Origin of the sequence: Methylosinus sp. Sm6, assembly GCF_019802345.1 — a bacterium.
Classification (GTDB): domain Bacteria; phylum Pseudomonadota; class Alphaproteobacteria; order Rhizobiales; family Beijerinckiaceae; genus Methylosinus.
Genome location: NZ_JAINDZ010000003.1, coordinates 55821 through 111279, shown reverse-complemented (window position 1 = coordinate 111279; position 55459 = coordinate 55821). Strand labels below are relative to the sequence as shown.

The following is a 55459-nucleotide window of genomic DNA, read 5'->3' as shown; positions in this document are numbered from 1 at the left end:
GTCGGGGCGTCAGCGCCCGGCGAGAGACCGTGCATGTGGCTATAGCGGTCTTCAGGCGGATGGCGGAGACGAGTACATACACATGAGCAGCAAAGGTCGAGATTTCCGGGGGCCCAGGAAGCGTGGGTTCGATGACGACGCCCCCTACAGCTATGACGCCCCGCGGCCGAGCCGGCCGCCGCGGTCGCCATTCGGAGGCGGCGGCTTCCCTGATTCGGCGCCGCCGACGGGCAATGAGCCCACCGTCGACGCCGTCGTCAAATGGTTCAAGCCCGAGAAAGGCTTCGGCTTCGTCGAGCTGGGCAATGGCACAGGCGACGCCTTTCTGCACATCGGCGCCGTCCAGGCGGCCGGCTACGACGCTCTGCCTCCCGGCGCCAAGCTGAAGGTGACCGTCAGCAGCTCGGTCAAGGGACAGCAGGTGTCGCGCGTGCTCGAGGTGGACCTCTCCAGCGCGAGCAGCGAACGACCCGCTTCACCGCGGGGCTTCGATCGTCCGCCGCGCCGTCAGGCTCCTGATCCGTCGACGGCCGTGCCGGTCTCCGGCAAGGTCAAATGGTTCGACGAGACCAAGGGCTTCGGCTTCGTCCAGTCGAACGACGGCGGCAAGGACGTGTTCGTCCACATCTCGATCCTCGGCCCCTCCGGCGTGAATCACCTCGCCGAAGGCCAGCCGGTGACGATGCAGGTCGTCGACACCGCCAAGGGCCGCGAAGCCTTGTCGATCACCTTGGATTGATCGCGCCGCCGCATCGGGCCTGAATAGGTCCGGCCGCAAAAGACCGACAAGACGCTTCGGATTCGTTGGACGGGTCCGAGGCGCTGTCGTTGCAAGGCGGTTCGCCCCGGACCCTCGGAATCGACTGCCTTTGGGCGGAAAGGCTAAGGGCGGGTCGATGCCGACGCGCTCATGTTAGAGCAAAACACCGCGAATCCCGCCAGTCATTCGACGCGCGCCCATGCGTCAAAACACCGCGCCGCCGCCATTCCTCCGGCAAGCCGCCATCCCTGCCGCGAAACAGCAGAATGAGGAGGTCATGACGCAGGACCGTCTCGCGCGTCTTCTCGGCATCATGGCCGCCCTGCGCCGTCCGGGGACCGGTTGTCCCTGGGACCTCGAGCAGAATTTCCGCTCCATCGCCCCGTACACGATCGAGGAGGCCTATGAGGTCGCCGACGCGGTCGAGCGGGGCGATCTCGACGACCTCAAGGACGAATTGGGCGATCTGCTGCTGCAGGTCGTGTTTCACGCCCGCATCGCCGAGGAGCAGCAGGCTTTCGCTTTCGGGGACGTGGTCGAGGCGATCTCGGACAAGCTCGTGCGGCGTCATCCGCATGTCTTCGGAGACGGGACGGCGTCGACGGCCGCGGCCGTCACGACGCAATGGAATGAGATCAAGGCGCGCGAGAAGCTGGCGCGCGCCGAACGCCGCGGGATGGAACAGACGACGCCGAGCCGGCTCGACGGCGTGCCGACCGCCCTGCCCGCTCTCTCGCGCGCCGTCAAATTGCAGCGCAAGGCGGCCGATGTCGGCTTCGACTGGGCCGACGCGCGGCTGGTGCTGGCAAAAATCCGTGAAGAGACGGAGGAAGTCGAGCAGGAGCTGCGCGAGGGCGCGTCGCATGCGGCGCTCGTCGACGAGATCGGCGATCTCCTGTTTGCCGTCGCCAATCTGGCGCGCCATGTGGACGCCGACCCCGAGCAGGCGCTGCGCGGCGCCAACGCCAAATTCGAGCGCCGATTTCACTTCATCGAGAAAGCGCTCGCGGACAAGGGGAGAGATCCGAGCGAAGCGACGCTCGACGAGATGGAAGCCTTATGGCAGGCGGCCAAATCGTCAGAATGACCGACCGGCCTCGACGCGCGGCGGCGCGCGATCCTTCGACCATTCCATCAGCAAAAAATATGGCATGCGCTCGTAGGATGCGATGAGGTCGGGGGCGCATCCGCGCGGCGTCGGCTCGGAAAAATGCTCGAGCCTGAGGCCTGCTCCGAGCAGCGCGGAAAAATACGAGCCGAGCGGACGATGCCAGTTCGTCACGCTGATCCCGCGCCACGATACGCGGAGCGGCTTCTCCTGCAGATAATTGTCGATACGAAAATGCGCCTTCTCGCCCTCGGCGTTCTCGGCCCATCCGAGGCCTTCGCCTATGCCGGCCGTGCCGAAGCTGGTGAGATTGGCGATCAGCAAAATCCCGCCCGGGCGCAGAACGCGAGCCATTTCGGCGATCGCGCGGGAAGCGTCGTCTATATCGATCAGCGTCAGACAGCTGATGACGAGATCGAAAGATTCATCGTCGAAGGCGAGCTCCTCGGCCCTTCCGTGGCGGTAGTCGCCGGTCGGATCACGCCTTCGCGCCTCGTCCAAGAGCGGCTCGGTCGGATCGATACCGACCGCCTCGACGCCGAACTCCCTCAGCATCCGGCAGAGACGCCCCTCGCCGCAGCCGACGTCGAGCGCTCGCGCGAAGCTTCGCCGGGCGAGCCGGTCGCGCAGGGCGGGGTCGAGAATAAATTCCCGGCCAAAGTCGCCATGTTCCCCCATTTCGGCGATCCAGGCCGCCGCCGATTCGCGCCAGCCGTTCGTCACGGGACGTCCCTCGGCGTTCGAAGCGCGCACGCCATGCGACCTCCTTCGTTTTCACTCGTCCCGATCGACGCCGACCGCGCCTATTTCTCGAATTTCTCGAGCACCCAGGGCTCGGCGCGTCCGCTCTCCACCCACTCCCGATAGGCCGGCAGCGCCTCGATCGCGCGCGCATAATTCTGCGCCTCTATCGAGATGACGAGACGATAGGTCGAGAAGCGGCAGACGACCGGCGCGAACATCGCGTCCGCTGCCGAAAAAGCGCCGAACAGAAACGGCCCCTCGGCGCCGAAACGGCCGCGTGCGTCGCGCCAGGCCGCGTCGATGCGGGCGATATCGGCGGCGGCCTCCGGACCGGGCGGCGCGATCGCGGCGGGCGGGCGCCGGAAATTGGTGGGATAGGCGCTGCGCAGAGCGGTGAACCCCGAATGCATCTCGGCGCAGAGCGAACGCGCCAGCGCGCGCGCCACCGCGTCGCGCGGCCACACGGCGCGGTCCGGGAACGTCTCGGCGAGATATTCGATGATTGAGAGCGAATCCCAGACGAGACTATCGCCATGGCGCAAGGCCGGGACCTTGCCTGCCGGCGAGAAGGCCAGCAGCTTCTCCTTCGAGTCCGGCCGGTAGAGCGGCGTGACGACCTCCTCGAACGGGAGGTCGAGCTGCTTCAGCAGCAGCCAAGGGCGCAGCGACCAGGACGAATAGGCCTTGTTGCCGATCAGCAGCGTCAATGTCATTGTTCCATCTCCCCGCTCAATGCGCGCCATTGGAGAAAAAGCCGAGCGTCACGACGCCGGCGACGATGAGGCCCATTCCGGCGAGTTCGCCCGCGTTCAGCGTCTGGCGAAAGGCGAACCAGGCGACCGCGGCGATCAGCGCCTGTCCGACGCCCGACCAGATCGCATAAGCGACCGCGACGGGAATGCTGCGCAGCGCCAGCGACAGCAGAAAAAAGGACACGCCATAGCCGATGACGACGACGATCGAAGGCAGGAGCCTCGAAAATCCTTCGCTCGACTTCAACGCCGAAGTCGCCGCGACCTCGGACAGAATGGCGATCGCCAGAAAAATGCGGTCCATCGCAAAGCCCCTTTCGACATCGACGCCAGCCGTTCGGGGCTCGCTATCCAACATGCCGCTCGCGAGCCGATCGGCCGGAAACCGCGTTATCGGCGCGCGCGGCGTCGCTCGGGCGCGCCCTGAAAAACCTCGGCCTGAGGAAAACGCCGCGTGACATTATCGAAACGCTCGGGCGCGACACGCACGACGAGACGCGCGCGGCCGTCGCCGAGCGTCTCGCGGTCGAGGACCTCGGCATGCGCATGCAGCCAGGCGAAGCCTTCGCCATCGGCGGGATCGAGGGTGATCTCCAGCTCGACGCGTCCTTCGGCGAGACGCGACTCGATCCGCTGCAGCAGCGCGTCGAGCCCCTCCCCGGTCAGCGCCGACACGAGCGACGGACGCTCCCGGCCCATCACGCTCTCGGCCGTGGCGCGCATCCCGGCGAGCCGGTCGGGATCGAGCGCGTCGATCTTGTTCCACACCTCCAGAATGCGCGCGCCGGCTTCGCCCGAGAGGCCGAGCTCGGCGAGGATCGTCTCGACATCCTCGGCCTGCGCCTCCCAGTCCTCATGCGAGACGTCGCGCACATGCAGCACGACATCGGCGAGCATCACCTCTTCCAGAGTGGCGCGGAAGGCGGAGATCAGCATGGTCGGCAGATCGGAGATGAAGCCGACCGTGTCCGACAGCAGCACGCGCGCGCCATGCGGCAGGCGGATCTGCCGCAAGGTGGGATCGAGCGTCGCGAACAGCATGTCCTCGGCGAGCACGCCCGCTCTGGTGAGGCGGTTGAACAATGTCGACTTGCCGGCGTTGGTGTAGCCGACGAGCGCGACCACCGGATAGGGAACCTCGCGGCGCTTCTTGCGATGCAGGCCGCGCGTGCGCTTCACCTGCTCGAGATCGCGCTCGATGCGCGCCATGCGCTCCTCGATGAGGCGGCGATCGGTCTCGATCTGCGTCTCGCCAGGACCGCCGAGAAAGCCGAAGCCGCCGCGCTGGCGCTCGAGATGGGTCCAGCTGCGCACGAGGCGGGATTTCTGATATTCGAGATGGGCGAGCTCGACCTGCAGCGCGCCCTCCTTGGTGCGGGCGCGGCGGCCGAAAATTTCGAGGATGAGGCCGGTGCGGTCGATGACCTTGGCGCTCCAGGCCTTCTCGAGATTGCGCTGCTGCACCGGCGACAGCTGGCAATCCATCGTCACCAGCGTCGCCTCGGCGGTCTTCACCATATCGGCGATCTCCTCGACCTTGCCCTTGCCGAGAAAAGTCGCCGGCCGCACCTGTGCGAGCGAGACGCCGATCGCCTCTCTGACGTCGAGATCGATCGCCTCGGCGAGGCCCACCGCTTCGGCGAGGCGCGCCCGGGGATCGCGCGTCGCGCCCTCCGCCGCGCCAGCGCGCGTGAGATAGGGGCCGACGACGAGCGCGCGCGTGCGGCCTTCGCCCTGCCCCGGCTCGCGGCCTTCAGACCCTTTATCGTTCAATCCATCCTCGGCGGTCTAGCGCTGCTTCTCCGGCGCGGCGTCGGAATCGTCGCCCGGCTCGAACATATGGATCGGATGGCCGGGCATGATAGTGGAGATCGCATGTTTGTAGACGAGCTGCGAATGGCCGTCGCGACGCAACAAGAGACAAAAATTGTCGAACCAGGTCACAATGCCTTGAAGCTTGACGCCATTGACGAGGAAGATCGTGAGCGGAACCTTGTTTTTTCTCACGAAGTTCAAAAAAGTATCCTGCAGGTTCTGCGCGCGTTCCGAGGACATCGGCTATCCTGTTCTCTTTTTTTCGTTTCCGGGCGACTTTCGCCGCTCACGTCCCATCCAAAAAGCCGTCCGGCGCCGCATTAGAGACCGCGTGCGCGCGATGCGCAAGCTGCGAGTCTGGCGCGGCGGTTTTCACGGCGTCGGCCGGACGCTGCGGATCGTGGCCGACTGTTGCGACGCAACTGCGACGGCGAGCTGCGCCTCAACTAGAGCCAAACGGCGCGCCCGCCAATAGGAAAATTTCGCAAGGCCTTGTAACGCCGCGATTTGCAGCCCGCCCGCCTCATTCGATGGAAAGCGACTTCAGCTTGCGGTGCAGCGCCGAGCGCTCCATGCCGATGAATTCCGCCGTACGTGAAATATTATTGCTGAATCGGTTGAGCTGAGCGATCAGATATTCCCGCTCGAACACTTCCCGCGCCTCGCGCAGCGGCAGGCTCATCAGCTTCTCGCCGCGCACGCCCGCCGGGGTGGCCGGCACCAGCTCGCCGACATCGGGCGGCAGCATGTCCGCGGTGATTTCGGCGCTGGAATCGCCGGGCGCGAGGATCATCAGCCGCTCCACATTGTTGCGCAGCTGACGGATATTGCCGGGCCAGTCGTGCAATTGCAGCACGGCGAGCGCGTCGGAGCTGATCTTGCGGCGCGCCATGCCGGTGGTCGCGGAGAGCTGCTCCATGAAATAATCGATGAGCTCGGGGATGTCCTCGCGCCGCTCGGCGAGCGAGGGCACGCGGATCGGCATCACCTGCAGCCGATGGAAGAGATCCTCCCGCAGCGTCCCCTCTTCGATCGCGGCGGGAAGATCGCGCGCCGAGGACGAGATGATCCGCACATCGACCTGCACGCGCGTCGCGCCGCCGACGCGCTGGAACGTCTGCTGCTCGACGAGGACGCGCAGGATCTTGGACTGCGTGTCCTTGGGCATGTCGGCGATCTCGTCGAGGAACAGCGTGCCGCCATGGGCCTCCTCGAGCGCGCCGATCCTGCGGGCGCCGTCCGCCTCTTCCCGGCCGAACAGCTCGACCTCCATGTTGTCGGGCGTGATGGTCGCCGCATTGATGACGACGAAGGGGCCGTCGGCGCGCGGCGAGGCGGCGTGGATGCAACGCGCCGCGAGCTCCTTGCCGGAGCCCGGCCGGCCGGTGATCAGCACGCGCGAATTGACCGGCGCGACGCGGGCGATCAGCTGCTGCAGCTGATGGGCGGCAAGCGAGCCGCCGATGATGCGGTCCGAGGCGCCGGAACGCTGTCGCAGCGCGCTGACCTCGCGGCGCAGCTGCGAGGCTTCGAGCGCCCGCTCGGCGACAAGCACCAGCCGATCGGCCTTGAACGGCTTCTCGATGAAGTCATAGGCGCCGAGCTTGATAGCGCTGACCGCGGTCTCGATATTGCCGTGGCCCGAGATCATCACCACGGGCAGGCCCTTGTGCTGCTTCTGGATCTGCTCCAGCACCTGCATGCCGTCGAGCCGCGAGCCCTGCAGCCAGATATCGAGAAAGACGAGATGCGGCCGGCGCGCCTCGATCGCCGCCAGCGCCGAATCCGAATCCTTCGCCGTGCGCACGCCATGGCCCTCGTCGCCGAGAATGCCGGCGACGAGCTCGCGGATGTCTTCTTCATCATCGACGATGAGTATGTCGCTGACCATTTCTTCTCACCATTCACGAGGCTCGGATCAGGTGGCGCGGACCGGCGCCGGCTCCTCTCGCGCGGGCTCCCCGCCGAGCGGCAGCAGCAGGCGCACGCAAGCGCCCCTGCCCGAGGGCGCATCGAGCAATTCGAGCCGTCCGCCATGGTCTTCGATGATCTTGGCGACAATAGGCAGGCCGAGGCCGGTGCCTTCCGCCCGCGTCGTCATATAAGGCTCGAGCAGGCGCTGGCGGTTGAAGGCCGGAAAGCCCTTGCCATTGTCGATCACATCGATCTGCGCCAGGCCGTCGCGCGCCGTGAGGTCGATCTCGATGCGCTTCGGCTCCTGGGCGGCGGATTCGTCGCGCGCGGCGATGCTCTCCGCCGCATTCTTCACGATATTGGTGAGCGCCTGCGACAGCAGCCTGCGGTCGAAGAAGGCGGGCGTCGGCGCGTCCGGCAGGCGCAAGGCGATCTCGACGTCATTATGGGCGACGCGCTGCAGAAAGGCCGCCTGCCGCACGCATTCGCAGAGGTCGTCGCGCTCGGGACGCGCCTTGGGCATGCGCGCGAAGGAGGAAAATTCGTCGACCATGCGCTTGATGTCGTCGACCTGCCGCACGATCGTGTCGGTGCATTGGTCGAAGATGTCGCGATCGATGGCGATGTGCTTTCCGTATTTGCGCTTCAGGCGCTCGGCCGAGAGCTGGATCGGCGTCAGCGGATTCTTGATCTCATGGGCGATCCGGCGCGCGACGTCGGCCCAGGCCGATGTGCGCTGCGCGACGACGAGATCGGTGATGTCGTCGAGCGTCACCACGAAATCCGAGCCCCCCTCCTCTGTCGCCGCCGAGGTGACGCGGACCGCCAAGGTCAGCTCCTTGCCGCCGCGCCGGATCATGATCTGGCGCTGGATGGCGCGCGGAAAGGCCTCGATCGCATCGGCGAGGATGGGCGCGATTTCCGGCATCGCTTCGGCCGCCGGCTTGCCGATCGCGGCGGCGGCGGCGCTCTTCTGCCCGCCGACCAGCAGCTCCTCGGCGGAGCGGTTCAGCACATTGATCCGTCCCTCGGCGTCGATGCCGATCACCGCGGCGGGCACGCCCGACAGCACCGCCTCGGTGAAGCGGCGGCGCTCGTCGATCTGGCGATTGGCCGAGATCAGCCGCCGCTGCTGCTGCTCCAGCTCGGTGGTCATATTGTTGAATACGTCGCCGAGATGGGCGAGATCGCCCTGCGAGCGCTCGACCTCGACGCGCACGTCGAGATTGCCGGCCGAGACCTGATCGGTCGCGGCGATCAGCGCGCGGATCGGCGCGACGAGCCTGTTGGCGAAATCGAGTCCGACCCAGACCGCAGACAGCAGCATGATCATCGCCAGCAGCGCATACATCACGACGAAGGCCTTCTTCACCGCGCCGCGATAGGCGTCGAAAGCGTCATAAGTGGCGATGAGGCTCGCCGCCTGCTCGGGGAATTGCACGCCGAAGGGATCGACCGGGCGCGTCGCATAGAGAAAGGTGTCGGGATAGGACGACAGCGGCCGCAGCGCGACGAAGGTGCGGCCCTCGTCGATGACGAGGCACAAGGGCTCGCCCCTGCGCGCATCGTCGAAATCCGCCTGCGGCGGCGCGATGACGATCGCCGAGCCGTCTTGCGACACGTCGACGCGCTCGACGATCTCGCCCTTCGTGGTGACGATGGCGGCGACGGAAAAGCCGAGGAAGCGCGCGCGCGAGGCGAAGAATTCATGAAAAAGGCCGCGGTCGGCGTTGAACATGGCGCGGGCGCGGTCGAGATCGGAGGCGGAGAGCTGCGCCTCCTGCAGCAGCGAGCGGCATTGCGTCTCGCGGAACACGCGCGCCGCCTCGGCCGTGCTGTGGACCGAGGTCTTGACCATCGCCAGGAATTTGGGATTGAGCGCGCGCTCGAGGGTGATCGAGCCGACGATCGCCAGAATGATCGCCGGCGCCAGCGCCAGCACGGAAAAAAAACCGACGATGCGGATGTGGAGTCCCGCCGCCGCCTCGCCGCGACGCCAGGCGCTGATCAAGGCGCCGGCCTTGGCGACCACCAGCGCGGCGAGCAGGACCAGCGCCACCGCGTCGACGAGGAAGAGCACGAAGACGACGTCGCCGGTCGGCGCGATCGGCGAGAGCTCCGCCAGAATGAAAAAAGTGGCGAGCGCGCAGGCGACAGCGCCGACCACGGCGATCGGCCCGAACCACAAACGCAGCGCGCGCCATGCCGGCGCGGGCGACGCGGTTTGGTCTCTGTCTCCCGCTGTGGACATGCGCCTGTATAGGTCGCGATAGAAGTCGAATCAATCAGGCGCGGCGCTCGCGCAGCATCGCCCCGAGGTCCGCGCCGCAATAAATTTGGTCGCCTTGCGTCGTGGCGGAAGCGGAGCCTGCCGAGGTTGGTCAGATCGCCCGAGGGTCGATGACGAGGGTGAGGCGATCGGCGGCCGCGACGCGCCTGCCAGAACCGATTTGATAACAGTTATTGGCCTATGACATTAGTTTCTGTATGGAAAGGGTCGTGAGTTCCTATATGGAAAGGGTCGCGCCATGGCCATCAGCGCAGACTTGGGAAGCCAATTGGAGGCGTTCGTCGTCCAACTGGTAGCCTCAGGCCGCTATAACTCGAAGAGCGAGGTTTTACGGGAGGGGGTTCGCCTCATCCAGGAGAGAGAGGCGCGTCTTGCCGCTTTGGACGCCTCGATTGCCCGAGGCGTCGCAGACGCCGACGCCGGGCGCGCCAAGCCCGCGGGCGCCGTCTTCGACCGGCTGGAGGCGAAATTCAGGGCCAAGGCGCAAGCCGAGGGCCGATGATCGTCGTTATTACCGAGCAGGCCGAAGCCGACATCGAAGCGATCGGCGAGCATATCGCCGAAGAAAGCCCCATGAGGGCCGTTTCCTTCATGGAGGAGCTTCGGGAGGCGTGCGAGGGACTCGGCGCCATGTCGAAGCGATTTCCTCTCGCGCCGCGCTACGAGCACGCCGGCATTCGCCGCCGCGTCCACGGCAATTATCTGATCTTCTACCGGATCGGGACTGAAACCGTCGAGGTCATCCATGTGCTGCATGGCGCGATGGACTATGAGCCATTGCTGTACCCGAAGGAGTGACGCAGCCGGCGAAACGCCCGCCGGCGCGTGATCGTATCAGCGTATCCGTTTTGCCGGAACCGACGCCGACCAACAGTTGAAAGGCCGACGACGCGACATTGGTTACCTCGGCGAGCGCATCAGCCGGATGTCGAGGTCGTTGACCTTCTTGCGCAGCGTGTTGCGGTTGAGGCCGAGCAGCTCCGCGGCCTTGATCTGATTGCCGCGCGTCGCCGCCAGGGCGGCCGAGATCAGCGGCACCTCGATCTCGCGGATCACGCGATGATAGAGGCCCGGCGGCGGCAGGCGCTCGCCATGATCGCGGAACAGCTTGGCGAGATGCTGCTCGACCGAGGTCGAGAGCGTCACATCCTTGTCGATCGGCCGCTCGCCGCCGGCCGCGGCGGTGGGCGCGCGGTCCCCGGGCGCCGCCTGGCGCATCTCATGCTCGAGCTCGAGCTCCACCACCGCCTCGGTGATCACCTCCTGCGGATGCAGAGCAGCGAGCCGGCGGATCAGATTTTCGAGCTCGCGAATATTGCCCGGCCAGCGGTAGCGCTTCATCCGGTCGAGCGCCGCCTGCTCGATATATTTCTGCGGCAGGCCCTCGCTGGCCGCGACCTTGAAGAAGTGATGCACGAGATCGGGAACGTCCTCGGTGCGCTCGCGCAGCGGCGGCAGGCGCAACGGCACGACGTTGAGGCGGAAATAAAGGTCCTCGCGAAACAGGCCCTGCTGGATCAGCGTGCGCAGATCCTTGTTGGTGGCGGCGATGATGCGGACATTGGTCTTGATCGGCGTGCGGCCGCCGACGGTGGTATATTCGCCCTGCTGCAGCACGCGCAGCAGCCGCGTCTGCGCCTCCATCGGCATGTCGCCGATCTCGTCGAGGAACAAAGTGCCGCCCTCGGCCTGCTCGAAACGGCCGATCGAGCGTTGATTAGCGCCGGTGAACGAGCCCTTCTCATGGCCGAACAGCTCGCTCTCGATGAGATCGCGAGGTATGGCCGCCATATTGATGGCGACGAACGGGCCCTTCTTGCGCTTGCCGTAGTCGTGCAGAGCGCGGGCGACCAGCTCCTTGCCGGTGCCGGACTCGCCGTTGATCATGACGGTGAGATCGGTCTGCATCAGCCGCGCCAGCGAGCGATAGATCTCCTGCATGGCGGGCGAGCGGCCGACCAGCGGCATGCCCTCCATCTCGTCCGGACCGTCGAGCTCGCCCTTCTTGCGCGGCTCGGCCATGGCGCGGCCGACGATGCCGACCAGCTCCTTCAGGTCGAAGGGTTTTGGAAGATAATCATAGGCGCCACGCTCGGAGGCGCGGATGGCGGTCATGAACGTGTTCTGCGCGCTCATGACGATGATCGGCAGATCGGGGCGCAGCTTCTTGATGCGCGGGAGAAGCTCGAAGGCGTTCTCGTCGGGCATCACCACATCGGTGACGACGAGATCGCCCTCCCCCGATTGCACCCAGCGCCAGAGGGTCGCGGCGGTCCCCGTGGTGCGCACCTCATAGCCGGCGCGCGAAAGCGCCTGCGCTACGACCGTGCGAATCGCGGCGTCGTCGTCGGCGACCAATATCTCGCCGTGCGTCATCGGCATCGTCTCCAGCGGAATGTCATCATGAGCGGCGGTCTTTTGGCGACCGCTCGTCCGTGTCGGCGGCGGAGGGCCTCCTCGCGCGGCGCTCGTCGGCGCGCTTGTCGTCGTCCTTGCGATGCTCGTCCTTGCGAGGGTCTTCTTTGCGATACATGGGCATGAGGATACGGAAAGTGGTTCGCCTCGGGTGAGATTCGCATTCGACGATGCCGCCGTGGTCATTCACGATCTTGGCCACCAGTGCAAGTCCGAGGCCACTGCCCGAGGATTTGGTGGTGACGAAGGGGTCGAACAGATGCGCGGCAATGTCCTCGGGAACGCCGCGGCCGTTGTCGCGAACGCAGAACTCGAGCGGAAGCCCGACCGGCCGTCCCTCGCCCATGGTCCGAAGGCTCACGCCCGGCCGAAACGCGGTCGAAAGCTCGATCTCGCCGTCGACCGCGTCGCCGATCGCCTCGGCGGCGTTCTTCACCAGATTGAGGAACACCTGGATGAGCTGGTCGCGACTCGCCGCGACCGGCGGGAGCGAGGGATCGTAATTCTCGATGAAGCGAATATGACGGGCGAAGCCGCTGCGCGCCACCCGCTTCACATGGTCGAGCACGATATGGATATTGACCTTGTCGCGCTCCGGCGGGCGCTGATCGGAGAACACCTCCATCCGATCGACGAGGCGCACGATGCGGTCGGTCTCGTCGCAGATGAGGCGCGTCAGCGCCCGGTCCTCGTCGCCGACCGAGCTCTCCAGCAATTGCGCGGCGCCCCTGATGCCGGACAGCGGATTCTTGATTTCGTGCGCGAGCATGGAGGCGAGCCCCGAAACCGAGCGGGCCGCCCCCCTATGGGTCAACTGCCTGTCTATTTTATCGGCAATCGTGCGCTCCTGCAGCACCACCAGCACGCCGCCGTCGCTGTCCGGCAGCGGGGCGCAATGCACATCGACGCGACGGTCGCCGTCGACGCCCGGCCGTCCGAGGTCGATGCGATATTCATTGATCGCGGCCGCGCGCTCGCGCACCTGGTCAATGAGCGCAAGCAGCGGCGAGCCGAAAGCGAGCAGCCGGGCGAGCTCCTGGCCGATGAGGATCGGCTTGCCGATCTCGAAGAACGCCTCGGCCGCGGCATTGGCGTCGGCGATCACTCCGTCCGCCCGAATGGCCAGGATTATGCTGGGCAGAGCCTCGAGAATGCAGGAGCGGTTCTCCTCGGAGATGACCCGCAGGCGCGCCCCGAGCGGAGGCGGAAGCGCGCTCCGCCGCTTGTGCGGATTGGATTCGGCCGTCATGTCGTCTCCTCGCACTCGTTTACGCAGCCTCGGGCGTTCCGCCCGGCGGAATGGACAGGATCAGCACGCCGGCGCAGTCTCGCATGGCGCATCCAGCGCGAACAGCCGCGCGAGCAGCCGCTTCGCCTCCTCGGCGTTCGTCGCGCCGACGAGGGCGCGGCGCAGCGTCTGCCGCTCGCCGGCGCCGTCGTCCGGCGCATGATCGGCGTAGGCTGCGAGATGCTTGCGCGCGTGGCGCAGCCCGGCGGCTTCGCCCATCAGCGTGAGCAAGCCGTCGAGATGCTCGAGCGCCGCCTCGAGCCGCGCCGCGCGCCCCGGCTCCGGCCGGCGACGTCCGGTGGCCAGAAAATGCGCGACCTCGCCGACGAGCCAGGGCCGGCCGAGCGCGGCCCGGCCGATCATGACCGCGTCGGCGCCGGACCTTTCCAGCATCAGTGCGGCGTCTTCAGGGCTCGCGCAATCGCCATTGGCGACGACCGGAATGCGCAGCGAGCGCTTGACCTCGGCGATGGCGCGCCAGTCGGCTCTGCCCTCGTAGAATTGCGCGCGCGTGCGGCCGTGCACCGTCACCATTGCCGCGCCCTCGCTCTCCACGAGGCGCGCCACCTCCGGCGCGTTGCGCGAGGCGTCGTCCCAGCCGAGCCTCATCTTGACGCTGACCGGAACGCTCACCGCTCCGACCGCGGCGCTCACCAGGGCGGCGGCGAGCGGCGGATCGCGCATCAGCGCCGAGCCGGCGAGGCCGCCGGTCACTCTTTTGCATGGGCAGCCCATGTTGATGTCGATGAGCTTCGCCCCGGCCGCCTCGGCGCGGCGCGCCGTCTCGGCGATCGCAGCCGAGTCCCGCGCCGCGATCTGCACGACATGCGCGTCGAGCCCGGCGCTGTCGAGCCGCTGGCGGGCCTCGAGATCGCCGCGCGCGAGCGCGCTCGCCCCGACCATCTCGCCGACCGCCGCCGAAGCGCCGAAGCGCAGCGCGATCCGACGCATGGCGGGATCCGTCACGCCGGCCATGGGCGCGAGCAGCGTGCGCCCGGAGAGATGAAGCGAACCGATGCGCAAAGGCGTGGCTCCCGCACTCTCGCCTAGAAATTCATCAGTTTTCATCGTGCCTACACTATATGCACACGGTACTACGTACGCAATGAGTACATCCCCCGAAAAATCGCCCTTTGCGTGAGCGAAAATTGACGCCGAAGCGAAAACGCGAGAGAGGAACGGCCATGAGCGCCTCCTCCTCCATCGCAATTCTGACCGTCGCCGGCGGCCGCGGCTCCCGAGCCGGCGACGGCCTTCCAAAACAATATCGTGCGCTTTTGGGCAAGAGCATTCTGACGCGCACGCTCGAGGCGCTGCACGCCGCCGCGCCGGAGGCGGCGCTGCTGGTCGTGATCCATGCGGACGACGCCGAGCTCTACGCGGAGGCCGTCGCGCCGCTGGCGCCCAATGCGCGGGCGCGTCTCATCGCGCCGGCCATCGGCGGGGCGAGCCGGCAGGAGAGCGTGCGCAACGGGCTCGAGGCGCTGGCGCGGCTCTCGTCCGTCCCCGAGATCGTGCTGATCCATGACGCGGCCCGGCCTTTCGTCGACGCCGGCCTCGTCGCCCGCGCCGTCGACGCCGCGCGCGCGCATGGCGCGGCCGTTCCCGGCCTGCCGCTTACCGACACGGTAAAGCAGGTCGACGCTTCGGGCGTCGTGGCCGCCACCCCGGACCGCGCCGCGCTGCGCAGCGTGCAGACGCCGCAGGCCTTCTCGTTTCCGCTGATCCTCGCCGCCCATCGCGCCGCCGGCTCCGGGGCGGAGCCGACCGACGACGGCATGGTCGCCGAGGCGGCGGGTCACGAGGTCCATGTGTTCGCCGGCGAGCCGGCCAATTTCAAGCTCACCACCGCGGAGGATTTCTTGCGCGCGCAGACGCAATTGCTCGGCGATCTCTCCGACATCCGCACCGGCCAAGGCTATGACGTCCACGCCTTCGGCCCCGGCGACAAGGTGTGGCTCGGGGGCGTGCCGGTGCCCTACTCCCAAGGGCTCGCCGGCCATTCGGACGCCGACGTGCTCGCTCACGCGGTGACGGACGCGATCCTCGGCGCCCTCGCCGACGGCGACATCGGCAAGCATTTCCCGCCCTCCGACCCGCAATGGAAGGGCGCCGCCTCCTCCATCTTCCTCGCCTATGCGGCGCAGCGCGTGCGCGAGCGCGGCGGGATCATCGCCCATGTCGATGCGACGATCGTGTGCGAAGCCCCCAAGATCGGCCCGCACCGCGACGCCATCCGCGAGAGCCTGGCGAAGATCATGCAGGTCGATATCGGGCGGGTGGCGGTGAAGGCGACGACGACCGAGCGCCTCGGCTTCACCGGCCGGCAGGAGGGAATGGCGGCGCTGGCGCTGGCGACGGTGCGGCTGCCGGAGCGACATCCGACGTGAGATCACTGCCGCATCCGACATCAAATTGCCATATGAATAGAAGGAGCTAAATGCTCTGGGCTTAGCTTTTTGGAAAGGCGCGACGGGGCATTTGGGTAAGGGTCCCTCTCAAAGCAGCTTTCGACCAGATGAAATCCAGCCTCGCGCGCAAACTCGGCGGCGTCGTAGCGCTGCTCGGCGCTCTCGCTCTCTGCCTCTCCTTTTTCACCGTCTGGCAATCACGCCTCCACTCTCGTCAAACAGAGGAGATAGAGGCGGCCTATGACTTCGCCTCTATGGCGCGAGGCCTCGCGCAGGCGACCCAGCACGCGGCGATCGCTGCGAATGCGGTCTTTTCGGCGGACGATAAGAACGAGTTCGGGCGCAAGCTCGATACACTGCGACAGGCGCTGACTCGCTTGCACGAGGCGAGCGAGGCGCTCTTGTTGCGCGCCGACGATCGCCTGACGGAGAGCCAGAGGACGCGGCTCGCGCTCGCGGTCCGCGAATTCATCGCCTATCAGAACGAAACCATCGAGCTCGGCCTCAGTGTCTCGCCGAAAGCGGCGCTGCTTCAGGCCAATGACGAGTCGACGGTCGCCAATCGCGAGCGGATGATCGCCGATATGGACGCTTTCGCGCGCGTGACGCTCGAGCGCCTCGCCGCCAACCGCCGTGCGCAGGAAGCCGAGCGAAGCCTCGGCGAAACGCTGACGTTCGTGGTTCCGGCCGCCGCAACGGTCATCGCGCTGGCGGTCTCCTTCTGGATCGTCGCGACGCAGATTCAAGGCCCGCTCGCGACGATCGCCCTGGCCATGAAGCGGGCGTCCGAGCAGGACTTCGGCGCGGACATTCCTTTCGTCGAGAGGCGCGACGAGATCGGCGACATGGCGAGGGCGCTGCGCGCCTTCGAGGCGGCGGCGCAGGAGAAGCGCCGTCTCGAGGCGGACGCCGAGACGCAACGCCGTCTCGCGGCCGAGCTGCAAGAAGCGAGCGAATTGGAGCGCCGCCGCGCGGCGAACGAGCAGGCCAAGGTCGTCGCCTCGCTCGCGCGCGGGCTCGAGCGGCTCTCATACGGCGACTTCACCATCCGGCTCGCAACGCCTTTCGCTCGCGATTACGAGCCGCTGCGGGCGGATTTCAACACCGCCGTCGAAAGGCTGGGACAGGCGATGACGGCGGTCGCGAAGAACTCCCGAGCGGTGCTCGACGGCACACAGGAAGCGGGTCGGGTGGCCGACCATCTCGCCGAGCGCAGCGAAAGACAGGCGGCCGACCTCGAGAAGGCGACCGCCGATCTCGACCGATCGACGGACGCGATCAGGCGCACCGCGCAAACAACCGCAAAGGCGCGCGATCTCGTGACGCGCGCCAGCGGCGGCGCGCGGGAAGGCGGCGAAGTCCTGCAGGAGACGATCACGGCGATGAGCGCGATCGAGGCTTCGTCCGGAGAAATCGGTCAGATCGTCGGCCTCATCGACGACATCGCCTTTCAAACCAATCTTCTCGCTCTCAACGCCGGTGTCGAGGCGGCGCGCAGCGGCGAGGCGGGCCGCGGCTTCGCGGTTGTCGCCTCGGAAGTGCGCGCGCTCGCTCAGCGCGCGCTCGAGGCGGCCAAGCAGATCGGCGTGCTCGTCTCGACGTCGCAGGCGCAGGTCGCAAAGGGCGTCGCGCTCGTGAACGAGACGAGTCGAACCCTGACCGGCGTCGTCGAGTTGACCTCGACCACCTGCGCGCTCGTGGACGAGGCCGCGGCGGCGTCGCAGGAGCATTCGACGAGCCTCGGCGATATCTGCGCGACGATCGGCCGCATCGACCGAACGACACGCGAGAACGCGGTCATGGCGGAGCAATCCTCGGCCGCCAGCGCTGCGTTGGCGGAGCGGACGCGCGAGCTGATCGAGCAGATCGGCCGCTTGCAGATCGTCGCGACCGATGACGCGAGAGCGGCCTGACGAGTCTCCAGGGGACGGGGACCGCGTGGTCGCGACTCTGGTCTCGCGATCTCCGAGGAGCTCATGGACGCCGCCGCGGTCGAAATTACGTGGAGGGTAAGCCCGTATCGCTTCATCTGCGGCATAAGAGAGGAGAAACCTATGCTTGCTTCCGGTCCTCTCCACCTCGCCGAGCGCCTCCTCGACCTCTGCCGGGCGCAAAGCCTCCGGCTCGCGACGGCCGAATCCTGCACGGGAGGCCTCGTCGCCGGGGCGATCACCTCGGTCCCCGGCTCGTCGGACGCCTTCGATCGCGGCTTCGTCACTTATTCCAACGCCGCCAAGGAGGAGATGCTCGGCGTTCCGCGGGACATTCTCGAGCGTTTCGGGGCCGTCAGCGCCGAGACGGCGCGGGCCATGGCGCATGGGGCGATCGAGCGCTCCTTCGCCGATCTCGCCGTGTCGATCACCGGGATCGCCGGGCCAGACGGCGGCAGCGCCGAAAAGCCGGTCGGGCTCGTCCATTTCGCCTGCCTCCGCAAAGGCTCCGGGATCGAGCATGTCGAGCGCCGCTTCGGGCCGCAAACGCGCGAGGCCATACGCGAGGCCTCGGTTCTCCAGGCGCTGGAGATGATGATCGAGGCCGCTCAGCGGCGGCCGTAGACCTCCCCGGCCCGCTTCACGAAAGCGTCGGAATATTTATGAAAAGCCTGGTCGAACATCGCGCCCATCACGAGGCCGAGCGTGCGGCTGCGGAACTCGTAGCTGATGAAGAATTCGACCACCGAGCGCGTCGCGCCGTCCGGCCCCGGCGGCTCGTCCACGAAGGTCCAGCGGTTCTCCAGCTTCTTGAACGGGCCGTCGATATATTCGACCAGGATTTCCCGCTTGGCGGGGTCGCAGGTCACGCGGCTGGTGAAGCGCTCGCACACGGCCTTGAAGCCGACCTCCATCTCCGCGACGATGATGTCCTTCCCCTCCTCCGTCCTGTTCCGCCGCTTGACGCGCAGCGCCTCGCAGAGCGGCACGAATGTGGGATAGGATTCGACGTCCTTGACCAAGGCGTACATGTCGTCGGCGCGAAAGTCGACGCGGCGGCGGTTGCGGAAGCTCTTCATGGCCGAAGCTAGTAGCACCATGCCGAAGCCGGGGAAATGGCTCGGGTCGTCTCGGGAGCGATTCGCCCTATGTCGCCGCCTCGAGACGAGATCGGGACGACCGCCATGTTCAAGATCAAGCGCGCCTATGATCCGCCCGCGGCGGAGGACGGCAAGCGGATCCTCGTCGATCGCCTCTGGCCGCGCGGATTGGCAAAAGAAAAGGCCGCCCTCGACGAGTGGGACAAGGAGATCGCGCCGAGCGACGCCCTGCGCCGCTGGTTCGCACACAGGCCCGAGCGCTGGGAGACGTTCAAAGCGTGCTATGCGCAGGAAATTCGTGAAGGCCACGCCGAGGATGCGGCGCGGCTGCGCCGGCTCGGGCGGAAGGGCGTCGTGACGCTGCTGTTCGCCTCCCGTGAGCCGGCCATGAACAACGCCGCCGCGCTGAAGGACATCATGAAGCGGGCACGCCCGTAGACGTCTCGTTCAACTGCGGCTCGCCGGCGCCCCGCGCGCCGTCTTCAGCCGCTCGAAATCCTCGCCCGCATGATGCGACGAGCGCGTCAGCGGAGAGGATGCGACCATTGCGAAGCCCTTGGCGAAGGCGATGGTTCGATAGGAGGCGAATTCCTCGGGCGCGACGAAGCGCGCCACTGCGTGATGCTTGCGGGTCGGCTGCAGATATTGGCCGATGGTCAGAAAATCGACCTCCGCGACGCGCAGATCGTCCATCACCTGCAGGATCTCGTTGCGCTGCTCTCCGAGCCCGACCATCAGCCCGGATTTGGTGAAGATCGTCGGATCGAGCTCCTTTGCCCGCTGCAGCAGGCGCAGCGAGTGAAAATAGCGGGCGCCCGGCCGCACCGTCACATAGAGCGACGGGACGGTCTCGAGATTATGGTTGAACACGTCCGGCCGCGCTTCGACGATTTGTTCGAGCGCGCCGGGCTTGCGCAGGAAATCCGGGGTCAGCGCCTCGATCGTCGTCGTGGCGCAGGCGGCGCGAATGGCGCGGATCGTCGCGGCGATATGGGCGGCGCCGCCGTCGTCGAGATCGTCGCGGTCGACCGAGGTGACGACGACATGGGAAAGTCCGAGCCGCGCCGTCGCCTCGGCGACGCGCTCGGGCTCGGAGGCGTCGAGCGGAGCCGGCAGTCCGGTCGCGACATTGCAGAAGGCGCAGGCGCGCGTGCAGATCGAGCCCATCACGAGGAAGGTCGCGTGGCGCTGCTCCCAGCACTCGCCGATATTGGGACAGGCGGCCTCGCGGCAGACGGTCGACAGCCCCTGCTCCGAGAGGATCGTGTCGGTCGCGCGGAAGGCGGCCGAGCCCGGCGCCTTGACGCGGATCCATTCCGGCTTGCGCAGGACGGGCGTGTCGGGCCGATGCGCTTTTTCCGGATGGCGCGCGGGCTTGCGCGGATCGTCGTTCAGCAGGTCGAGGAGGACGGTCATGAAGACAGGTTCCGCGCGATGGGTCGGAAGTGCGAGCCTGAAGGCTCGCGGTCCAGGGGACGCGCTTTGGACCGCGAGCCTTCAGGCTCGCACTTTCGATTTCCACGAAGATAAGCGCGATCCGCTCTCACGAGAAGAGCGTATGGCCGAACGCCAAAGGCAATCGGGTGAAGGATAAAATCCCCAACCCTCGTCCTGAGGAGCCGCCGCAGGCGGCGTCTCGAAGGACGGCCGCAGGGCGAAATCAAAGGCTTCTTCCCATTGCCGTCCTTCGAGACGCCCGCTGCGCGGGCTCCTCAGGACGAGGGTGATGGGGTTGTACGATTACCCTCCAGCCTTCATGCGATACATCAACCTCAACAAACTTATTATTGTCTTTCATATATTTGCACTGACTATCTGAAGCTCTGCCTCAACTCCTCAAACATGCTCCACAGCGGTCACGCCGGGGATCGTCATCAGCGCGCCGGCGATGTCCGGAGGCACCGAATAGCCGCCCGGCAGCTTTATCTCGACCTCGCTGGCCCCGCGCTCCAGGGATACGACGAGCGACACCTCGCCCTCGCCGCGCGCGGTGAGGCGCGACTTGATCCGGTCCAGCGGCGAGGCGTCGCGCAGGAAGATGCGCAGTCCCTTTTGCGTCTTGGCCACGGCGGCTGCGAGCGGCTCGACGGCGGTGATGCGGGCGCGCACATCCTCGCCCTCGACCGTCGCGCTCAATGTCACCATCACGGTCGCGCCCTTCTCGAGAAGGTCGCGATATTGGCTGAGGCCCTCCTGGAACAGAATCGCCTCATATTGTCCGCTGTCGTCCGAGAGCTGGACGATGCCCATCTTGGAGCCGGACTTCGTGCGCCGCTCGGCGCGGTCGAGCACCACGGCGGCGAGCCGCGCCGCCGTCGCGCCGCGCTTCACCGCGGCGGTGAACTCGGTCCAGCGCGAGAGGCGCCGCTTCGCCAGCACGCCGGCGAAAGCGTCGAGCGGATGGCCGGTTAGGAAGAAGCCGGCCGCCTCGAATTCCCGCTTCAGCGTCTCCGAGGCCGTCCAGGGCTCGGCCTTGGGCAGGACCATGTCCTCGGCCGGTCCGCCGCCGAACAGCGCGTTCTGGCCGAGCAGCCGATCCTCGGCGCTGCGATTGGCGGCGGCGAGAATCGTCTCGGTCGCTCCGACCACGCGGGCGCGGTCGCTCTCCATCTCGTCGAAGGCGCCGCAGCAGGCGAGGTTTTCCAGCACCTTCTTATTGACCTCGCGCGGATTGATCCGCCGCGCGAAATCCGAGAGGTTGCGGAATGGCTCGTCGCCGCGCGCGCGCACGATGGACTCCGCCTGCCCCTCGCCGACGCCTTTGACCGCCGAGAGCGCATAGCGGATCGCGAGCTTGCCATCGGCTCCCGGCGCCACGTCGAAATCGACGCCCGAGCGGCGGATGGAGGGCGGCTCCACGACAATGCCGAGCCGGCGCGCCTCATTGCGGAATTCGGCGAGCTTGTCGGTGTTGCCCTTGTCGAGCGTCATCGAGGCGGCGAGGAACTCGACCGGGTAATGCGCCTTGAACCAGGCGGTCTGATAGGCGATCAGCGCATAGGCCGCCGCATGGCTCTTGTTGAAGCCGTAATCGGCGAATTTCGCCAGCAGGTCGAAAATCTCGCTCGCTTTGGCCGGCTCCAGTCCCCGCTCCACCGCGCCGCTGACGAAGCGCTCGCGCTGCGCGTCCATCTCGGACTTGATCTTCTTGCCCATGGCGCGGCGCAGCAGGTCGGCCTCGCCCAGCGAATAGCCGGACAGCACCTGCGCGATCTGCATCACCTGCTCCTGGTAGATGATGACGCCGAAAGTCTCCTTTAAGATGTGCTCGATCTTGGGGTGAATGTAATCGGGCTCCTCGTCGCCGAGCTTCACCGCGCAATAGGTCGGGATGTTGGCCATCGGACCCGGCCGGTAGAGCGCGACGAGAGCGATGATGTCCTCGAAATGATCGGCGCGCATGTCGACGAGCGCCTTGCGCATGCCGGCGCTTTCCAGCTGGAACACGCCCACGGTCTCGCCGCGCCCGAGCATTTCATAGGTCTGCGCATCCTCGAGCGGAATGGTCGCGAGATCGAAATCCGCATCGCGCCGCCGCACGAGATCGACGGCGGTGGCGAGCACGGTCAGCGTCTTCAGGCCGAGGAAGTCGAATTTGATGAGGCCCGCCTCCTCCGCCCATTTCATGTTGAACTGGGTGGCCGGCATGTCGGATTTGGGGTCGCGATAGAGCGGCGCGAGCTGCTCGAGCGGCCGGTCGGCGATGACGACGCCGGCCGCATGGGTGGAGGCGTTGGAGTAGAGCCCTTCCAGCGCGCCGGCGATCTTGAACAGGCGCGCGACCTTCTCGTCCTCGGCGATGGCCTCGCGCAGCTTCTGCTCGCCGGCGACGGCCTCGGCGAGCGTCACCGGCTTCGCCGGATTCTGCGGCACGAGCTTGGCGAGCTTGTCGACCTGTCCGAGCGGCATTTCCAACACGCGGCCGACGCTGCGCAGCACGCCGCGCGCGAGGAAGGAGCCGAAGGTGATGATCTGCGCGACGCGCTCCGCGCCATAGCGGTCGCGGACATAGTCGATCACCTCGCCGCGCCGGGTCTGGCAGAAGTCGATGTCGAAATCCGGCATCGACATGCGCTCCGGATTGAGGAAGCGCTCGAAGAAGAGCCCGAAGCGGAGCGGATCGAGATCGGTGATGGTGAGCGCGTAGGCGACCAGGGACCCGGCGCCCGAGCCGCGACCCGGCCCCACCGGAATGCCCTTCGACTTCGCGTATTTGATGAAGTCCGAGACGATCAGGAAGTAGCCCGGAAAACGCATCTTCTCGATCGTGTCGAGCTCGAAGGCGAGCCGCGCCTCGTAAGCTTCGCGCGTCTGTCCCGGCGCCGGCGGATTGGCCGCGAGGCGCGCGTCGAGCCCCTCCTTCGCCTGGCGCCGCAATTCGCGCGCCTCCATGTCCTCGAGCGATTCGCCGCCCGCCTGATCGTCGCGCATGAAGCGCGGCATGACCGGCTTGCGCTTCACCGGCCGCACGGCGACGCGCCGCGCGATCTCCACGGTCGACGCCGTCGCCTCGGGCAGATCGGCGAAGAGCGCGAGCATCTCCTTGCGTGTCTTGAAATAATGCTGAGGCGACAGCCGCCGCCGCTCGGCGACGCTGGTGACCGTCCCTTCCGCGATGCAGAGCAGCGCGTCATGAGCCTCGAAATCCGCGGCCGCGGCGAAGAAGGGCTCGTTGGTCGCGACCAGCGGGAGGCCGCGGCGATAGGCGAGATCGAGCAGCTGCGGCTCGACCCGGCGCTCCTGATCGAGCCCATGGCGCTGCAGCTCCACATAGAGCCGTCCCTCGAACAGCGGCTCCAGCGCCTCGAGCCGGGCGCGCGCCTGCTCGGGCCGGCCGCGCGCCAGCAGGCAGTCGATCCCGCCCTCCGGGCCGCCGGTGAGCGCGACCAGCTCGCCGCTGTCGGCCATGAGCTGCTGCATCGTCACATGCGGCGCCTCGCCGAGCTCCGGACCGAGATAGGCGCGCGTCGCGAGCCGCATCAGATTGGCGTAGCCGGCCTCCGATTTGGCGATGAGCACGAGATTGCCGCGTCCGTCGGCGGCGCCCTGCGCGCCGTCGCCGAAATCGACGGTGAGCTGAATGGCCGGAATGGGCTGGAGCCCGGCTTTGGCCGCCTTTTGCGAAAATTCGAGCGCGCCGAACAGATTATTGGCGTCGGTGATCGCCAGCGCCGGCATCCGGTCCTGCTCGGCGAGCGCGACCAGGCGGGTGATCGTCAGCGCGCCTTCACGCAGCGAGAAGGCCGTATGCACATGCAGATGAACGAAGCCGACGTCCTCGCGCGCGCTCATTCTCGGCCGCTCCCTCCTGTTCGACGCTATTCATATCGCGCCGCGGCGGAGGGATTGGCAATCGCAGAGCGGCGGAGCGCGCCGCTTACGCACAGGCTTCGGCTGCCGACCGGAAAATGACCACGCCGAGCAGAACTGGCCTGCTCGGCGACGATCGGAACGCTTCGAGGACGCGTCGCGTCGCCGGCCGGCTTATTCGGCCGAGGTGTAGACCTTGGACGCGGCCGTCTCGACGGGCTTGAACGCTTCCTTGGCGAGGCTGGAATAGAGCTCGCCGATCTTCGTCGCCTCGGCGATGAAATCCTCATAGGCGCCCTTTGCGAAATCCGACTGCAGCTGGATAGCCTCGTCGATCTTCTTGACGCCGATCAGCTTCTCCGCCAGCAGGCGGCTCTTCTCAAAGGACTTTTTCGAATAGTCGGTAGCCTCCGCGGCGATCGTCTGCCAGCCCTTGGTGACGGCGGCGGCGGCCGCGGACACCGCCTCGAACTGCTCTTTGCCCAGCTGCTGAACGGTTTCGAATGTGGCAACCATCGGTGTCGTCCTCGTGTCGGGCGTGCGGCGCCGCCCCATGGCCAACGCTCCGCACGCTCTCATTCGACGCCACGACTTTATATGCGATGCACAATCGAAGTCAATACGTATGTTGCGCTGCAAAACCACGAGAGGGAAATCATTTCGCCTTAACTCGGGGGTAACCTCACATTCCTAGCATTGTAATCATGTGTCTTTTCGGCAACGCGGGGCGGGCGTGGCCGAGACCGTGGCAAAAATCGGGATCGCGATCAAATGACGAATGGCCGATCTATGACGAACGGCAATGTCGCCAGCCGGCTCATGCAACGCAAATGGGCCGCATTTCACGTCGCCGCCGTGTCGGCGCTGCTGATCGCCGTCTTCTCTCTTCCAGCGGAAGCGCGCCGGCATCATGGGCGCGGCCATGGGTCGGCCTTGCGTCATGCGACGCATCACCGAGGCGGGGCGCATCTCGTCCATGCGGCGCGGCGCGGCGGCGGCGGTCCGGCCTTTGCGGCGATCGTCGTCGACGCCAACACCGGCCGCACGCTCTATGGCAGGAACGAGAGCGATCTGCGCCATCCGGCGTCCATCACCAAGGTGATGACTCTCTATCTTCTGTTCGAGCAGCTCGAAAAAGGGCGGCTGCGGCTCGACTCGCCGCTCGTGATCTCCGCCCATGCGGCGGCCCAGGCGCCGACCAAGCTCGGCCTCCCCCCGGGCCAGACGATCGACGTCGAGAACGCCATCAAGGCCGTTGTCACCAAATCGGCCAATGACATCGCCGTCGCCATCGCCGAGAACATCGCCGGCGACGAGGACGCATTCGCCGATCAGATGACGCGCAAGGCGCATGCGCTGGGCATGAGCCGCACGCATTACGCCAACGCCTCGGGCCTGCCCAATGACGAGCAGGTCACGACCGCACGCGACCTCGCCGTGCTGGGCCGGGCGATCCAGGACCGGTTCCCGCGCTACTACCGCTACTTCTCGACCTATAGCTTCACCTATCGCGGGCAGTCGCACCGCAACCACAATCGCCTGCTCGGGCAGATCGAGGGCGTCGACGGCATCAAGACCGGCTACACGCGCGCCTCGGGCTTCAACCTGCTGAGCTCCGTGCGCCGCGGCGGCCGGCATATCGTCGCCGTGGTGCTGGGCGGGACCTCGGGGCCGGCGCGCGACCGCATTATGGCGGGCCTCATTTCCGAGCACATCGGCGAAGGCGATTCCACACGCACGGCGCGCGCCATCACCGAGAACGAGCCCGCCGCGCCGACGACGACCAATGATGCGGCCGAGGAGGAGGACGAGGCTCCGGCCGCCGCCGCTCCGGCGCATGCCGCAGCGGCGGCGCCGCCCGCCCGCGTCAATGTCGTGGCTCCGCTGGCGCTGGCGCCCTCTCCGCCGCCCGCGTCGGTCCCGACGCCGGACAAGGCCGAGAAAATCCGTCCGGCCTTCGTGCCCGGCGGACAAAAGCGCGCCGAAGACGCGGCCGAGGCCGCGGGATCGCGCCCGGGGCGCCGGGACCGCGAGCGCGCGCAGGCGGCGACGGACGGCTCCACCAATACGCGGCCGGGCCGCATTCGCGAGGCGAACGCCGCGACCACCCCGCCCGCGGCGCCCCGCGCAGCGGAGAAGGAGGTCTCGTCGTCTGCGCGCAACGCCGACGCCGGCGAGATCCAGAAGGCGGAGACGGGACGGCCGCCACACGGCGGCTGGATGATCCAGATCGGCGCGACCGACGACGCCGACAAGGCGCAGGCGCTGCTGTCACGGGCGCGCGCCAAAGGCGTGCCGTCGACGGCGAGGCCCTTCACCGAGAAGGTTCACAAAGGAAAGGAGATCCTGTGGCGGGCCCGCTTCGCCGGGCTCGAGGAGAAAAGCGCCGAAAGCGCCTGCAAGACGCTCAAGCGCTCTGGATTTTCCTGTTTCGCGACCAAGAACTGATCTTCAGACCCGAGCCATTTTCCGTTTGAAGCGTAACGCGTGAAACGAGAGCCGAGTTCAATGATGACGACGCATGAGGACTTCCTTGGCTTCGTTGACCCGGGCCGCGAGATCGGTCGTCCCGCCATGGTCCGGATGAAGCTTCTTCATCAAATCTCGATGCGCCCGCGCGATGTCCTGGCGCGCCGCTCCTTTCTTCAGGCCCAGAATTTCATAGGCCTCATCTTCCGAAATCGTGCCGCTGCGACGGTTTGGTCCGACGCCGCGCGCATCCGCGCCCCCAGGGTCGCTTCGACCGTCTCCTGTCTGACGCCATCCGGCAAACCGGCGGTCGAAATACACCTCTAGGAGCCGCGCGCCGTCCGGGTCGACGCTGCGGCAGGTGCGATAGAGCTCCATCAGCGCCGACTTGGTCAGCGCGTCGAGGCGCTTGCCCTCGTCCTTGCCGGCCAGGATCACGCCACGGACGGCGCCGCTCGCGTGATCGAGCTCCATTTCGATCATCGCCGAGCGAACGCGCGAGACGCCGGGACCCTTGGTTCCGAAGCGCTTCACGCCGCGCGTCACCGCGCCGATGATCCAGGCGCCGACAAAGATCAGGAACAGACCCGCGTCGATGCGCCCGCGCAGGATGAAGAACAGGCCGAGCGCGATCGCCCCGGCGCCGCCCGCCTGCTTGACGAGCCGAGCCAGCGTCGCCGGCGAGGCGCGGCTAAAGGCGCGCAGGGCGTAGAGAGTGACGACCAATGCGAGAAAACCGATCAGAATGGGCATCGAAGCGCGCTCCTCACCCCATCTGCGCCAACAGGAGCCGAGCCGCCTCTTCCCCAGCGCCGGCCCGGCGCTCCAGCGCGGGCCGGCCGCCGGCGGCATAAGCGGCGGCGGCGGACAAAAGCTCGGCGAGGCGGCGAGGCGCCGTTGCGTCGAAGGCGGCATAGGCGCCGCCGGTCAGCCGCGCGATCTCGCGAAAGCCCGCGCCCGCGGCGGCGTCGCCGCCCTCGTGAAACATGAAGGCCTTCACGCCGACGAGGCCGAGCCGCCCGGCGAGGACGCACAATCGGTCGGCGTTCTCCTCCATCGCGTCGCCGACGAAGACGAGCGCGCCGACGCGATGCGCCGCGGCCTCGTCCAGCGCATGTTGGAGTACTTTTGCAATCTGAGTCTGCCCGCCTCGACAGGAAATCTTCGACATCAGAGCGGCGAGCCCCTGCCCGCCGTCGACGAAATGGGACGCGCGACACTCGCCGAAGCCGCGGAAGAAAACGAGCTGCACGGAAAGGCCGCCGAGCGCCGCCGCCGTCTCGAACATGCGGCCCTGAATCGACTGCGCCAGATTCCAGGTCGGCTGGCGGCTCATGGTGGCGTCGAGCGCGAAGATCAGCCGGCCGCGTTCGTCCGACGCGCCGACGGCGACGCGCCGGGCGGTCTCTATGAACGCATCCACCGCCTCCGATCCTGCGGAGCGCGGAAGCGTCGCCTTGCCCAGGTCATCGTTCACGGAAGTTCACGTCGCGTCTCTGAATGTCTATATCAGATCGGGCGAACCCGCGGAATGACAAGAGGCGCGAGCCTCGCCGAGACCTCTTCCGCGGCGCCCGACCGGGGAGGATAGACAAGAACCACTTCCCCAGGAACCGAAAAATCGCGCCCCTGCGGCGCCGCCGGACCACAGCGATGACCGATCACGCTTCCCCTCTTCCCGTCGCCGCGACCCGCATCGCCGCCCTGCCCGGCGAGCCGAGCGCCGACATTCAATCTCTGATGGCGCATTTCGCGCGCCGGCTCGGAGAGCAAGGCGCGCGCGTCGCCGGCGTGACTCAGACGCGGATCGTCGACCCCGCCACCGGACGCAGCCGCATCGCTCTGCGCGACGTCGGCAATGGCGCGCTCGCCGCGATCTCTCAGGATCTCGGGCCGGGCTCCGTCGCCTGCAATCTCGATTCGGGCGAGCTGGCGCAGGCCTGCGCCGCCATCGAGCGCGCCGCCGCCGGCGGGCTCGACCTCGCGGTCATCAGCAAGTTCAGCAAGCAGGAGGCCGCGCGCGGCGGCTTCGCCGACGCCTTCCGCGCCGCCATCGCCGCCAAGGTCCCGGTCGTCACCGCAGTCTCTCCTCATTATCTCGACGAGTGGCGCGAGTTCGCCGGACCGCTCGCGCAATTCGTCGAGCCCAGCGATGCCGCGCTGGAAAATTGGTGGCGGCGCCTCGGCGCGATCCCGTCGTATGGGACCAACGCGCCGATCTGACAGCCCGGAGAAAGCTATGCAGAAATCCGTCGTCGTGACCGTGTCGCACCAGCTCGGCGTCGAGGTCGCCCGCAAGCGGGTGGCGGAGGGCATAGAGCAGCTGCGCACGGCCTATGTCGAGAAGATCGCCCATTCCGAAATCGTGTGGATCGGCGATCGGGCCGATCTGAAGCTCGTCGCCTTCGGCCAGACGACGACGGCGCGCATCGACGTGCAGACGAACCAGCTGCGCATAGAGGTGTTCCTGCCCTGGATCATCGCGGCGCTCGGCGGGCGCGTTCAGTCGATTTTGGCTGCGAGCGCGGAGAGCGCGCTGCGCATCGAGCACAAGCCGAAGAGCTGAGCGCTTCTATCCGCGGGCGGCGTCGCGCCGACGATAGTGCTGCACGCGCGTCGCGCGCAGCCCGGGCAGGCCGTGCCGATCGATGAATCCGCGCCAGGCGTCGAATTCGTCGACCGTCAGCGCATAGCGCCGGCAGGCCTCCTCCAGCGACAAGCGGCCATCGCGCACCGCCTGCACCACCTCCGCCTTGCGGCGGATCACCCACCGCGTCGACGGCGAGGGCAGCGTCGCTGCCGAAATCGCAAAATCCCGTGTGCCGGCGTCTTCGGCGCCGGCCGGAGGAAACGTCGTCATGCCGCCCATCCGCGCCTTCGCTCCGCATGACATCGCGGAGCCCTGTCGGCTCGGGATCATTTTCGTCAAAGGTGAACAAAGGATTAAGCGAGGACAAACGCTTAACTACGACTTCACCGCCGCGCCCCGGCTGCCGCGCGATCGGCTAGGATGATCGTCGACGCACAGGAAAGGCCCCGCTCATGATGAAGCACACGCTGATCGCCGCGACGCTGACGGCGATTTTCGCCGCCTCTTCAGCCGCTGCGAATGACGAGCTCGGCGCCGGCGGCGCGCCGGCCAGCCCCGGCTATTCAGAGCCGCAGGACCGCGCTCCGCCCATGCCGGAGCGACGCCGTCACAGAGAGCGACGCCGCTATCACGGCGCCGACTACCTTCCCGGCTATGGCCCGCCCGGCCGCGCGATCGACGACGCTTATTCGCTCGGCGAGTGGAACTATGGCCAGCCGCCGCAGGAGGCCCCGGCGCCCTCGCCGCGCGGGCTGCACAATGGTCTCTGGTATTACTGAGCCGCGGCCGATCCGCGCGACATGCGCGCGATCGCCGCGCCGACGATCTCCAGCGCGATGGCGAGCAGCGCCTCGGCGTCATTGGGCTTGACGAACACCTTGTCCGCGCCGGCGCGCATCGCCTCCTCGTGGATCGCGGGCGCGGTCGAGGTCGTCAGCACAAAGACCGGAAGATCCTTGAGCAGCAGCGAGCGGCGCAGCGACTTCAGAAATTTGACGCCGTCGAGCCGCGGCATGTTGAGATCGAGCACCAGCACATCCGGAAGCTTGTCCGTGATCTCCTCGCGCGAGACCAGGAAGATCGCGTCGAGGCCATTGTCCACCTGCTCGCATTCGATTTCGCGATCGAGAATGGAGCGCGCCGAGTCCAGCGCGCGCTTGAACAGGAACACGTCATCCTGGTCGTCCTCGATGATCAAAACCCGACAAGCGCGTTCCTTCGTCTCGACAGGGGGCATCGCAATCACCATCTCCTAGGCGTGCTCGTCCCTTCGCGAAGAAAAACGAACGCCCTCGGGCCGTTATCGAGCGCGAAGGGTCCGCGCGGCAAGGGGTGCGAGGATGAGTTTCGACAGCATAGGCGACGATCAGTTTCGCCTCGCGGTGGAATCGGCGCCGGCGGCGATGATCGTCAGCGACGCCGGCGGTGTGATCGTGTTCGTCAACGCCGAGACCGAGCGAATGTTCGGCTATGGTAGCGGCGAACTGATTGGAAAGTCCATCGATATTCTCGCGCCTGCGCACATGCGCGCCGCGCATGCATCGCTGCGTCACAGCTTTCTCTCGGCGCCGAGCAAGCGCCCGATGGGCGTCGGCCGGGATCTGAAGGCGGCGCGCCGCGACGGCAGCGAATTCCCGGTCGAGATCGGCTTGACGCCGATCGACACGGAGAGCGGCCTCGTGGTGCTGGCGACGGTGCTCGACATTACCGCGCGGCGCGCGGCCGAAAGCGCGCTGTCGCAGCGCGCGGCGGAGCTCGAGCGCGCCAATGAGCGCCTCGCGCAATTCGCTTATGTGGCCTCGCACGACCTGCAGGAGCCCTTGCGCAAGATCGCCGCCTTTTCCGATATACTCGAGCATGCGATCGCCGCGTCCAACGAGACCGACATGAGCTACGCCAACAGGGTCATGCGCAGCTCGGCGCTGCGGGCGCGCGAGCTCATCGACGATCTGCTCACCTATTCGCGCGCGATCAACGATGTGCAAAATCTGCAGAGGCTCGATCTCCGCGAGGAAATCGAGCGCGCGCTCGACGATCTCTCCGAGTCGATCGCCGAGGCGCGCGCGACCGTCACGGTCGAGGCGCCGCATGCGGCCTTCGAGGCGGATCGCTCGCAATTCGTGCGGCTGACGCAGAGCATCGTGTCCAACGCGCTCAAATATCGCAAGGAAGACGAGCCGCCGCACGTGCGCATCTACACAAGGTCACAGGAGCCGGGCCTCATCGTGCTCGGCTTTTCCGACAATGGCATCGGCTTCGAGAGCAAATATGAGCACATCGTCTTCGAGCCGTTCAAGCGCCTGCACCCGCGGGGCCGCTACCCCGGCACCGGAATCGGCCTCGCGATCTGCAAATCCATCGCCGAGCGGCACGGGTGGAAGCTGTCGGTCGCGTCGCAGCCGGGGGTGGGATCGACGTTCTATGTGACTATTCCTCTGAGCGAGTAGCGAATAGCAAATAGAACGAGTAATGCTCACTACTCACTATTCGCTATTCGCTATTCGCTTCCAACCGACGAGGTCCCCATGATCGACCTGCACTACTGGCCTACCCCCAACGGCCACAAGATCACGATTTTTCTCGAGGAAGCCGGGCTCGACTATCGCATCGTCCCGGTCGATATCGGCAAGGGCGAGCAGTTCCGGCCCGAATTTCTCGCCATCTCGCCCAACAACCGGATGCCAGCGATCGTCGACCATGCACCCGCCGACGGCGGCGCGCCGCTTTCCGTGTTCGAATCCGGGGCGATCCTCGTCTATCTCGCCGAAAAGACCGGCTGCTTCCTGCCGAAGGACCCGCGCGGGCGCATCGCCACGCTCGAATGGCTGTTCTGGCAGGTCGGCGGCCTGGGGCCGATGGCCGGGCAGACCCATCATTTCCGCAATTACGCCCCCGAGAAGATCCCTTACGCGATCGACCGCTACGTCAATGAGACCAACCGGCTCTATGGCGTGCTGGACCGTCGGCTCCAGGGCCGCGACTTCCTCGCCGACGATTATTCGATCGCCGACATGGCCGCTTTTCCCTGGATCGTTCCGTTCGAGCAGCAAGGGCAGAAGCTCGAGGATTTTCCCGATCTGAAGCGCTGGTTCGACGCCATTTACGCGCGGCCGGCCGTCGCGCGCGCCTATGCGGAGGGTGAGGCCTATCGCCGGCCTTCGGCCTCGGGCTTCACCGAGGCGGAGCGCAAAATCCTGTTCGGCCAGACCGCGGCGAGCTTGCGGCGCGGCGAGTGAACGTCACTCGCCATTCTTCGCCGCGGCGGCGAGGCGGCGCTTCTTGCGCCGCCAGGACACGAAGAAGATGCAGGCCACGATGAGATTTGCGCCGATCATCGCCTTGTCGGACCAGGTCAGATAACCCCAGATCGTCTGAATCGTCGACACCACTTCCTCCTCTCCGAGCGCTTCGCCGCGCTATTTTCATTGTTCTTCTTTGCCGCAACACGGCGCGTGAGACTACGCCCAACCGCGGCGCGGATAAAGGCCCGCTCATCCGGCGCGCAGCAGCCTGACCGCTTCGTCGCGCTCGAACAGATAGAGCAGGATGCGCAGCGCCTCGCCGCGCGGGCTCGCCAGCTCCGGGTCGCGTCGCAGGATCAGCTCGGCGTCGTCGCGGGCGATGGCGAGCAGCCGCGCATGGGCCGAAATATCGGCGAGGCGAAAGCCCGGCAGGCCCGATTGGCGCGAGCCGAGGATTTCCCCCTCCCCGCGCAGGCGCAAATCTTCCTCGGCGATGCGGAAGCCGTCCTCGGTCTGGCGCAGCGTGACGAGGCGCGCCTTGGCCGTCTCGCCGAGCGGACCCTTGTAGAGCAGCAGGCAGGAGGATTTGCCGGAGCCGCGCCCGACGCGCCCGCGCAGCTGATGCAATTGCGCGAGGCCGAAGCGCTCGGCGTGCTCGATCACCATCACCGTCGCCTCGGGCACGTCGACGCCGACCTCGATCACCGTGGTGGCGACGAGGATGCGCGTCGCGCCGTCCTTGAACGCCTCCATGGCGGCGTCGCGCTCGGCGCCCTTCATGCGGCCGTGAACGAGGCCGACGATGGCGCCGAAGATGCGGGTGAGATCGTCGTGGCGGTCCTGTGCGGCGGCGAGGTCCAGCTCCTCGTTCTCCTCGACCAGCGGGCACACCCAATAGACGCGCGCGCCCGAGGCGAGCGCCCGCCGCACGCCCTCCACCACATCGCCGATGCGCGAGACCGGCAGCGCGCGCGTGTCGACGGCCGAGCGGCCGGGCGGCTTCTCGTCGAGGACGGAGCTGTCCATGTCGCCGAAATAGGTGAGCGCCAGCGAGCGCGGAATGGGCGTCGCGGTCATCACCAGAACATCCGCCGCCTCGCCCTTGGCGCCGAGCGCGAGGCGCTGCTGCACGCCGAAACGGTGCTGCTCGTCGATGACGGCGAGGCCGAGATCGGCGAAGGCGAGATCATTCTGCGCCAGCGAATGCGTGCCGACGACGACATCGACCTCGCCGCGCGCGATCGTCTCGTGCAGCCGCGCGCGTTCCGACGGCTTGGCGCGGCCGGTGAGCAGCGCCAGGCGCAGGCCGGCGCCCTCGGCCAGCGGCAGCAGGCGGTCGTAGTGCTGGCGCGCCAAAATCTCCGTCGGCGCCATCAGCGCCGCCTGCCGTCCGCATTCGACGACGCTGGCCATGGCGAGCAGAGCCACGATCGTCTTGCCCGAGCCGACGTCGCCTTGCAGCAGGCGCAGCATGCGCCGCGGCGAGCCGAGATCGGCGCGGATTTCGTCGAGCGCGCGCTTTTGCGCGCCGGTCAGGGCATAGGGAAGCGCCGCCTCGATCGCCCGAGAAAAACGACCGTCGCCGGCGTTCTCGCGACCCGGTAGACGCTTCATTTTCGCGCGCAGGAGACGCAGCGCCAGCTGCTGCGACAGCAGCTCGTCGAGCGCGAGGCGTTGGCGCGCCTTGCTCATGGGCTCGACGTCGGCGCGCGATTTCGGATGATGCGCCTCCAGCAGCGCGGCGCGGAAATCGGGGAGCTTATTGGCCGCGAGCACCGACGGGTCCTGCCATTCCGGCAGCTGCGGCAGCCGTTCCAGCGCCCCCTCGACGGCGCGCTGCACGAAGCGCTCCTGCAGCCCCTCGGTGAGGCCATGGACCGCTTCGGCCGGCGGCAACTTGGCGATCCCCGCCTCGTCGAGCACGCGGTCGGGATGCACGATCTGCCGGCGCCCGTCATAGAGCTCGAGCTTGCCCGACACCCAGCGCGTCGCGCCGATGGGCAGGCTGCGCTCGATCCAATCGGCGTTGGCGAGGAAGAAGATCAGCTGGCAATCGCCGGTGTCGTCCTCGACCAGCACCTTATACGGCGCCTTGGCGTAGCGGCCCTGCGGCTTGCGATGCTCGGCGACGCGCACCTTCAGCACGACGATCTGGTCATAGGGCGCCTCGGCGATGGTCGGGCGCAGGCTGCGGTCGAGTAGATTGATCGGCAGATGGAAGAGAATATCGACGAGGCGCGTCTCCTTGCCCGGCGTGGCGAGCAGCCGGTCGAACAGCTTGGCGGTCTTCGGGCCGATCCCCGGCAGGGCGGCGGCGCGGCCGAACAGCGGATCGAGAATGGAGGGGCGCATGACGCGCCTTTTCCTCTATCGCAGGCGGTTTGTCATGCCTCGCGTGACCGCCGCCCAGTCGAGGGTCGCTTCGGCGGCGCCTTTCCTCTATCCATCCTGTGGCGCGCGACCTGCTGGTGGCCTGCGTCATCAAAACCGAATGCTCTCGAGAGCGAGCCTGAAGGCTCGCGGTCCAAGCGCGGCCCTGGACCGCGAGCCTTCAGGCTCGCTCTTTCAGCCCTGTCAAATCGGCTGAATCACGCCACTAAGGCGGCCCGCAACCGAGGAGGACAAGTGACTCACGGCGTCGACCTGCTGACCACCATCGCCGCCGCTCTCGGCCTCGCGCTCGTCATGGGCCTGGCGGCGTCCCGGCTGCGGCTGTCGCCGCTCGTCGGCTATCTGATCGCCGGCATGATGCTCGGCCCGGCGACGCCCGGCTTCGTGGCCGATGTCGCCCTCGCCGACCAGCTCGCCGAGATCGGAATCATACTTCTGATGTTCGGCGTCGGCCTGCATCTCTCGCTCGACGATCTCTTGTCCGTCCGCCGCGTCGCCGCCCCCGGCGCGCTGGCGCAGATGGCCATTGCGACGGCGCTCGGCGTCGGCCTCGCCACCGCCTGGGGCTGGAGCTTCGGCTCGGCTCTGGTGCTCGGCCTCTCGCTCTCCTGCGCCTCGACGGTCGTGCTGCTGCGCGCGCTCGAGGAGCGCGGCGAGCTGGAGACGATCGACGGCCGCATCGCCGTCGGCTGGCTGGTCGTCGAGGATCTCGCCACCGTGCTGCTGCTCGTGCTGCTGCCGGTGTTCGCGGAGATGCTCGGCGCGACAAATGGCGCCGAGGTCGATCTCTGGCCGGTGATCGGCATGACCCTCGCCAAGGTCGTCGCCTTTCTCGTGCTGATGCTGGTGATCGGGCGGCGCCTGTTCCCGCGGCTGCTGTTCTGGGTGGCGGGCTCGCAATCGCGCGAATTGTTCACGCTCTGCGTCGTCGCCACGGCGATCGGCGTCGCCTACGCCTCGGCCAAGCTGTTCGATGTCTCCTTCGCGCTCGGCGCCTTCTTCGCCGGCATGATGATGCGCGAATCGGAGTTCAGCCACCGCGCCGCCGATCAAACGCTGCCGCTGCGCGACGCCTTCTCGGTGCTGTTCTTCGTCTCGGTGGGGATGGCTTTCGATCCCCGCGCCTTCATCGACGAGCCGTTCCGCGTGCTCGGCGTGCTCGGCATCGTGATGATCGGCAAGACGATCGCCGCGATCGGCCTCACCCTGCTCTTCCGCTATCCTCTGAACACGGCGCTGACGGTCGGCGCGAGCCTCGCGCAGATCGGCGAATTCTCCTTCATCCTCGCCGGACTCGGCGTCTCTCTCGGCCTGCTCTCGCCGGAGGGGCGCAATCTCGTCCTCGCCGGCGCGCTCGTCTCCATCGCGCTCAATTCTCTCCTCTTCGAGGCGATCGAGCCGCTGCGCGCCCGGCTCGGGGCGCGCGCTCTGCGCGCCGATCCGCTCGCCGAGCTGCCCGCGAGCATCGATGATGCGCGCCTCGAGGGACAGATCGTGCTGGTCGGCTACGGCCGCGTCGGCGGCCGCATCGGCGAGGCTCTGCTGGAATGGGGCGTCCCCTTCGTCGTCATCGAGCAGAACCGCGAGCTGGTCGAGGCGCTGCGCGCGCGCGACATTCCGGCGGTGTGCGGCGACGCCTCCGAGCCCGCGTCGCTGGTCCAGGCGCATATCGCGCAGGCGAGCGAGCTGATCGTCGCCGCGACGCCCGACAGCTGCGATCTGCGGAAGATGATCGACGCCGCCCGTCGCGCCAATCCGCTGCTGCGGGTCGCGCTGCGCGCCCGCGACGAGGCGGAGGCGGAACTGCTCGAGGGCGAGAAGATCGGCCGCGTGTTCATGCCGGAGAGAGAGCTCGCGCTCGGCATACTGAACTATCTGCACGAACGCTTCGACAAGAAGGCGTGAAAAAGCGCCTATTCGATCTCGACGTCGAAGCTCGGCGCGCCGGCGGCGCCGCGGAAAGCGTAATGCCACCATTCGGTCGGCAGATTTTCAAAGCCGTGGCGGCGCATCAGCGCCTCGAGCGTGCGACGATGCGCGCGCGCCGCTTCGCTCACATCCTGGCTCGCGGTCCAGGAACGCTCGTCGAAATAATCGAAAGGCGTGCCGAAGTCCCAGCCGAGAACGCCGAGGTCCACGGCGAGGCCGGTCGAATGGGTGGATTTCTCGGCGATATAGCCGCGCGCGAACAGATCGCGCTTGTTCTCGTGAGGATAATATTGCGCCTTCATGCGCTCGTCCGGGCTCTCGGCCCAATCGATGAAGGCAGCGACGGCGCGACGCGGACGGTAGCAGTCATAGACGATCAGCTCGAAGCCCTTCGTCCTCGCCTCCGCTTGCGCGGCGACGAGCGCCTGCGCAGCGTCCTCGCGCAGCCAGCATTGCGGCGCCTTGTAGCCGGGCACGGGACGGCCGGTGAAATTATCCGTCCCCGCATAGCGCATGTCCTGCAGGATTTGCGGCGCTATATCGGCGAGCCGCACGAAGCCGGGCGGAAGCGTGGCGGCGGCGGCCGAACAGGCGACGCAGGCGCTCGCGGCGGCGACGATGTCGCGGGTGGATTTGGAGGTCATGCGACGCGGTCCCCTGTTGACGGCGGCTCGCCGGAGCCGCAGTCTTAGCCCCGAAGCCAGAACGGATCAAAGGCGCTCGCCCATGCTCATTCGCGATGAAACGCCCGACGATCATCGGGCCATCCACGGCGTCGTGGACGCCGCTTTCGCGCACATGCCCTACAGCAACCAAAAGGAGGGCGATCTCGTCGACGCGCTACGCGGGGCCGGCGCGCTCACGCTGTCGCTCGTCGCCGAGGAAGCGGGCGAGATTCTCGGTCATGTCGCGGTCTCGCCGGTCACGATCGACGGCGCCGCGCTCGGCTGGTTCGGGCTCGGCCCGCTCGCCGTCCTGCCCGCTCGCCAGCGCCAGGGCGTCGGCTCGGCCTTGATCGAGGCCGCCCTGTCGAGGCTGCGCGCGGCGGGCGCCGCCGGCTGCGTCGTCTTCGGCGAGCCGGCCTTCTACGGGCGCTTCGGCTTCGCAAAATTCGACGGGCTCTGCTTCGCCGGCGGCCCGCCGGAGCTGTTCCTGGGGCTGTCCTTCGGTCCGGAGACGCCGCGCGGCTCGGTCGACTATCACCCATCGTTCGCGCTGGTCGGCTGAAGGCGGTTATAACCGCCGCAGCAGCACCACGCGATTGGTGTTGGTGCCCTTGGCGTTGTTGCCGACGCCCCAGCAATTGCTGGTCTTGGTGAAATTCTGGCTGTTCACGAGCACGAATAGCCGCTCGAACGGCAGCCCCTCCGCCGCGCGCCAGACGAGGCGCTCCAGCAGCACCTTGCCGCCGCGCACCTCGCCGACCTCGAAGGCGACATGGCCGCCCGGCGCGACGATGCGGGCGAATTCCGCGAGGCAGGCGCGCGCCATGCGCTCCCATTCCGCCTCGCTGCGATGGTTGGAGATGCGCATTCCGCCGGGGTCGACCCCGGCGAACCAGTTGCGCAGCCAATTGTCGCTCGCATAATGAACCACATCGAGAAAAGGCGGCGAGGTGACGACGAGCCGAACCTCGCCCTCGCGAAGGAAAGGCGCGCGCCAGGCGTCGGAGGTCGCGAGCAGCGCGGGCGGATGCGGCGGCGGCGCGCCGTCGGCGAGCAGCGCGCGCGATTTGCGCAGGATCAGCGCGGCGACGTCGCGCGGCGGCGGCGTCTGCCGGCGCTTTTCGTTGATCCTGGCCTGCGCCTCGACCGAGACCGCCTGGTTCGGCGGCAGCGAATAGACCGAGAAGAACCCCGGCGAATGTCCGGTGAGGCGGTTGATCGCGACCATCCGAATCCAATCGTCGATCGGATCAGGCGCGGCGCCAGCGGCGCCTTCGATCAGGTGGCGGCGCAGCGCGCAGAGCCGCCGCAACGTGTCAGGATGATAGAAGACGAGCAGGTCCTCGCGCTCGATCTCGCCTTTATCCCAGGGGATTTCCGAAAGGCGCCGCTCGATGGCGTCGAGGCCGGGCGGCGCGAGGCGCGGGCGCGTCAACAGGATCGAGAGCGGATTGACGTCGGCGCCGACCGGCCGCCGCCCCTGCAAAGCGGCCTGCACCGGCGTTGTGCCGCGCCCCATGAAGGGATCGAAGACAGCGTCGCCGGGCGTCGTCAGCCGCGAGATGAAAAACTCCGGCAGCTGGGGCTTGAAGCAGGCGCGATAGCTGATCTCGTGGATCGAATGCGCCTGCCGCTGCGCCGAGGTCCAGAACTCGTTGACGAGATAGGCGACGCCCTCCTCCTCCATTCGCCGCGTCGGCGCGCCGAAGGCGTCGAAGGCGAGAAGCTGCGCTTCGAGCGCGCAGCCCGCGAGCGCGCTGGCTTTCATCTCGTCAAGAGAAGCGATGCCGATACGAAGGACCTTCATTCGATTGATTACAGCCCTCAGCGCCGTCGCCGCATCACGACAGATGGACACGAGCAGCGGACCTTCTCCCACGAATGGGAGAAGGAGCGCCTATCAGGTAGCCTGTCGATCGGGACGCCGCAAAGCGATCCGCTCGTCTCTGGGTCATCGGGTGAAGGACTATAGCCCGATCACCCTCATCCTGAGGAGCCCGCGAAGCGGGCGTCTCGAAGGATGGCAATGGGGAGACGCCTTTGATTTCGCCTCGCGGCCGTCCTTCGAGACGCCGCCTGCGGCGGCTCCTCAGGACGAGGGGTAGGGTTTTATCCTTCGCCCGATAGCCCCGTCGTCTCTCCTCTCGCCCATCCTTCCTCGGTCTCGCCGATGAAATCCGCGAGCCGCCCCTCCTCGATCGCGCGGCGCAGACCGGCCATCAGCTCCTGATAATAGGCGACATTGATTTCGGTCAGCAGCATCATGCCGAGAATCTCTCCCGCCTTCATCAGATGATGCAGATAGGCGCGCGAATAGACGCGCGCCGATTCGCAGGAGGAGTCCGCGTCCAGCGGCGCCGGATCATCGGCGTGGCGGGCGTTGCGCAGGTTCACGCGGCCGAAGCGCGTATAGGCGAGGCCGTGGCGGCCGGCGCGCGTCGGCATCACGCAGTCGAACATGTCGACGCCGCGGGCGACGGATTGCAGGATGTCGTCCGGCGTGCCGACGCCCATCAGATAGCGCGGCTTGCCCTCGGGCAGATGCGGCATGACCGTCTCCAGCATCGCCAGCATCACCTCCTGCGGCTCGCCGACGGCGAGGCCGCCTATGGCGAGGCCGTGGAAATCCATGGCCGCCAGCGCCTGCGCGCTCTCGACGCGCAGCGCAGGCGAGTCGGCGCCCTGCACGATGCCGAAGATCGCCTTGCCCTTCTGCTCGCCGAAGGCGGCGCGCGAGCGCTCGGCCCAGCGCAGCGACAGCCGCATGGCGCGCTCGGCCTCCGCCTCCGAGCACGGCAGTCGCACGCATTCGTCGAGCTGCATGTGAATGTCGGAATCGAGCAGGCGCTGAATCTCCATCGAGCGCTCGGGCGTCAGCAGATGGCGCGAGCCGTCGATATGAGACTGAAAGGCGACGCCCTGCTCGTCGAGCTTGCGCAGCTTGGCCAGCGACATCACCTGGAAGCCGCCGGAATCGGTGAGGATCGGATGCGGCCAATTCATGAAGCGATGCAGGCCGCCGAGCGCCGCGACGCGCTCCGCGCCGGGGCGCAGCATCAGGTGATAGACATTGCCGAGCACGATATCGGCGCCCGTCGCGCGCACGTCCTGCGGAAACATCGCCTTGACTGTCGCCGCCGTTCCCACCGGCATGAAGGCGGGCGTGCGGATCTCTCCGCGCGGCGTCGAGACGAGGCCGCGCCGCGCGGCGCCGTCCGTCGCGAGGAGGCGAAAAGAAAATTGCTCGCTCATGCGTCTCCCGTTCCGCTCTTCTCGCCGATTTCGCTCTTGGCGCCGAGCGTGGCGACCTTGACGATCTCATAGAGGCCGCAGTCGCATTCGTTCCAGTGAACGGTGAAGCGCTCGCCGACGCGCATCACGGCTCGGCGCACATCTGTCCGCCAGTTGTCGCGCGCGCCAGCGCCGAAGTCGATGGCGCCGTCGCGCCGCAGCACGAAAGGCCGGAATTTTCCGCCGTCGAGATCGCAAGCGCCGAAGCTGTCCCAATGCGAGACGATGCGGCGGCTCGCGGCGTCGATGCGCAGATCGAAGGTCAGCGGCGATTCGGTGCGATCGTCGCGCCACAAGGCGAGCATTCGCACATCCTGGAATGGCGCGTCATTCATCATCGCAGCAGCAGGCAGGCGTCGCCATAGGAATAGAAGCGATAGCCGGAGCGAAGCGCATGGGCATAGGCCGATTGCATCCGCTCGAGCCCGGAGAAGGCGCAGACCAGCATGAACAAGGTCGAGCGCGGCAGATGGAAATTGGTGAGCAGCGCGTCGACGGCGCGGAAGCGATAGCCGGGCGTGATGAAGATCGCCGTCTCGGCGGCGAAAGGCTCCAAGAGTCCGTCCTCGCGCGCGGCGCTCTCCAGCACCCGCAGCGCCGTCGTGCCGACCGCGACGACGCGGCCGCCCCGCGCCCGAGTCGCGTTCAACGCTTCGGCGGTCGCGGCGTCGAGCGCGCCCCATTCGGCATGCATCTTATGCGATTGGGTGTCCTCGGCCTTGACCGGCAGAAATGTGCCGGCGCCGACATGCAATGTCACGCGATGCAGCGCGACATCCCGCTCGCGCAGAGCGTCGAGCAGGCGCGCAGTGAAATGCAGGCCCGCCGTGGGCGCGGCGACGGCGCCGGCGCGTGCGGCGAACAGGGTTTGATAATCCGCCTCGTCGCGCGCGTCGGCGGCGCGCTTGCCGGCAATATAGGGCGGCAGCGGCATCACGCCCGAGGCCTCGATGGCGGCGTCGAGCGCCGCGCCGGCGAGTGGGAAGGCGAAAAGAATTTCGCCAGCCTCGCCCTTGTCGACGACGCGCGCCTCGAGCGCGTCGTCGAAGCGCACGCTCTCGCCGACGGCCAACTTTTTCGCCGGCCGCACGAGCGCGCGCCAGCGGTCCGCGCCGACGCGCTCGATCAAGGTCGCCTCGATACAGGCCTGCGACTCGCCGCGCGTGCGAAAGCCCGAGAGCCGCGCGTGAATGACGCGCGTGTCATTGACGACGAGCGCGTCGCCCGGCGCGAGCAGCCGCGGAAGATCGAGGACAGTCCGGTCGGAAAAATCGCCCTCGGGCGGGACGACGAGCAGCCGCGCGCTATCGCGCGGGCTCACGGGTCTGAGCGCGATCGCCTCTTGGGGCAGCTCGAAATCGAAGAGATCGACGCGCATGATTTTTTGAGAGGAATCGGTGTGCGCGACTCCTTCTCCCGCACGCGGGAGAAGGAGTGCGAGCCGTTCAGCCCAGCGTCGCCTTGACGATCTTGTCGGGGTCCTGCACCGGCTCGCCGCGCTTGATCTTGTCGACATTCTCCATGCCGGAGATCACCTCGCCCCAGACCGTGTATTTCTTGTCGAGGAAGCGGGCGTCGTCGAAGCAGATGAAGAATTGCGAATTGGCGGAATCGGGGTGCTGAGCCCGCGCCATGGAGCAGGTTCCGCGCACATGCGGGGCGGCGTTGAACTCCGCCTTCAGGTCCGGATATTTGGAGCCGCCCGTGCCGGTGCCGTGCGGGCAGCCGGTCTGCGCCATGAAGCCCTCGATGACGCGGTGGAACACGATTCCGTCATAGAAGCCTTCCGACACGAGCTTCTTGATATGGGCCACGTGACCCGGGGCAAGGTCCGGGCGGAACTTGATCACCACATCGCCCTTGGTGGTCTCGAGCTTCAACGTATCGGCGTCGCTCATGTCGGCTCCTGTTCAGTTCGGATGATTGTCTCGCCGCAAAGCAATCCGGGGGCCGGCGGCTCCCCGGATCGCGGTCTCGGCTCAGCTCTCGTCGCCGGCGAGGCGCAGCTTGATGATCTTGTCCGGGTTCGTGACCTTGCCATTGTCGGCCTTGTCGCCCTTCTTGATCTTGTCGACGACATCCATGCCGGAGGTCACCTCGCCGATCACCGTATATTGCTCCTCGAGATAGCGCGCCGGCGCGAGGCAGATGAAGAATTGCGAATTGGCCGAGTTCGGGTCCTGGCTGCGCGCCATGCCCAGAGTGCCGCGCAAAAATTTCTCCTTGGAGAATTCGGCGGGGATGTTGGGCAGGTCCGACTTGCCCATGCCGGTGCCGGTCGGATCGCCGGTCTGGGCCATGAAGCCGTCGATGACGCGGTGGAACACCACCCCGTCATAGAAATGGCGCTTGGCCAGCGCCTCGATCTGCGCCGCATGCTTCGGCGCGATGTCGGCCCGCAGCTTGATGACGATGCGGCCGTCCTTGGTGTCGAGATAGAGCGTATGCGGCTCGGCTGCTCCGGCGGCATGGCCGAAGGTCGGGACGGCGGCGACGAGCGCGGCCGCGAGCGCGAAGGCGCGGCGATCGATGAGCAATGGAACCTCCCTTTTGCTTTATGGTCGGCGGTCGGAGAGCGCGCGGCGCAGAGCCTCGGCCGCCTGCGGCGGGACGAAGGGCGAGACATCGCCTCCGAGCGAGGCGATCTGTCGCACGAGCGTCGCGGTGATGTGCCGGACGGCCGGAGACGAGGGCAGAAAAATGGTTCTGATCTCCGGCGCCATGGCGAGATTCATCCCCGCCATCTGCATTTCATAGTCGAAATCGGCTCCGTCGCGCAATCCACGCAGGATGATCTCGGCGCCGTGCTCGCGGGCGGCCTCCACCGCGAGGCCGGCGAAGGAGACGACCTCGAAGCTCCCTTCGAGCCCGGCGCACACCTCCCGGATCAGCGCGACGCGCTCGTCGAGCGCGAGCAGCGGCGTCTTGCCCGGATGCGCGCCGATGGCGACGACGAGCCGGTCGCAGAGAGCCGCCCCGGCGCGGATCACATCGAGATGGCCGAGCGTGAGCGGATCGAAGGAGCCGGTGTAGAGAGCCGAGCGGTTCATGGAGGCCGATATAGGCGATTTTTCGTTATCGGTAACCTATGTGCGCTCTCCTTCTCCCGCTCTGGCGGGAGAAGGTGGCCCGGCGAAGCCGGGTCGGACGAGGGCCGGCACCGTGATCGCGTCGCGTGCGGCGCAAGACATGACAGTGTTTTGTTACATTGTCGCAACGCCCGACGGAGCGCGCGAATGGCGGCGCCGACCCTGTTCACGAAACGGCTCATGCTTCGCGGCTGGCGCGACTCGGACCTCGAGCCATTCGCGGAGCTCAACGCCGATCCCCGTGTCATGCAATTCTATCCTCGAGCGCTCGACCGCGCGCAAAGCGACGCATCGGCCGATCGCATTCGCGCGAAGCTGAATGCGATCGGCTTCGGCCTATGGGCGGTCGAAGCCCCGCATGTCGCGGCGTTTCTGGGCTATGTCGGACTTGCCGAGCCGGCGTTCGGCGCGCATTTCACGCCCTGCGTCGAGATCGGCTGGCGCCTCGCGCATCGATATTGGGGACAGGGATATGCGACAGAGGCGGCGATAGCGGCGCTCGATCACGCGTTCGGCGTCCTCGGCCTATCGGAGGTCGTGTCGTTCACGGCGCAGGACAATCTGCGCTCGCGCCGCGTGATGGAACGGCTCGGGATGAGCTACAGCGCCGACGATGATTTCGAGCATCCAGACCTTGCGGTCGGACATCCGCTGCGGCCGCATGTCCTCTATCGCCTGAGTAGAGCACAATGGACGCAGTCTCGGTCTGCGAATGGCGCCGAGCGTTGAACGATTGGCAGGGCAATCGGGTGAAGGATAAGATCCCCGACCCTCGCCCTGAGAAGCCGCCGCAGGCGGCGTCTCGAAGGACGGCCGCGGGGCGCAATCAAAGGTTTCTCCCCGTTGCCGTCCTTCGAGACGCCCGCTTCGCGGGCTCCTCAGGACGAGGGTGAGGGGACTGTAGTCGATCACCCGATTCCCCTGTGAACGACTGTCTTTGATCTTGAAACCCTCATCCGACCCGGCTGCGCCGGGTCACCTTCTCCCACGAGTGGCAGAAGGGAGATTCGGTCCTCACCCAAGGCTCGCCTTCACCGTCTCGATCAGCTGCTTCAAGCTGAACGGCTTGGGCAAGAACCCGAAATCGCCCTCCGGCAGATTTTTCGCGAAGGCTTCCTCGGCGTAGCCCGAGACGAACACCACCTTCGCCGTCACGCCGCGCTTGCGCAGCTCCGCGAACATGGCCGGGCCGTCCATCTCCGGCATCACCACATCGGAGACGATGAGATCGATGCGCGCCCCCTCGCGCTCGACCACCTCGAGCGCCTCGAGGCCGGAACTCGCCTCGAGCACGCTGTATCCGCGCGAGACCAGGGCGCGGGCGGCGAAGGCGCGCACCGCGTCCTCGTCCTCGACCAGCAGAATGCTCCCCTGCCCCGTGTAATCGGCGGCAGCCTTCGGCGCCTCCACCTTGGAGGGAAGCTCCCCCGCCTCCGGCACATGGCGCGGCAGCAGAATGCGAAACACAGTGCCGCGGCCGACCTCGCTGTCGACGAAGACGAAGCCGCCCGACTGCTTGACGATGCCGAACACCATGGCGAGGCCGAGGCCGGTGCCCTTGCCGACCTCCTTGGTGGTGAAGAAGGGCTCGAAAATCTTGGCTTTCACATCCGCCGGAATGCCGGAGCCATTGTCCTCCACTTCGATCAGCACATAATCGGCAAAGATGAGCGAGGCCTCGCCGAAGCTCCCACATTCGGCGGCGGCGATGTTGCGCGTGCGCAGGATGATGCGGCCGCCCGTCTCCGGCATGGCGTCGCGGGCGTTGACGACGAGATTGATGACGACCTGCTCGAACTGGTTGATGTCGGCCTTCACGAACCAGAGGTCGCGGCCGTGCTTCAGATCGACCTCGACCTTCTCGCCGACGAGGCGGCGCAGCAGCAATTGCAGCTCCGACAGCACGTCGCCGAGCTGCAAGACTTGCGGGCGCAACGTCTGGCGACGGGAGAAGGCGAGCAGCTGGCGGGTGAGCCCGGCGGCGCGATTGGCCGTCTGCTTGATCTGGATGATGTCCTGAAAGGATGGATCGGTCGGGCGATGATTGGCGAGCAGGAGATCGGAATAGCCGATGATCGCCGTCAGCATATTGTTGAAGTCATGCGCGACGCCGCCGGCGAGCTGGCCGACCGCCTGCATCTTCTGCGATTGGGCGAAGCCCTCCTGCAGCTTGCGCTGCTCGGTGGTGTCGAGCGCATAGATCATCGCGCCCTTGCCGCCGGCGTCCTCCGCCGGCGCGGCGAAGAAGCGCGCGGAGCGCGCGGGCCTCCCCTCGCAGTCCTCGAGCGCGGCGTCGACGGGCTCGACGTCGCCCTTGTCGTCGAGCGCCGCGGCGATCGCCTCGCGCAGCGCCGGACGGTCGCGCTCGATGACGCCGTCGAGGATCGGCCAGGCCGCGCCGCCCTTCATCGCTTGCGGCAGGAGCTTGGCGAAAGCCGCGTTGGAGCGGGTGACGCGCCCGTCCTGATCGAGCGCGGCGATCGCCATCGGCGTCGAATTGAAGAAGCGCGCGAAGCGCACTTCGGCGGCGCGCAGATCCTCCTCCGGCTCCTCGCCCGCGGCGCGGTTCAGCACCAGAGTGCGCGACGCGCCGGGCGTTCCGTCCTGGCCGAAGGCGACGCGATGCAGCAGGCGCACCGGCAGCGTGCGGCCGTTGCGGCGCTTCAGATCGAGGTCGATCTGGGCGGTGCGCACCTCGCCCGCGCCGCCGGCGACCGAGGTGATGAGCGTCGAGCCGCTGTTGGCGACGATGTCGGCCAGCGCGATCCCGCCCGAGCCGACCTGGGTGAGGTCATAGCCGAGCCAGCCGGCGAGCGTCTTGTTCATGTAGGAGATCGCCCCGTCGGGCGCGGCGGACAAGAATCCGGCGGGCGCATGATCGAGGAAATCGATGGCGTGCTGAAGCTCCTGGAAGAAGTTCTCCTGGCGCTGACGGTCGGCGGTCGCGTCGACGACGGTCCACAGATTGGCGACGCCGCCGCCGTCGCGCGTGAGCGGGCGCACGCGAATGCGGTACCAGCCGACCTCGGCGTCGCCGGTGAGCGGCGGCGCGAGGCGAATGTCCTCGGCGTGAGAGCGGCGCGCGCGGGCGGCCTGGGCGAGGCGATAGATCGCCTCCGAGACATCGGCGGGGCCCGAGAACAGGCGCTCGACGGTGACGAGCCCGGCGGCGTCGCGCGCGCCGCACAGATCCATATAGGCGTCGTTCGCATAGACGATCTGCGAATCGCCTTCGGTGACGAGCAGGCCTTCCGAAAATGTGTCGGCGATCTGCCGCGCGATGTCGCGCCGCGCGGCGGCGGCCGGGAGGCGCAGAAAGCCGACGGCGTAAGCGAAAGCCGAGAACACGCCGGCGACGGCGAGCAGCGCCAGCAGGCCCGCCGCGAATTTCGGCGCGAGCGGCGCCGGCAGCAGCGAGGCGAAGACGATCGCGCCGACGAGTCCAACGGCGAGCGCCAATACGAGCCCGATATTTCCGGGTCGTTCGGTCCGATCGTAGGCGGGCGGCGCCGGCTTTTCGAGCCTGTCGTGCATTCTGAACGGAGTCTCGCTCGGTCTCGCCCGGCGAAATGCGCCGGCGCTGAGGTGAATCGCGCTAGACAATGACCTTCCGCGCGGCGCAAGGCAACGCCCGCGCGCCGAAATCCGCTAGCGTCGCGCTGGAGCTTTTCGCGCGTTAACCATTGATTAACCTTTCGGGCGCGCTTGCTTCGAAAACTGATAGATTGCATGCTCGCGCCGCGTCACGACGAGAGAAAAAGCGATTCATGCCCCCCAGCATCACCCAATCCCAGCTTCTGCCGATCCTCGCTGCGGTGGTGGCGTTCCTGTTCGCGGCGCTTCTGCTGCTCTACATCTATCGGCTGTTGTTCGGGCGGCGCATCAAGGCGCCCGGCCCGCGCAATCGTCCGCGGCGCCTCGACATCGTCGACACGTTCGAGCTCGACGGAGACCGTCAGCTGGTGATCGTCAGGCGGGATAATGTCGAACATCTGCTGCTGATCGGCGGCCCCAACGATCTTCTGGTGGAAGGCGCGATCACGCGGGTCGAGGCGCGCGACACGCGGCCGCGTGAGGCGCCTTCGGCCGCCGGGTGGCCGCTCGCGCCGCCGCCGCCGATCGGACCGATTCCGCCGCCGCCCGCCGCCGAGGTCGGCAAGCGGCCCGTCGACGTTCCGCCGCTCGCGCCGCCGTCCCCGCCGGCCGGTCTCGGGCCCCTGCCCTCGGATATGTTCGCTCCGCCGCCGCCTCCCCCGCCGTCGGTCAAGCCGCCTGTCGCGCCGCCTTCGCCGGCAGTCGGCGAAGGCCAGCCCGCGGCCGCGCCGCGGCCTGCGGCGACCTCGCGCTTCACCCCGCCGCCGCGCCCCGGCTTCACGCCGACTCCCAGAGCCCCGCGGCCGCCGCCGCCGCCCTTCCTCTCGCGCACACAGCGGCCGGCCTCCGCGCCGGGCGCCGCCGAGGGCGCGGCTCTTGCGCCGGTTCCTCCGCCACAGGCCGAAAAGCCGGTCCCCGAGCTTCCGCCCCAGCCGGCCCCGCCGCCCGCCGCGGCCACGCCGGCGCCTGAAGCCGCTCCGCCCCCGGCGGCCGCCCAGGCCCCCGCCCCGGCGCCTGCGAAGCCGGCCCCCGAGGTCGACCCGCTCGATTCGCTGGAGGCGGAAATGGCGCGGCTGCTCGGCCGGCCGGAGCCCAAACAGAAGTGACGAAACGACAGCGCCCGCGGAAGTCCGCGGGCGCTGTTCGATCCCCATCCCCAAATAGAAAAGAGTGAACGGCGTCAGTCGTCGCGGTAGACGCGCTCGCGGCGCTCGTGACGCTCCTGCGCCTCGATGGACAGGGTGGCGATCGGCCGTGCGTCGAGCCGCTTCAGAGAAATGGGCTCGCCGGTCTCCTCGCAATAGCCATAGGTGCCGTCGTCCAGCCGCGACAGAGCCGCCTCGATCTTGGCGATGAGCTTTCGCTGTCGGTCGCGGGCGCGAAGCTCGATCGCCCGGTCGGTTTCGGATGAAGCGCGATCGGCGAGATCTGGATGATTCTCGTTCTCGCTCTGCAGAGTCGCCAGCGTGTCGCGGCTCTCCTGCAGAATTTCCTCTTTCCACGCGAGCAGCTTGCGCCGGAAATACTCGCGCTGCCGCTCGTTCATGAAAGCTTCCTGCTCGGACGGCTTGTAGCTTTCGTCTATATCCACCGCCATGGCCTCGAATCCTCTCTCAGCCTGAACGCGGCGTCTATATAGCCGCGCCGTCCTGGCAGCACAATCACTTCCATCCGGAGCCCCTCAAGCGCGCCCTGCGAGCGCTGTTTTCAGGTTGGAATCGATCTTGTCGAGGAAGCCGGTGGTCGACAGCCATTTCTGCCGGTGGCCGACGAGCAGGGCCAGATCCTTGGTCATGAAGCCCTGCTCCACCGTCGACACGCACACGTCTTCGAGCGACTGCGCGAAATTCGTCAGCGCGGCGTTGCCGTCGAGCTTGCCGCGATGGGCGAGCGCCCGGGTCCAGGCGAAGATCGAGGCGATCGAATTGGTCGACGTCTCGTGCCCCTTCTGATGCTCGCGGTAGTGGCGCGTCACCGTGCCATGAGCGGCCTCGGCCTCGACGGTCTTTCCGTCCGGCGTCATCAGCACGCTGGTCATCAGCCCGAGCGAGCCGAACCCCTGCGCCACCGTGTCCGACTGCACGTCGCCGTCGTAATTCTTGCAGGCCCACACATAGCCGCCGGACCATTTCAGCGCCGAGGCGACCATGTCGTCGATCAGGCGATGCTCATAGGTGAGGCCGAGCGCCTGAAACTTCGTCTTGAACTCGGCGTCGAACACTTCCTGGAACAAATCCTTGAAGCGCCCGTCATAGGCCTTCAGAATCGTGTTCTTGGTCGAGAGGTAGAGCGGGAACCTGCGATTGAGCGCATAATTCATCGAGGCGCGGGCGAACTCGCGGATCGAATCGTCGAGATTGTACATCGCCATGGCGACGCCGGCGCCCGGGTATTTGAAAACTTCCTTCTCGATGACCGTCCCGTCCTCGCCCTCGAATTTGATCGAGAGCCGTCCCTTGCCGGGCGTGCGGAAATCGACGGCGCGATATTGATCGCCGAAGGCGTGGCGGCCGATCACGATCGGCTGCGTCCAGCCCGGCACGAGACGCGGCACATTCTTGCAGATGATCGGCTCGCGGAAGATGACGCCGCCGAGGATGTTGCGGATCGTGCCGTTGGGCGACTTCCACATTTCCTTGAGGCCGAACTCCTTCACGCGCGCTTCGTCCGGCGTGATGGTCGCGCATTTGACCCCGACGCCATGGCGCTTGATCGCCTCGGCCGCGTCGATCGTCACCTGATCGTTCGTGGCGTCGCGATTCTGGATCGAGAGATCATAATAGAGCAGCTCGATATCGAGATAAGGAAGGATGAGCTTGTCTTTGATATAGGCCCAGATGATGCGCGTCATCTCGTCGCCGTCCAGCTCGACGACCGGCTGCTCCACCTTGATCTTGCTCATCCAATTCTCCCGCGTCAGGCCCCGGCCTTATAGAGCGCTTTCCGATCGAACGGAATCGTTCGATCGATCAGAATTCGCTCAAACTAAAGAATGCTAGGCCGGCGCGAGGCAAAGCAGGCGCCATAGGCGGGCGAGCGGACGCCGTATGCGGCGCCGCTTCCGCCGAAGAGCCGTCATTGCAAGGAGCGCAGCTATGAAGAAGCAATCGATCGCGATACCGGCCGAGGCGAGGCGTCCCGTGGAAATCACGGCGCGCAGACCGGCCGCTCGCACCGCTTCTTCACCGCATCGATCTCGGCGAGCATTTTTCGCAGCTCGTCGAGCGCCTTCCGCTCCTCGGCGGTGAGCTCGCGGCGCGGCTCGAAATGAGCGAGCAGAACGGCCAGCGCGTCGCCGATGCGGCCGAGCTGCCTGCCATAGCTGCCGACGTCCATCAGCACCTCCTCTTCCACCCGAGGGGAGCTCGAGCGGCCGAGGTTGATGTTGATCAGACCGAGCTGGCTTCCGTAGGGGCTGAGAAAGGCGGTCAGCGGACTGATCGTTTGCGTCACGTCGCCGGAAAGGGGGAGCTTGAAAAGCGGCATGATGGAGCCTCACGAAAAATGAGCGGAAAGCCGCCCATATTCGCATGGTTCTATCCGATGTTCATTCCGCCGCGTCCGTCGGCGACGCCGCCGCGCGCGCCTTTTTGGCGAAGCACAGCCACAGCGTGACCGAGCCGAGCGCGATCGAGATCAAAGAACCGGCGAGCACGCCGATTTTCGTCGCGCGCAGCGCGCCGGGATCGGCATCGAAGGCGATCTGGCCGATGAACAGGCTCATGGTGAAGCCGACGCCGCAGAGGACCGAGACGCCATAGAGCTGGCCCCAGCTCGACCGCGTCGGTCGAACCGCGAGACCTGTGGAAATGGCGAGCGCCAGCGCCGAGAACACGCCGAGCTGCTTTCCGACGAACAAGCCCACCGCGACTCCCATCGAGACCACGCCGACGGCTTCGGAGACCCCGCCCTCCCCGATCGTGACGCCCGCATTGGCGAAGCCGAACAGCGGCAGAATCAGCAGCGCGACGAATGGCCCGAGGCGGTTCTCCAGCCGATGCAGCGGCGTGTGCTCATGCGGATCGGGCCCGGTCAGGCGCAGCGGAATGAACGCGGCGAGCAGCACGCCGGCGAGCGTCGCATGCACGCCGCTTTTTTCGACGCAATACCAGAGGACCGCGCCGAGCAGGAGATAGGGCGTCAGCCGGCGCACCTCGAAGAGATTGAGGCCGAGCAGGAGGAAGAGAGTGACGCCGGCGCCGAGCGTCGGTCCCGCCGCGGGCTCGCCGGCGTAGAACAGCGCGATGATGAGGATCGCGCCGAGATCGTCGAGAATGGCGAGCGCCGTCAGAAACACCTTCAGCGCCGCGGGCACGCGGTCGCCGAGCAGAGCCAGAACGCCGAGCGCGAAGGCGATGTCGGTCGCGGACGGAATCGCCCAGCCGCGTCGTGTCTGCGGCGAATCCACGTTGAACGCGGCATAAATGAGCGAGGGCGCCAGCATGCCGCCGAGCGCGCCGAGGCCGGGGAGAATCCGCGCCGACCACTGGCGGAGATGTCCGTCCAGCAATTCCCGCTTGATCTCCAGCCCCACGAGGAGGAAAAAGATCGCCATCAGCCCGTCGTCGATCCAATGCAAAGCGGAGAGCGGGCCGAGCTTCGTCTCGAGCGTATGAGCATAAATCTCGGCGTAGGGCGAGTTGGCGGTGACGAGAGCCAGAGCGGCGCTGCCCATCAGGATGACGCCGCCCGCCGCCTCGCTGTCGATGAATCGACGCAGGGTCGAACGAAAGCGGTGACGCTGGCGGTTCATGAGAAAATCCCCTACGGAACGAAAGCTGCGCGCAGCTTCCCCCTCTTGGGCGATTTTCCATCCTCGTTCAACGGGATTCGGGAGCTGCGCAAGCGCCGGCGCCGATTAGGCGGGAAAAAATGACGACAGGAGATGAAGACATGTCCCTCGTCCGCGCCATCGGCCTGATGTCCGGCACCTCGATGGATGGCGTGGATGTGGCGCTGCTCGAAACCGACGGCGTCCAGCTTCTCTCCTTCGGGCCGACCCTCTCCGCGCCCTATGGCGAGGAGGACCGGGCGCTGCTGCGGGCGGCTCTGGCGAAGGCTGTCGACCTCGAGGACAGGATGGCCCGACCCGGCCCGCTCGCCGAGGCCGAGCGCGTCGTGACCGAACGGCACGCCGAGGCGGTCGAGGCGTTTCTGCGCGAAAATGAGATCGACGCGGCGGCGATCGATGTCGTGGGGTTCCACGGCCAGACCGTGCTGCATCGTCCCGAGCGGCGCCTCACCGTGCAGATCGGCGACGGCGCCGCCCTCGCGCGACGGCTCGGGATCGATGTCGTCTATGATTTGCGCGCCGCCGATGTCGCCGCCGGCGGCCAGGGCGCGCCGCTGGTTCCGGCCTATCATCGCGCGCTCGTCGCCGCGAGCGGACTCGACGGCCCGGTCGCCGTGCTGAATATCGGCGGCGTCGCCAATGTCACTCTCGTCGACGGGGCCGCCGAGCCGGTCGCCTGCGACACCGGTCCCGGAAATGCGCTCATCGACGATCTGATGCTGGCGCGAACGGGCGTTGCTTTCGATCGCGACGGCGCGGCCGCCGCGGCCGGCCGGGCGGACGAGGACGCGCTCGCGCGGCTTCTCGCCCATCCTTTTTTCGAGGCGCCGCCGCCGAAATCGCTCGATCGAAACGATTTCTCGCTCGCCCCTGTCGCGGGCCTCGCGACCGCCGACGCGGCGGCGACGCTGACCGCCTTCACGGCCGCTTCGATCGGACGGGCGTTTCCGCTGCTGCCGGCGCCGCCGCGCCTCGCCATCGTCTGCGGCGGCGGCGCGTACAATCCGACGCTCATGCGCGAGCTGGCGGCGCGCTTGCCCTGCGCGGTCGAGCGCGCCGAGGATATCGGCTGGGCGGGCGCAGCGATCGAAGCGCAGGCCTTCGCCTTTCTCGCCGCGCGATCGCTGAAAGGCCTGCCGCTCACCTTTCCAAAGACGACCGGCGCGCCGGAGCCCCTACCCGGCGGCCGTCTCGCGCGCGCCTCCGGTTGACGACTTCTCGAGACTTTGCGGCCAAGCTTCCGGGAGAGGGAGGTCGCAATGACTGACGAGAATGGGAGAGAAGCCTCGGTCGGCCGGCGGGGCTTTCTGCTTGCCGCCGGGGCAGGCCTCGCTGCGGTGGCCGCAATCCGCGCTGATGTGGCCTCGCGCCTGTTCAACCCGTTGTCTCTCGACAGCTTCGAGCTCGGCCCCTCCCCCGGACTCCTCGACGCCGCGGGCCGGCCGCTCGCCGGCCTTTCCTCCACCGATCTCGCCGGCCGGCGATCGGTCCTCAATTTCTGGGCGTCCTGGTGCCCGTCCTGCCGGGAGGAGCATCAGCTGCTCGTCGAATTCGCCCGCCTTTGTCCGGTCCCGGTCTATGGCGCCGCCGTGCGCGACGCCCCGGACCATGTGCGCGACTATCTCGCGCAGCACGGCAATCCCTATGCCGCCGTCGGCCTCGACAGCCGCGCCCTGCTGCAGCGCGCGCTCGGCGCCCGCGGGGTTCCGACGACTTTCGTCATCGGCCCCGGGCCGTCGATCGAGCTCGCGCTGCACGGTCCTCTCGACCCGCAAATCCTGGCGGCGCGGCTGCTGCCGGCGTTGAGCAAAGCCGGCTGACCTCGACGCGGATCGAGAACATCGAGCGTAAAGCATCGCATCTCGAAAAGCATTCTGGCAGGATTACAACCTGACGCCGACGACGAAAAAAGAAGGCGAAACTGTGGAGAAACGAGTATTTGTCTGCGGCCTTCCTGCAAAAGGACAAAAACATCATTTCTATGATGTTAACGACGGCAAGATGTAAAAAAATTAACTTGAATTTCATCCGCCAGAGCTACAGCTTCTCTACCGACGCTCGTCGTCGCGGTTCAACGCGGCTCGCCGCGAGCCTGCGGCGTCGACGCTCCAGCGCGTCCGGACAGAGCGAAAAAACGGTATCGAGAGGACTGGATCATGAAGAAATATGTCGTCGCCGCGAGCATGCTCGCCTTGGCTGTCGGGATGGGCTCGGCGTCGGCCGCCGACCTTCCGTCGCGCAAAGACGCCCCGGCCTTTCTGCCGCCGCCGCCGCCGCCGCCGATGTGGACCGGCTTTTATTTGGGCCTCAACGCCGGCTATGGCTGGTCGAACACCGATACGGTCACCCAGTCCTATTATGACACCGGCTCCGCCGGCTTCGGCGCGCAGGCGCTCGCCGGCAATTTCCCCTTCGCCCCCTCGGTCAAGAACGAGGGCTTCATCGGCGGCGGCCAGATCGGCTATAATGCGCAGGTCTACAACAGCTTCGTGCTGGGCCTCGAGGCCGACATTCAAGGCGTCGCCTCCGATCGCCAGTCGACGACCTATACCGGTCCGACCGCCTCGGCCTCGATTTCGCGCGGCCTCGATTATCTCGGCACCGTGCGCGGCCGCGTCGGCTATCTGGTGACGCCGACCCTGCTCGCCTATGCGACCGGCGGCCTCGCCTATGGCCAGACCAATCAGAGCGCGACCTATTACGGAACCGCGACCGGCTCCGACTCCTTCTCCGACACGCGCGTCGGCTATTCGGTCGGCGGCGGCCTCGAATGGCTGTTCCTGCCGCATTGGAGCGCCAAGGCCGAATATCTCTACTATGATCTCGGCAAGGCGACGACCTCGGGCGCGTCCTTCGCTTATGCGGACGCCGCCGGCGCGCAGAACTCCTGGGCGCAGTCGACCTCCCGCTTCGACGGCCATGTCGTCCGCGCTGGCGTGAACTATCACTTCAACTTCTTCGACGCGGCGCCCTCCGCGGTCAAATACTGACGCTGGTCGGCGGCCGCTCTCTTCAATCTCGAGAGCGGCCGCCGAGCGGTTCCGATCGAGCCGACGTCAGCGCCCTCGACACGAGGCGCAGCGCGGCAATGATCTCGTCGCTCTCTCGATTTTCGGCCTGAGCGCCGACGATCGCGCCGTCCGCGGCGAGCCTGGCTGCATAGGCGACGACCATCCGGTCCGGCGCATCGTCGGGAAGCAGCGACAGAATGGCCTTCGTCAGCGCGCCCTTGTGCCTCGATGCGATCTTGGCGACGTCGGGCAAGGCGTCGCCGATCTCCGCGACGGAATTGATGAAGGCGCAGCCTCGATAGGACGGCTGCGCGAACCAATCCGCGAGCGCGAGGACGAGCGGCGCGAGCGGTTCCTGTCGACGCTCGGCCTCGCTCTGCCCTTCCGCGTGACGCGCGAGCGCCGCTTCGAACCAGCGCATCCAGCGCTCGTGCCGATGCTCGAGAAAAGCGCGGATGAGATCGTCCTTCGATGGGAAGTGACGATAGAACGTGACCTTGGTCACTCCCGCTTCGGCGATCAGGCGGTCGACTCCTGTCGCACGCACGCCGTCGCGAT

55 protein-coding genes (1 of these 55 running past the window's edge) are annotated in these 55459 nt (G+C 67.1%); 21 read left to right on the top strand and 34 right to left on the bottom strand.

Annotated elements, in window-relative coordinates; all coding sequences use genetic code 11:
* The first annotated feature begins 82 nt into the window (after nt 1-82).
* The gene (locus tag K3F48_RS03360) at nt 83-739 is read left to right on the top strand and encodes a cold-shock protein (protein WP_222573989.1); all 657 of its coding nucleotides are present in this window, start codon (nt 83-85) and stop codon (nt 737-739) included.
* Between the two features lie 298 nt (nt 740-1037).
* A complete protein-coding gene (gene mazG / locus K3F48_RS03355; RefSeq protein ID WP_222573988.1) occupies nt 1038-1847 on the top strand; it encodes a nucleoside triphosphate pyrophosphohydrolase in 810 nt (269 codons plus the stop codon).
* Here the strand turns inward: mazG and K3F48_RS03350 are convergent.
* From K3F48_RS03350 to K3F48_RS03320, 7 genes are all read right to left on the bottom strand, one after another.
* The gene (locus tag K3F48_RS03350) at nt 1839-2621 is read right to left on the bottom strand and encodes a class I SAM-dependent methyltransferase (RefSeq protein ID WP_370631340.1); all 783 of its coding nucleotides are present in this window, start codon (nt 2619-2621) and stop codon (nt 1839-1841) included. The genes mazG and K3F48_RS03350 overlap by 9 nt on opposite strands.
* A 50-nt stretch (nt 2622-2671) precedes the next feature.
* Nucleotides 2672-3325: a glutathione S-transferase family protein gene (locus K3F48_RS03345; RefSeq protein WP_222573987.1), complete on the bottom strand. Its 654-nt coding sequence runs from the start codon at nt 3323-3325 to the stop codon at nt 2672-2674.
* A 16-nt stretch (nt 3326-3341) separates the two neighbouring features.
* Entirely contained in the window at nt 3342-3668 is a 327-nt protein-coding gene (locus tag K3F48_RS03340; protein ID WP_222573986.1) for a multidrug efflux SMR transporter, read from the bottom strand.
* 86 nt (nt 3669-3754) lie between these two features.
* Nucleotides 3755-5137 (bottom strand): GTPase HflX, encoded by a 1383-nt coding sequence (gene hflX, locus K3F48_RS03335; RefSeq protein WP_222573985.1) that lies wholly within the window; start codon nt 5135-5137, stop codon nt 3755-3757.
* Between the two features lie 15 nt (nt 5138-5152).
* Nucleotides 5153-5419: an RNA chaperone Hfq gene (gene hfq / locus K3F48_RS03330; RefSeq protein ID WP_222573984.1), complete on the bottom strand. Its 267-nt coding sequence runs from the start codon at nt 5417-5419 to the stop codon at nt 5153-5155.
* Between the two features lie 283 nt (nt 5420-5702).
* Nucleotides 5703-7070 (bottom strand): sigma-54 dependent transcriptional regulator, encoded by a 1368-nt coding sequence (locus tag K3F48_RS03325; protein WP_222573983.1) that lies wholly within the window; start codon nt 7068-7070, stop codon nt 5703-5705.
* 27 nt (nt 7071-7097) lie between these two features.
* On the bottom strand, nt 7098-9344 hold the full coding sequence (locus K3F48_RS03320; protein ID WP_222573982.1) for a PAS domain-containing sensor histidine kinase: 2247 nt from the start codon (nt 9342-9344) through the stop codon (nt 7098-7100).
* 277 nt (nt 9345-9621) lie between these two features.
* Between K3F48_RS03320 and K3F48_RS03315 the strand changes: the two genes are divergently transcribed.
* Both K3F48_RS03315 and K3F48_RS03310 read left to right on the top strand, forming a co-directional pair.
* Nucleotides 9622-9885: a type II toxin-antitoxin system ParD family antitoxin gene (locus K3F48_RS03315; protein WP_222573981.1), complete on the top strand. Its 264-nt coding sequence runs from the start codon at nt 9622-9624 to the stop codon at nt 9883-9885.
* Nucleotides 9882-10181 carry a type II toxin-antitoxin system RelE/ParE family toxin gene (locus K3F48_RS03310; RefSeq protein ID WP_222573980.1) on the top strand — a complete coding sequence of 100 codons (300 nt, stop codon included), beginning with the start codon at nt 9882-9884 and terminating at the stop codon, nt 10179-10181. The genes K3F48_RS03315 and K3F48_RS03310 overlap by 4 nt, the downstream gene beginning before the upstream one ends.
* A gap of 102 nt (nt 10182-10283) precedes the next feature.
* Here the strand turns inward: K3F48_RS03310 and ntrC are convergent, their stop codons facing one another.
* From ntrC to dusB, 3 genes are read right to left on the bottom strand one after another with little or no spacing between them, the layout of a single operon-like run.
* A complete protein-coding gene (gene ntrC / locus K3F48_RS03305) occupies nt 10284-11759 on the bottom strand; it encodes a nitrogen regulation protein NR(I) (protein ID WP_222573979.1) in 1476 nt (491 codons plus the stop codon).
* Nucleotides 11760-11784: 25 nt separating this feature from the next.
* Nucleotides 11785-13047 carry a nitrogen regulation protein NR(II) gene (locus K3F48_RS03300; protein ID WP_222573978.1) on the bottom strand — a complete coding sequence of 421 codons (1263 nt, stop codon included), beginning with the start codon at nt 13045-13047 and terminating at the stop codon, nt 11785-11787.
* 60 nt (nt 13048-13107) lie between these two features.
* Entirely contained in the window at nt 13108-14109 is a 1002-nt protein-coding gene (dusB, locus tag K3F48_RS03295) for a tRNA dihydrouridine synthase DusB (protein ID WP_222573977.1), read from the bottom strand.
* A gap of 161 nt (nt 14110-14270) precedes the next feature.
* Here dusB and K3F48_RS03290 point away from each other — a divergent pair, with 161 nt between their 5' ends.
* The 3 genes from K3F48_RS03290 (at nt 14271) to K3F48_RS03280 (ending at nt 18052) form a co-directional block, all read left to right on the top strand.
* The gene (locus K3F48_RS03290; RefSeq protein ID WP_222573976.1) at nt 14271-15476 is read left to right on the top strand and encodes a bifunctional 2-C-methyl-D-erythritol 4-phosphate cytidylyltransferase/2-C-methyl-D-erythritol 2,4-cyclodiphosphate synthase; all 1206 of its coding nucleotides are present in this window, start codon (nt 14271-14273) and stop codon (nt 15474-15476) included.
* 128 nt (nt 15477-15604) lie between these two features.
* Nucleotides 15605-17410, top strand: a complete 1806-nt coding sequence (locus K3F48_RS03285; RefSeq protein WP_222573975.1) for a methyl-accepting chemotaxis protein — start codon at nt 15605-15607, stop codon at nt 17408-17410.
* A gap of 141 nt (nt 17411-17551) precedes the next feature.
* Nucleotides 17552-18052, top strand: coding sequence for a CinA family protein (locus K3F48_RS03280; RefSeq protein ID WP_222573974.1), 501 nt, complete (start codon nt 17552-17554; stop codon nt 18050-18052).
* On the opposite strand, the gene K3F48_RS03275 is transcribed toward K3F48_RS03280, so the two are convergent.
* Nucleotides 18037-18507 carry a type II toxin-antitoxin system RatA family toxin gene (locus K3F48_RS03275; RefSeq protein ID WP_222574097.1) on the bottom strand — a complete coding sequence of 157 codons (471 nt, stop codon included), beginning with the start codon at nt 18505-18507 and terminating at the stop codon, nt 18037-18039. The two genes, K3F48_RS03280 and K3F48_RS03275, sit on opposite strands and share 16 nt — an antisense overlap.
* A 69-nt stretch (nt 18508-18576) precedes the next feature.
* On the opposite strand from K3F48_RS03275, the gene K3F48_RS03270 reads away from it, so the two are divergent.
* Complete coding sequence (locus tag K3F48_RS03270; protein ID WP_255608115.1) at nt 18577-18966, top strand: DUF488 domain-containing protein; 390 nt, start codon at nt 18577-18579, stop codon at nt 18964-18966.
* 9 nt (nt 18967-18975) lie between these two features.
* On the opposite strand, the gene lipA is transcribed toward K3F48_RS03270, so the two are convergent.
* From lipA to K3F48_RS03255, 3 genes are all read right to left on the bottom strand, one after another.
* Nucleotides 18976-19944: a lipoyl synthase gene (gene lipA, locus K3F48_RS03265; protein WP_222573973.1), complete on the bottom strand. Its 969-nt coding sequence runs from the start codon at nt 19942-19944 to the stop codon at nt 18976-18978.
* A 420-nt stretch (nt 19945-20364) separates the two neighbouring features.
* Nucleotides 20365-23820: a DNA polymerase III subunit alpha gene (gene dnaE / locus K3F48_RS03260; protein ID WP_222573972.1), complete on the bottom strand. Its 3456-nt coding sequence runs from the start codon at nt 23818-23820 to the stop codon at nt 20365-20367.
* A 192-nt stretch (nt 23821-24012) separates the two neighbouring features.
* A complete protein-coding gene (locus K3F48_RS03255; protein WP_255608110.1) occupies nt 24013-24354 on the bottom strand; it encodes a phasin family protein in 342 nt (113 codons plus the stop codon).
* 273 nt (nt 24355-24627) lie between these two features.
* Between K3F48_RS03255 and K3F48_RS03250 the strand changes: the two genes are divergently transcribed.
* Nucleotides 24628-26286, top strand: a complete 1659-nt coding sequence (locus tag K3F48_RS03250; protein ID WP_255608108.1) for a D-alanyl-D-alanine carboxypeptidase — start codon at nt 24628-24630, stop codon at nt 26284-26286.
* Between the two features lie 57 nt (nt 26287-26343).
* Here the strand turns inward: K3F48_RS03250 and K3F48_RS03245 are convergent, their stop codons facing one another.
* Nucleotides 26344-27060 carry a DnaJ domain-containing protein gene (locus tag K3F48_RS03245; protein WP_222573970.1) on the bottom strand — a complete coding sequence of 239 codons (717 nt, stop codon included), beginning with the start codon at nt 27058-27060 and terminating at the stop codon, nt 26344-26346.
* A gap of 13 nt (nt 27061-27073) precedes the next feature.
* The gene (locus tag K3F48_RS03240) at nt 27074-27784 is read right to left on the bottom strand and encodes a VWA domain-containing protein (RefSeq protein ID WP_370631339.1); all 711 of its coding nucleotides are present in this window, start codon (nt 27782-27784) and stop codon (nt 27074-27076) included.
* A 176-nt stretch (nt 27785-27960) separates the two neighbouring features.
* Between K3F48_RS03240 and K3F48_RS03235 the strand changes: the two genes are divergently transcribed.
* Together K3F48_RS03235 and K3F48_RS03230 are read left to right on the top strand one after the other, a co-directional pair.
* The gene (locus K3F48_RS03235) at nt 27961-28530 is read left to right on the top strand and encodes a DUF2478 domain-containing protein (protein ID WP_222573969.1); all 570 of its coding nucleotides are present in this window, start codon (nt 27961-27963) and stop codon (nt 28528-28530) included.
* Between the two features lie 16 nt (nt 28531-28546).
* Nucleotides 28547-28873, top strand: coding sequence for a polyhydroxyalkanoic acid system family protein (locus K3F48_RS03230; protein ID WP_222573968.1), 327 nt, complete (start codon nt 28547-28549; stop codon nt 28871-28873).
* A 6-nt stretch (nt 28874-28879) separates the two neighbouring features.
* On the opposite strand, the gene K3F48_RS03225 is transcribed toward K3F48_RS03230, so the two are convergent.
* Entirely contained in the window at nt 28880-29167 is a 288-nt protein-coding gene (locus tag K3F48_RS03225) for a DUF1153 domain-containing protein (RefSeq protein ID WP_222573967.1), read from the bottom strand.
* 182 nt (nt 29168-29349) lie between these two features.
* On the opposite strand from K3F48_RS03225, the gene K3F48_RS03220 reads away from it, so the two are divergent.
* Complete coding sequence (locus K3F48_RS03220) at nt 29350-29676, top strand: hypothetical protein (protein ID WP_222573966.1); 327 nt, start codon at nt 29350-29352, stop codon at nt 29674-29676.
* Here K3F48_RS03220 and K3F48_RS03215 read toward each other — a convergent pair.
* The gene (locus K3F48_RS03215) at nt 29670-30134 is read right to left on the bottom strand and encodes a response regulator (RefSeq protein ID WP_222573965.1); all 465 of its coding nucleotides are present in this window, start codon (nt 30132-30134) and stop codon (nt 29670-29672) included. The genes K3F48_RS03220 and K3F48_RS03215 overlap by 7 nt on opposite strands.
* Before the next feature lie 103 nt (nt 30135-30237).
* On the opposite strand from K3F48_RS03215, the gene K3F48_RS03210 reads away from it, so the two are divergent.
* Nucleotides 30238-31344: a PAS domain S-box protein gene (locus K3F48_RS03210; RefSeq protein ID WP_222573964.1), complete on the top strand. Its 1107-nt coding sequence runs from the start codon at nt 30238-30240 to the stop codon at nt 31342-31344.
* A gap of 78 nt (nt 31345-31422) precedes the next feature.
* Nucleotides 31423-32133 (top strand): glutathione S-transferase N-terminal domain-containing protein, encoded by a 711-nt coding sequence (locus K3F48_RS03205; protein WP_222573963.1) that lies wholly within the window; start codon nt 31423-31425, stop codon nt 32131-32133.
* 3 nt (nt 32134-32136) lie between these two features.
* On the opposite strand, the gene K3F48_RS03200 is transcribed toward K3F48_RS03205, so the two are convergent.
* Complete coding sequence (locus K3F48_RS03200; RefSeq protein WP_222573962.1) at nt 32137-32283, bottom strand: hypothetical protein; 147 nt, start codon at nt 32281-32283, stop codon at nt 32137-32139.
* 105 nt (nt 32284-32388) lie between these two features.
* Nucleotides 32389-34491 (bottom strand): ATP-dependent DNA helicase RecG, encoded by a 2103-nt coding sequence (gene recG, locus K3F48_RS03195; protein ID WP_222573961.1) that lies wholly within the window; start codon nt 34489-34491, stop codon nt 32389-32391.
* Between the two features lie 273 nt (nt 34492-34764).
* On the opposite strand from recG, the gene K3F48_RS03190 reads away from it, so the two are divergent.
* Nucleotides 34765-36435 (top strand): cation:proton antiporter, encoded by a 1671-nt coding sequence (locus tag K3F48_RS03190; protein ID WP_222573960.1) that lies wholly within the window; start codon nt 34765-34767, stop codon nt 36433-36435.
* An 8-nt stretch (nt 36436-36443) separates the two neighbouring features.
* Here K3F48_RS03190 and K3F48_RS03185 read toward each other — a convergent pair whose 3' ends face one another.
* Nucleotides 36444-37103, bottom strand: a complete 660-nt coding sequence (locus K3F48_RS03185; RefSeq protein ID WP_222573959.1) for a M15 family metallopeptidase — start codon at nt 37101-37103, stop codon at nt 36444-36446.
* An 82-nt stretch (nt 37104-37185) separates the two neighbouring features.
* On the opposite strand from K3F48_RS03185, the gene K3F48_RS03180 reads away from it, so the two are divergent.
* On the top strand, nt 37186-37686 hold the full coding sequence (locus tag K3F48_RS03180) for a GNAT family N-acetyltransferase (protein WP_222573958.1): 501 nt from the start codon (nt 37186-37188) through the stop codon (nt 37684-37686).
* Nucleotides 37687-37692: 6 nt separating this feature from the next.
* On the opposite strand, the gene K3F48_RS03175 is transcribed toward K3F48_RS03180, so the two are convergent.
* From K3F48_RS03175 to coaD, 7 genes are all read right to left on the bottom strand, one after another.
* Nucleotides 37693-38892, bottom strand: a complete 1200-nt coding sequence (locus K3F48_RS03175) for a DNA methyltransferase (RefSeq protein ID WP_222573957.1) — start codon at nt 38890-38892, stop codon at nt 37693-37695.
* A 341-nt stretch (nt 38893-39233) separates the two neighbouring features.
* Nucleotides 39234-40376, bottom strand: a complete 1143-nt coding sequence (tgt, locus tag K3F48_RS03170; protein ID WP_222573956.1) for a tRNA guanosine(34) transglycosylase Tgt — start codon at nt 40374-40376, stop codon at nt 39234-39236.
* Nucleotides 40373-40720 (bottom strand): hypothetical protein, encoded by a 348-nt coding sequence (locus tag K3F48_RS03165; protein WP_255608102.1) that lies wholly within the window; start codon nt 40718-40720, stop codon nt 40373-40375. The genes tgt and K3F48_RS03165 overlap by 4 nt, the downstream gene beginning before the upstream one ends.
* Nucleotides 40721-40749: 29 nt before the next feature.
* On the bottom strand, nt 40750-41793 hold the full coding sequence (queA, locus tag K3F48_RS03160; protein WP_222573955.1) for a tRNA preQ1(34) S-adenosylmethionine ribosyltransferase-isomerase QueA: 1044 nt from the start codon (nt 41791-41793) through the stop codon (nt 40750-40752).
* Between the two features lie 67 nt (nt 41794-41860).
* The gene (locus K3F48_RS03155; protein ID WP_222573954.1) at nt 41861-42313 is read right to left on the bottom strand and encodes a peptidylprolyl isomerase; all 453 of its coding nucleotides are present in this window, start codon (nt 42311-42313) and stop codon (nt 41861-41863) included.
* Nucleotides 42314-42394: 81 nt separating this feature from the next.
* Entirely contained in the window at nt 42395-42952 is a 558-nt protein-coding gene (locus K3F48_RS03150) for a peptidylprolyl isomerase (protein ID WP_222573953.1), read from the bottom strand.
* Nucleotides 42953-42970: 18 nt separating this feature from the next.
* Complete coding sequence (gene coaD, locus K3F48_RS03145) at nt 42971-43465, bottom strand: pantetheine-phosphate adenylyltransferase (RefSeq protein WP_222573952.1); 495 nt, start codon at nt 43463-43465, stop codon at nt 42971-42973.
* A 186-nt stretch (nt 43466-43651) separates the two neighbouring features.
* On the opposite strand from coaD, the gene K3F48_RS03140 reads away from it, so the two are divergent.
* The gene (locus K3F48_RS03140; RefSeq protein WP_222573951.1) at nt 43652-44233 is read left to right on the top strand and encodes a GNAT family N-acetyltransferase; all 582 of its coding nucleotides are present in this window, start codon (nt 43652-43654) and stop codon (nt 44231-44233) included.
* Nucleotides 44234-44518: 285 nt separating this feature from the next.
* Here the strand turns inward: K3F48_RS03140 and cckA are convergent, their stop codons facing one another.
* Nucleotides 44519-47038 (bottom strand): cell cycle histidine kinase CckA, encoded by a 2520-nt coding sequence (gene cckA, locus K3F48_RS03135; RefSeq protein ID WP_222573950.1) that lies wholly within the window; start codon nt 47036-47038, stop codon nt 44519-44521.
* 233 nt (nt 47039-47271) lie between these two features.
* On the opposite strand from cckA, the gene K3F48_RS03130 reads away from it, so the two are divergent.
* A complete protein-coding gene (locus tag K3F48_RS03130) occupies nt 47272-48204 on the top strand; it encodes a flagellar biosynthetic protein FliO (RefSeq protein ID WP_222573949.1) in 933 nt (310 codons plus the stop codon).
* Between the two features lie 74 nt (nt 48205-48278).
* Here the strand turns inward: K3F48_RS03130 and dksA are convergent, their stop codons facing one another.
* The 4 genes from dksA to nhaA all read right to left on the bottom strand — a co-directional run bounded on the left by dksA (nt 48279) and on the right by nhaA (nt 51851).
* Nucleotides 48279-48695, bottom strand: a complete 417-nt coding sequence (dksA, locus tag K3F48_RS03125; RefSeq protein ID WP_222573948.1) for an RNA polymerase-binding protein DksA — start codon at nt 48693-48695, stop codon at nt 48279-48281.
* An 84-nt stretch (nt 48696-48779) separates the two neighbouring features.
* The gene (locus K3F48_RS03120; protein WP_222573947.1) at nt 48780-50000 is read right to left on the bottom strand and encodes an NADP-dependent isocitrate dehydrogenase; all 1221 of its coding nucleotides are present in this window, start codon (nt 49998-50000) and stop codon (nt 48780-48782) included.
* A 245-nt stretch (nt 50001-50245) separates the two neighbouring features.
* The gene (locus K3F48_RS03115; RefSeq protein ID WP_222573946.1) at nt 50246-50584 is read right to left on the bottom strand and encodes a hypothetical protein; all 339 of its coding nucleotides are present in this window, start codon (nt 50582-50584) and stop codon (nt 50246-50248) included.
* 61 nt (nt 50585-50645) lie between these two features.
* Nucleotides 50646-51851: a Na+/H+ antiporter NhaA gene (nhaA, locus tag K3F48_RS03110; RefSeq protein ID WP_222573945.1), complete on the bottom strand. Its 1206-nt coding sequence runs from the start codon at nt 51849-51851 to the stop codon at nt 50646-50648.
* A 140-nt stretch (nt 51852-51991) separates the two neighbouring features.
* Between nhaA and K3F48_RS03105 the strand changes: the two genes are divergently transcribed.
* From K3F48_RS03105 to K3F48_RS03095, 3 genes are all read left to right on the top strand, one after another.
* Nucleotides 51992-53101, top strand: coding sequence for an anhydro-N-acetylmuramic acid kinase (locus K3F48_RS03105; protein WP_222573944.1), 1110 nt, complete (start codon nt 51992-51994; stop codon nt 53099-53101).
* 48 nt (nt 53102-53149) lie between these two features.
* Nucleotides 53150-53710, top strand: coding sequence for a redoxin family protein (locus K3F48_RS03100; protein ID WP_222573943.1), 561 nt, complete (start codon nt 53150-53152; stop codon nt 53708-53710).
* Nucleotides 53711-54046: 336 nt separating this feature from the next.
* Complete coding sequence (locus tag K3F48_RS03095; protein ID WP_222573942.1) at nt 54047-54880, top strand: outer membrane protein; 834 nt, start codon at nt 54047-54049, stop codon at nt 54878-54880.
* A 22-nt stretch (nt 54881-54902) separates the two neighbouring features.
* Here the strand turns inward: K3F48_RS03095 and K3F48_RS03090 are convergent, their stop codons facing one another.
* On the bottom strand, nt 54903-55459 hold the 3' portion of the coding sequence (locus K3F48_RS03090; RefSeq protein WP_222573941.1) for a TetR/AcrR family transcriptional regulator. Its footprint extends 61 nt past the window's final position; only the last 557 of its 618 coding nucleotides appear in the window; its start codon lies beyond the right edge, outside the window — the gene reads right to left on this strand; the stop codon is at nt 54903-54905.

Coding starts and splice junctions, on each gene's coding strand:
- hfq (WP_222573984.1), bottom strand. CDS start 5,419: ATGTCCTCGGAACGCGCGCAGAACCTGCAGGATACTTTTTTGAACTTC.
- K3F48_RS03255 (WP_255608110.1), bottom strand. CDS start 24,354: ATGGTTGCCACATTCGAAACCGTTCAGCAGCTGGGCAAAGAGCAGTTC.
- K3F48_RS03315 (WP_222573981.1), top strand. CDS start 9,622: ATGGCCATCAGCGCAGACTTGGGAAGCCAATTGGAGGCGTTCGTCGTC.
- K3F48_RS03180 (WP_222573958.1), top strand. CDS start 37,186: ATGCTCATTCGCGATGAAACGCCCGACGATCATCGGGCCATCCACGGC.
- K3F48_RS03165 (WP_255608102.1), bottom strand. CDS start 40,720: ATGCTCGCCTTGTGGCGCGACGATCGCACCGAATCGCCGCTGACCTTC.
- K3F48_RS03120 (WP_222573947.1), bottom strand. CDS start 50,000: ATGAGCAAGATCAAGGTGGAGCAGCCGGTCGTCGAGCTGGACGGCGAC.
- K3F48_RS03345 (WP_222573987.1), bottom strand. CDS start 3,325: ATGACATTGACGCTGCTGATCGGCAACAAGGCCTATTCGTCCTGGTCG.
- K3F48_RS03325 (WP_222573983.1), bottom strand. CDS start 7,070: ATGGTCAGCGACATACTCATCGTCGATGATGAAGAAGACATCCGCGAG.
- K3F48_RS03275 (WP_222574097.1), bottom strand. CDS start 18,507: ATGAAGAGCTTCCGCAACCGCCGCCGCGTCGACTTTCGCGCCGACGAC.
- K3F48_RS03095 (WP_222573942.1), top strand. CDS start 54,047: ATGAAGAAATATGTCGTCGCCGCGAGCATGCTCGCCTTGGCTGTCGGG.
- recG (WP_222573961.1), bottom strand. CDS start 34,491: ATGCGCCCCTCCATTCTCGATCCGCTGTTCGGCCGCGCCGCCGCCCTG.
- K3F48_RS03300 (WP_222573978.1), bottom strand. CDS start 13,047: ATGACGGCCGAATCCAATCCGCACAAGCGGCGGAGCGCGCTTCCGCCT.
- K3F48_RS03320 (WP_222573982.1), bottom strand. CDS start 9,344: ATGTCCACAGCGGGAGACAGAGACCAAACCGCGTCGCCCGCGCCGGCA.
- lipA (WP_222573973.1), bottom strand. CDS start 19,944: ATGACCGTCCTCCTCGACCTGCTGAACGACGATCCGCGCAAGCCCGCG.
- ntrC (WP_222573979.1), bottom strand. CDS start 11,759: ATGACGCACGGCGAGATATTGGTCGCCGACGACGACGCCGCGATTCGC.
- K3F48_RS03215 (WP_222573965.1), bottom strand. CDS start 30,134: ATGCCCCCTGTCGAGACGAAGGAACGCGCTTGTCGGGTTTTGATCATC.
- K3F48_RS03140 (WP_222573951.1), top strand. CDS start 43,652: ATGGCGGCGCCGACCCTGTTCACGAAACGGCTCATGCTTCGCGGCTGG.
- cckA (WP_222573950.1), bottom strand. CDS start 47,038: ATGCACGACAGGCTCGAAAAGCCGGCGCCGCCCGCCTACGATCGGACC.
- coaD (WP_222573952.1), bottom strand. CDS start 43,465: ATGAACCGCTCGGCTCTCTACACCGGCTCCTTCGATCCGCTCACGCTC.
- K3F48_RS03235 (WP_222573969.1), top strand. CDS start 27,961: ATGACCGATCACGCTTCCCCTCTTCCCGTCGCCGCGACCCGCATCGCC.
- dnaE (WP_222573972.1), bottom strand. CDS start 23,820: ATGAGCGCGCGCGAGGACGTCGGCTTCGTTCATCTGCATGTGCATACG.
- K3F48_RS03220 (WP_222573966.1), top strand. CDS start 29,350: ATGATGAAGCACACGCTGATCGCCGCGACGCTGACGGCGATTTTCGCC.
- mazG (WP_222573988.1), top strand. CDS start 1,038: ATGACGCAGGACCGTCTCGCGCGTCTTCTCGGCATCATGGCCGCCCTG.
- K3F48_RS03175 (WP_222573957.1), bottom strand. CDS start 38,892: ATGAAAGCCAGCGCGCTCGCGGGCTGCGCGCTCGAAGCGCAGCTTCTC.
- K3F48_RS03270 (WP_255608115.1), top strand. CDS start 18,577: ATGTCGCCGCCTCGAGACGAGATCGGGACGACCGCCATGTTCAAGATC.
- K3F48_RS03250 (WP_255608108.1), top strand. CDS start 24,628: ATGACGAACGGCAATGTCGCCAGCCGGCTCATGCAACGCAAATGGGCC.
- K3F48_RS03290 (WP_222573976.1), top strand. CDS start 14,271: ATGAGCGCCTCCTCCTCCATCGCAATTCTGACCGTCGCCGGCGGCCGC.
- K3F48_RS03105 (WP_222573944.1), top strand. CDS start 51,992: ATGTCCCTCGTCCGCGCCATCGGCCTGATGTCCGGCACCTCGATGGAT.
- K3F48_RS03285 (WP_222573975.1), top strand. CDS start 15,605: ATGAAATCCAGCCTCGCGCGCAAACTCGGCGGCGTCGTAGCGCTGCTC.
- K3F48_RS03155 (WP_222573954.1), bottom strand. CDS start 42,313: ATGAGCGACGCCGATACGTTGAAGCTCGAGACCACCAAGGGCGATGTG.
- K3F48_RS03245 (WP_222573970.1), bottom strand. CDS start 27,060: ATGCCCATTCTGATCGGTTTTCTCGCATTGGTCGTCACTCTCTACGCC.
- tgt (WP_222573956.1), bottom strand. CDS start 40,376: ATGAGCGAGCAATTTTCTTTTCGCCTCCTCGCGACGGACGGCGCCGCG.
- K3F48_RS03225 (WP_222573967.1), bottom strand. CDS start 29,167: ATGACGACGTTTCCTCCGGCCGGCGCCGAAGACGCCGGCACACGGGAT.
- K3F48_RS03205 (WP_222573963.1), top strand. CDS start 31,423: ATGATCGACCTGCACTACTGGCCTACCCCCAACGGCCACAAGATCACG.
- K3F48_RS03310 (WP_222573980.1), top strand. CDS start 9,882: ATGATCGTCGTTATTACCGAGCAGGCCGAAGCCGACATCGAAGCGATC.
- nhaA (WP_222573945.1), bottom strand. CDS start 51,851: ATGAACCGCCAGCGTCACCGCTTTCGTTCGACCCTGCGTCGATTCATC.
- K3F48_RS03340 (WP_222573986.1), bottom strand. CDS start 3,668: ATGGACCGCATTTTTCTGGCGATCGCCATTCTGTCCGAGGTCGCGGCG.
- K3F48_RS03210 (WP_222573964.1), top strand. CDS start 30,238: ATGAGTTTCGACAGCATAGGCGACGATCAGTTTCGCCTCGCGGTGGAA.
- K3F48_RS03130 (WP_222573949.1), top strand. CDS start 47,272: ATGCCCCCCAGCATCACCCAATCCCAGCTTCTGCCGATCCTCGCTGCG.
- K3F48_RS03185 (WP_222573959.1), bottom strand. CDS start 37,103: ATGACCTCCAAATCCACCCGCGACATCGTCGCCGCCGCGAGCGCCTGC.
- K3F48_RS03280 (WP_222573974.1), top strand. CDS start 17,552: ATGCTTGCTTCCGGTCCTCTCCACCTCGCCGAGCGCCTCCTCGACCTC.
- K3F48_RS03360 (WP_222573989.1), top strand. CDS start 83: ATGAGCAGCAAAGGTCGAGATTTCCGGGGGCCCAGGAAGCGTGGGTTC.
- dksA (WP_222573948.1), bottom strand. CDS start 48,695: ATGGCGGTGGATATAGACGAAAGCTACAAGCCGTCCGAGCAGGAAGCT.
- K3F48_RS03115 (WP_222573946.1), bottom strand. CDS start 50,584: ATGCCGCTTTTCAAGCTCCCCCTTTCCGGCGACGTGACGCAAACGATC.
- K3F48_RS03230 (WP_222573968.1), top strand. CDS start 28,547: ATGCAGAAATCCGTCGTCGTGACCGTGTCGCACCAGCTCGGCGTCGAG.
- queA (WP_222573955.1), bottom strand. CDS start 41,793: ATGCGCGTCGATCTCTTCGATTTCGAGCTGCCCCAAGAGGCGATCGCG.
- K3F48_RS03100 (WP_222573943.1), top strand. CDS start 53,150: ATGACTGACGAGAATGGGAGAGAAGCCTCGGTCGGCCGGCGGGGCTTT.